Source organism: Chryseobacterium gambrini (assembly GCF_027920505.1).
In the GTDB taxonomy this organism is placed as follows: Bacteria; Bacteroidota; Bacteroidia; order Flavobacteriales; family Weeksellaceae; genus Chryseobacterium; species Chryseobacterium gambrini.
The window spans coordinates 3,688,915-3,746,585 of record NZ_CP115857.1; the positions used below are offsets into that span (position 1 = coordinate 3,688,915).

The 57,671-nt window shown below is 38.1% G+C and carries 35 protein-coding genes (2 of these 35 only partly in view); 21 read left to right on the plus strand and 14 right to left on the minus strand.

Going from position 1 to position 57,671, the window contains the following annotated elements:
• From PFY09_RS16995 to pelA, 17 genes are all read left to right on the plus strand, one after another.
• A protein-coding gene (locus tag PFY09_RS16995; RefSeq protein WP_271160471.1) for a DUF3500 domain-containing protein crosses the window boundary here: on the plus strand, nucleotides 1–997 show its 3' portion. Its footprint begins 371 nt before the window's first position; 997 of the gene's 1,368 nt are visible here — the last part of the coding sequence; its start codon lies beyond the left edge, outside the window; the stop codon is at nucleotides 995–997.
• Nucleotides 998–1,001: 4 nt separating this feature from the next.
• A complete protein-coding gene (locus tag PFY09_RS17000) occupies nucleotides 1,002–2,132 on the plus strand; it encodes a HupE/UreJ family protein (protein WP_271160472.1) in 1,131 nt (376 codons plus the stop codon).
• A gap of 441 nt (nucleotides 2,133–2,573) precedes the next feature.
• The gene (locus tag PFY09_RS17005) at nucleotides 2,574–7,196 is read left to right on the plus strand and encodes an FG-GAP-like repeat-containing protein (protein WP_271160473.1); all 4,623 of its coding nucleotides are present in this window, start codon (nucleotides 2,574–2,576) and stop codon (nucleotides 7,194–7,196) included.
• A 564-nt stretch (nucleotides 7,197–7,760) separates the two neighbouring features.
• Nucleotides 7,761–10,889: a glycoside hydrolase family 2 TIM barrel-domain containing protein gene (locus tag PFY09_RS17010; RefSeq protein WP_271160474.1), complete on the plus strand. Its 3,129-nt coding sequence runs from the start codon at nucleotides 7,761–7,763 to the stop codon at nucleotides 10,887–10,889.
• Between the two features lie 11 nt (nucleotides 10,890–10,900).
• The gene (locus PFY09_RS17015) at nucleotides 10,901–12,784 is read left to right on the plus strand and encodes a carbohydrate binding domain-containing protein (protein ID WP_271160475.1); all 1,884 of its coding nucleotides are present in this window, start codon (nucleotides 10,901–10,903) and stop codon (nucleotides 12,782–12,784) included.
• A gap of 18 nt (nucleotides 12,785–12,802) precedes the next feature.
• Nucleotides 12,803–13,630: a glycoside hydrolase family 16 protein gene (locus PFY09_RS17020; protein ID WP_271160476.1), complete on the plus strand. Its 828-nt coding sequence runs from the start codon at nucleotides 12,803–12,805 to the stop codon at nucleotides 13,628–13,630.
• 147 nt (nucleotides 13,631–13,777) lie between these two features.
• Complete coding sequence (locus PFY09_RS17025; RefSeq protein WP_271160477.1) at nucleotides 13,778–17,200, plus strand: hypothetical protein; 3,423 nt, start codon at nucleotides 13,778–13,780, stop codon at nucleotides 17,198–17,200.
• A 283-nt stretch (nucleotides 17,201–17,483) separates the two neighbouring features.
• Entirely contained in the window at nucleotides 17,484–18,695 is a 1,212-nt protein-coding gene (locus PFY09_RS17030) for a glycosyl hydrolase family 17 protein (RefSeq protein ID WP_271160478.1), read from the plus strand.
• Nucleotides 18,696–18,830: 135 nt separating this feature from the next.
• Nucleotides 18,831–20,315 (plus strand): glycoside hydrolase family 30 protein, encoded by a 1,485-nt coding sequence (locus PFY09_RS17035; protein ID WP_271160479.1) that lies wholly within the window; start codon nucleotides 18,831–18,833, stop codon nucleotides 20,313–20,315.
• A gap of 21 nt (nucleotides 20,316–20,336) precedes the next feature.
• Nucleotides 20,337–22,718: an MFS transporter gene (locus tag PFY09_RS17040; RefSeq protein WP_271160480.1), complete on the plus strand. Its 2,382-nt coding sequence runs from the start codon at nucleotides 20,337–20,339 to the stop codon at nucleotides 22,716–22,718.
• A 61-nt stretch (nucleotides 22,719–22,779) separates the two neighbouring features.
• On the plus strand, nucleotides 22,780–23,676 hold the full coding sequence (locus PFY09_RS17045) for a glycoside hydrolase family 17 protein (protein ID WP_271160481.1): 897 nt from the start codon (nucleotides 22,780–22,782) through the stop codon (nucleotides 23,674–23,676).
• Between the two features lie 245 nt (nucleotides 23,677–23,921).
• The gene (locus PFY09_RS17050; protein WP_271160482.1) at nucleotides 23,922–25,622 is read left to right on the plus strand and encodes a family 16 glycosylhydrolase; all 1,701 of its coding nucleotides are present in this window, start codon (nucleotides 23,922–23,924) and stop codon (nucleotides 25,620–25,622) included.
• A gap of 86 nt (nucleotides 25,623–25,708) precedes the next feature.
• Nucleotides 25,709–27,289: a T9SS type A sorting domain-containing protein gene (locus PFY09_RS17055; RefSeq protein ID WP_271160483.1), complete on the plus strand. Its 1,581-nt coding sequence runs from the start codon at nucleotides 25,709–25,711 to the stop codon at nucleotides 27,287–27,289.
• Between the two features lie 167 nt (nucleotides 27,290–27,456).
• Complete coding sequence (locus PFY09_RS17060) at nucleotides 27,457–30,066, plus strand: helix-turn-helix and ligand-binding sensor domain-containing protein (protein WP_271160484.1); 2,610 nt, start codon at nucleotides 27,457–27,459, stop codon at nucleotides 30,064–30,066.
• Between the two features lie 267 nt (nucleotides 30,067–30,333).
• Entirely contained in the window at nucleotides 30,334–33,519 is a 3,186-nt protein-coding gene (locus PFY09_RS17065; protein ID WP_271160485.1) for a VIT domain-containing protein, read from the plus strand.
• A gap of 406 nt (nucleotides 33,520–33,925) precedes the next feature.
• Complete coding sequence (locus PFY09_RS17070) at nucleotides 33,926–35,110, plus strand: DUF4861 domain-containing protein (RefSeq protein ID WP_271160486.1); 1,185 nt, start codon at nucleotides 33,926–33,928, stop codon at nucleotides 35,108–35,110.
• A gap of 11 nt (nucleotides 35,111–35,121) precedes the next feature.
• Complete coding sequence (gene pelA / locus PFY09_RS17075) at nucleotides 35,122–36,147, plus strand: pectate lyase (RefSeq protein ID WP_271160487.1); 1,026 nt, start codon at nucleotides 35,122–35,124, stop codon at nucleotides 36,145–36,147.
• A gap of 100 nt (nucleotides 36,148–36,247) precedes the next feature.
• Here pelA and PFY09_RS17080 read toward each other — a convergent pair whose 3' ends face one another.
• Nucleotides 36,248–37,366, minus strand: coding sequence for a pectate lyase family protein (locus tag PFY09_RS17080; RefSeq protein ID WP_271160488.1), 1,119 nt, complete (start codon nucleotides 37,364–37,366; stop codon nucleotides 36,248–36,250).
• A 165-nt stretch (nucleotides 37,367–37,531) separates the two neighbouring features.
• Between PFY09_RS17080 and PFY09_RS17085 the strand changes: the two genes are divergently transcribed.
• Complete coding sequence (locus PFY09_RS17085) at nucleotides 37,532–37,663, plus strand: hypothetical protein (protein ID WP_271160489.1); 132 nt, start codon at nucleotides 37,532–37,534, stop codon at nucleotides 37,661–37,663.
• A 26-nt stretch (nucleotides 37,664–37,689) separates the two neighbouring features.
• Here PFY09_RS17085 and PFY09_RS17090 read toward each other — a convergent pair whose 3' ends face one another.
• The 13 genes from PFY09_RS17090 to PFY09_RS17150 form a co-directional block, all read right to left on the minus strand.
• Complete coding sequence (locus PFY09_RS17090) at nucleotides 37,690–38,043, minus strand: cupin domain-containing protein (RefSeq protein ID WP_271160490.1); 354 nt, start codon at nucleotides 38,041–38,043, stop codon at nucleotides 37,690–37,692.
• 181 nt (nucleotides 38,044–38,224) lie between these two features.
• Nucleotides 38,225–38,962, minus strand: a complete 738-nt coding sequence (locus PFY09_RS17095) for a rhamnogalacturonan acetylesterase (RefSeq protein ID WP_271160491.1) — start codon at nucleotides 38,960–38,962, stop codon at nucleotides 38,225–38,227.
• A 266-nt stretch (nucleotides 38,963–39,228) separates the two neighbouring features.
• Nucleotides 39,229–40,200 (minus strand): pectinesterase family protein, encoded by a 972-nt coding sequence (locus PFY09_RS17100; RefSeq protein WP_271160492.1) that lies wholly within the window; start codon nucleotides 40,198–40,200, stop codon nucleotides 39,229–39,231.
• 182 nt (nucleotides 40,201–40,382) lie between these two features.
• On the minus strand, nucleotides 40,383–41,291 hold the full coding sequence (locus PFY09_RS17105; protein WP_271160493.1) for an alpha/beta hydrolase: 909 nt from the start codon (nucleotides 41,289–41,291) through the stop codon (nucleotides 40,383–40,385).
• A 206-nt stretch (nucleotides 41,292–41,497) separates the two neighbouring features.
• Entirely contained in the window at nucleotides 41,498–43,165 is a 1,668-nt protein-coding gene (locus PFY09_RS17110) for a glycoside hydrolase family 28 protein (RefSeq protein WP_271160494.1), read from the minus strand.
• 4 nt (nucleotides 43,166–43,169) lie between these two features.
• Nucleotides 43,170–44,003 carry a rhamnogalacturonan acetylesterase gene (locus tag PFY09_RS17115; protein ID WP_271160495.1) on the minus strand — a complete coding sequence of 278 codons (834 nt, stop codon included), beginning with the start codon at nucleotides 44,001–44,003 and terminating at the stop codon, nucleotides 43,170–43,172.
• Nucleotides 44,004–44,128: 125 nt separating this feature from the next.
• Nucleotides 44,129–45,772: a glycoside hydrolase family 43 protein gene (locus PFY09_RS17120; RefSeq protein WP_271160496.1), complete on the minus strand. Its 1,644-nt coding sequence runs from the start codon at nucleotides 45,770–45,772 to the stop codon at nucleotides 44,129–44,131.
• A 294-nt stretch (nucleotides 45,773–46,066) separates the two neighbouring features.
• Nucleotides 46,067–47,326, minus strand: a complete 1,260-nt coding sequence (locus tag PFY09_RS17125) for a glycoside hydrolase family 88/105 protein (protein ID WP_271160497.1) — start codon at nucleotides 47,324–47,326, stop codon at nucleotides 46,067–46,069.
• Nucleotides 47,327–47,337: 11 nt separating this feature from the next.
• Entirely contained in the window at nucleotides 47,338–48,333 is a 996-nt protein-coding gene (locus PFY09_RS17130) for a DUF4861 family protein (protein WP_271160498.1), read from the minus strand.
• Between the two features lie 53 nt (nucleotides 48,334–48,386).
• Nucleotides 48,387–48,524, minus strand: coding sequence for a hypothetical protein (locus tag PFY09_RS17135; RefSeq protein WP_271160499.1), 138 nt, complete (start codon nucleotides 48,522–48,524; stop codon nucleotides 48,387–48,389).
• 34 nt (nucleotides 48,525–48,558) lie between these two features.
• Nucleotides 48,559–49,581, minus strand: a complete 1,023-nt coding sequence (locus tag PFY09_RS17140; protein WP_271160500.1) for a pectinesterase family protein — start codon at nucleotides 49,579–49,581, stop codon at nucleotides 48,559–48,561.
• 79 nt (nucleotides 49,582–49,660) lie between these two features.
• Entirely contained in the window at nucleotides 49,661–51,493 is a 1,833-nt protein-coding gene (locus PFY09_RS17145) for a RagB/SusD family nutrient uptake outer membrane protein (protein ID WP_271160501.1), read from the minus strand.
• 10 nt (nucleotides 51,494–51,503) lie between these two features.
• Nucleotides 51,504–54,518 (minus strand): SusC/RagA family TonB-linked outer membrane protein, encoded by a 3,015-nt coding sequence (locus tag PFY09_RS17150; protein WP_271160502.1) that lies wholly within the window; start codon nucleotides 54,516–54,518, stop codon nucleotides 51,504–51,506.
• Between the two features lie 852 nt (nucleotides 54,519–55,370).
• On the opposite strand from PFY09_RS17150, the gene kduI reads away from it, so the two are divergent.
• The 3 genes in view from kduI to uxaC are tightly spaced (at most 16 nt apart) and all read left to right on the plus strand, a layout consistent with a single transcriptional unit that may run on beyond the window.
• On the plus strand, nucleotides 55,371–56,207 hold the full coding sequence (gene kduI, locus PFY09_RS17155) for a 5-dehydro-4-deoxy-D-glucuronate isomerase (RefSeq protein ID WP_271160503.1): 837 nt from the start codon (nucleotides 55,371–55,373) through the stop codon (nucleotides 56,205–56,207).
• A 9-nt stretch (nucleotides 56,208–56,216) separates the two neighbouring features.
• Nucleotides 56,217–56,999 carry a gluconate 5-dehydrogenase gene (locus PFY09_RS17160; protein ID WP_271160504.1) on the plus strand — a complete coding sequence of 261 codons (783 nt, stop codon included), beginning with the start codon at nucleotides 56,217–56,219 and terminating at the stop codon, nucleotides 56,997–56,999.
• A gap of 16 nt (nucleotides 57,000–57,015) precedes the next feature.
• Nucleotides 57,016–57,671, plus strand: the 5' end (the start) of a protein-coding gene (uxaC, locus tag PFY09_RS17165; RefSeq protein WP_271160505.1) for a glucuronate isomerase. It continues 742 nt past the right edge of the window; only the first 656 of its 1,398 coding nucleotides appear in the window; the start codon lies at nucleotides 57,016–57,018; its stop codon lies off the right edge, out of view.

The following is a 57,671-nucleotide window of genomic DNA, read 5'->3' on the forward strand; positions in this document are numbered from 1 at the left end:
CTATAAAGAGATCTACGGACTTTGGATGGCAGACAATTATCTTTCAAACAACGGAGGCGGAACCACTTACGGAGAAGGTAATTTTTATATTGGATTTTTCGGAACTCCATCTTTATCAGGAACTTTTGAAATCCAGATGACAGGACATCACAGAACGGTTTCCAACACCTATATTAACGGAATTCTTGTAGGGGCAACTCCTTCTTTTGTCGCGGCAGAACCTTTTGCCTCTTTTACTTATAATTCGGCAACCTACCAACCAATGATTGAAGAAAAAACGGCTCTTGTGAATATGTTGTCCGGATTATCTTCCGCACAGCTTACTACGGCACAGCTTTCCACAACGTATACCGATTTGGTCTGCGGTCCCGGAAAAGACTGGCTGTTCCCGACCACAAAATCCGGACTGAAAGTAAGCAATTTAACAACAGCTCAAAAACAGCTCGTTTACAATGCAATTGCAACTTACGTAAATGATGTGGACGATACGAATGCGGCAACCATTATGGCAAAATATAATAATGAACTGGATAATACATACATTGCATGGTCTACCGATGCCACACTGAGTAACCAGAACGGTTATGTAAGAATAGACGGACCATCGGTATGGATAGAATATTCTGTACAGAACGGAATTATCCTTACTCCGAAACATCCTCACAGTATTTGGAGAGATCACACTACAGATTACGGAGGAACAGGAAATACCTTATCTACGGATGAAACCAATACTTCCATTTCTAAACCTATGATTTATCCTAATCCGGTAAAAGATTTTGCTACTTTTAACTTTACAGCTTCTGAAAAAGGAAATACAAAAATCAACATCTATGACCAAAGCGCAAGATTAGTGAAGAGCATAGAGAAGAGCAATCTGCCGAAAGGACAAAATTCTGTCTCTGCCGACTTAAGCAGTCTTGAAAAAGGAGTTTATACCTTCAATATACAACACAATGGTACAAAAACAAGCGGACAAAAACTCATCAAAAAATAGAGGGTTGAAGAAACTGTTTTTTTTATTTGTCTTTTTTTCAGTCTTTGCATCGGCGCATCCGCTGCCGGATACGAAGGTCATGTTTCATATGTATCCGAGCGGTGCAGCGATTGATATTACTGCGCCGCTTCGTGATTTTGAAATCGTTTTCAACGGTAAAATAACACCGGATCAGAAAAAAAAGATTCAGGAGTATTTTAAGAATCATATCAAAATTTCCTCTGAAAACAAATTCTGGAATATAGAACTTGTTGATTATAAGATCTCCAGAACACAGGATTCTGTGGTCGGGCTGTATGATAAAATAGATTTCAGGATTACGGCAAAACCACAGAAAAAAGAAGATACCCGTAATTTCACCCTTCATTACGATGCCTTTGTACACCAGATCTATAATCACAAATCGATTATAGGATTGGCTTCCGACTGGGAAAAAGGAGTACAGAATTCTAATCAGATTCTGGGGGTTGCAGCGCGGGATCTGGACGGAAATATTCAGCCTCTGAATATATCATTAGAGGAAGGAAGTTTTTTTACAGGGTTCAAAAGCATGGTCGAAATGGGTTTCAAGCATATTTTAGAAGGGAAAGACCATATTTTGTTTTTAATTTCCCTGCTTCTGGTTGCTCCGTTTTTTGTAGAAGACAGAAAATGGAAACTTCTGCACAATAAAAAATCTGCGGTAAAAAGAGTGGTAAAGATCGTAACCGCTTTTACCATAGGACATTCGCTGATGCTTATTTTGGGAGCCATACAATTAATAAACATCAACCCGAATAATATAGAGATCGGGATTGCGATTACCATTTTACTGTCCGGAATCAATATCTCCAAACCCATCTTTTTCGGGAAAGAAGTTCTTATTGCCCTGCTTTTCGGATTTGTGCACGGACTTGCTTTTGCCAATACCATTACGTTCTTTAATCTGGATATCAGTCAGTTTATATGGAGTGTTTTAGGCTTCAATATAGGAATAGAATTGGTGCAGATCCTGATTGTACTGATAAGTTTTCCCATTATCCTCTATGTTTCCAACAGGTTTAAAAATATCGATCTTTACAGATCTGCCGTTTCAGTTTTTGTGATTGTAATGGCCTGTTACTGGCTGTATGAAAGAGTAGAAAGTTTCCTGTAATAACAAGGAGATGAGGATTTTGTTTTAAAAATTCTGAAAACTTACCCATTCCATGATCTGGAAAATGAAAGAGGTTTAAGTGTTTGATTTTTAGATTTTAATAAAGAGAAGGTGGAAGCATCTTCTCTTTAATTTTTCCTGATGTTTCATCTGATTGCTAACAGCAGATCTTGCGATGGCTGTAAAATTCTTCACAGAAGCTCAGACAGTTTTGAGACTTGGATTGGTTATAATTGATTTTTTTTATTCTGATTTTCAGAAGGGTATCGTTGCATACTATTTGCATTGAGCCAATAAACTCTTTAAAATTCCAAAAAATGAAACAAAATCTTTTTTTTGGAATTTTTTTTCGAAGAAAAAAGTGTAAGTTTTTGAAAATCAATGTATTTTAAAATAAGCATATTTGTTGAATGCGGTCTACTACCTAAAATAGCAGCAAGTATGAAAAATTTATTCTTTTTATTTATTCTTTTTTTAGGGGTAAATAATCTCTACGCAACAGGAGAGCCCTCAACTTATTTTCAAATTTATGTTCCACCGAATAACGATGCCGTACAAAGAAACGTCTGTTTAGTGGTAACGGCTATCTACGATGATACGGAATTTAATATCATTGATGACGGCGCGGACGGAGATACGGATGATTCTAAAACCGGAGTGTTAAAAGCAGGGCAGAGTTACGTCCTGTATATTAAAGACAATGGGATTAATGATGATGCCCGTTATGCTTCCGGTGGTGTTTTAAAATGGGACGGAGACTATTTTATTGTAAAATCCAATAAACTGGTGTATGCTTCCCAAAGTACAAACAGCGATTGGCAGCACGACTGGGTTCCCAGTGTGGATAAAAGCTCTATCGGACAGAAATTCATTGTGTATGCTCCCATGATTACCTCATCAAACAGAGACATCAATGTATTTGCTTATCAGAATAATACGGTAATAGACTTTTACAAAATCTCTACTCAGGCAAAAACAAATACAGGTTTTACAGACGTTAATGCTGAAAATCCCGTTAAAGTTTTTTCCAAAACACTGAACGTGGGGCAGGATTTAATTTACAGCTTTCCGGAAGGAAGGGATGCGATGATTTCGGGAGAAACCTATATGTTGGTTGCCAATAAGCCTGTAACGATGCAGTACGGAGCCTTATTCGGAAATGAGCGGGACGGAGGAGGATATGTTCCTACCTCCAATGGAAGCTCTTCCGGAGAACTGATGTATTTCGCCGTTCCTTATCAGTCGGGTGGTGAACAGGAAATAAGAATTGTGAGCTGGGACAATGCCAATACGGTGAAACTGGATCGTTTTGTAAACGGAAACTGGGTACCTGTACAAACCTTCTCTCTCAATCGGTTAGCCGCGGGAGACTGGGTGGGAAAAACCAATGGAAACGTTTCTTATCCTACCGTCTTCAGAGTTACCTGTTCCGCAGGAAAAAAAGTCTCTGTTTTTGAAGGGAACTGGTTTGAAACCGGTTCTCCGGGAACCTCCGATATGGCAACAATGGTTTCTTCCGAAAGCGGAACAACGGCAGGAAAAAAGTTCCTCACCTATATTGCACCTCCGGGAAATGAAACCAATGTAACCAATCCTTTAACAGGCTCAAAGTATAACGGTTCCTTTTCTCACCTGTATTTATTTTCAAAAACAGGAGCTACGGTTACCGTAAAAGATGCTTTAACCAATGGGACAAAATTTAATAAAACATTTACTATTACTCCCGAGAAATACGCAGACTGCTCCATAAGTCTAAATGAATGGAAAGCATTTTACAACGGAACAGGAACGGCTTCCGGATCGGAAAGACCTTATCTGATCGTGGAAAGCAATAATGATATTGCGGTGATGAACAGTAATTTTAATGATAACTGGATGTGTTATACCGGAAGTTCTTTAGGACATTCTTTCACCCAGACAAGCAACGTAAGCGACGATGCGCTCATCCCGACCGAACAGGCAACCGTAGTTTCTCAGGTTAAAACGGGCGGGGAAGTAACGAATCCTTCGGTAGAAGTTATTGTACAGGAAGGACTTAAAGTAGTAGAATCGAAAATTATTAATCCCAATCAATCCCAAACACAGGGTGTTGTTACGGAACTTAATGACAAAACAAAAGTAGAATATAATAACTTACCGACTTTACAGCCGAACTCTACGTATCAGATTGAAACCAAAGTGGTGGCAACCGTAGGTGCCAATAACGGAGAACTGGTAGGAACCACGCTTAATTCCACCGTTGAAACCGTGATAACAGGAAAAGTGAACGGAGAAACACAACAGTCAACTATTGCGAATTCGATATCTGTACAGACCACCAATACTTCAAAGCTGATATTTTCACGTCTTGAAAATCCGTTGTTTGATTCATTCACCTCCAACTCATGGACCATCAGTTGGGTAGATATCAACAATGATGGATATGATGATATATACATTACAGATATGGGACTTACTGCTCCTAACCGAATTTTTATGAATAATACAGCCGGAGGCTTTACAGCAGGGCAGGTTTTACCTGAAGACGGGGTTTCTATGAGCAGCACCTGGGCAGATGTAGATAACGACGGCGATGAAGATTTATTGGTTCTTAACAATACCAGAAATCCCAATCGTTTCTACAGAAATGACAACGGTACATTGGTCGCAGATAATACCAAATCTTTTACTCAGGATGTTTCCTATTATCATGGCGGTGCCTTTGCAGATTATGATAACGATAACAAAGCAGATGTGTTTATGTGTAATTATTTCCCTACAAAATACAATGAGCTGCACAGAAATACAGGTAGCGGAGGTTTTGTAAAAGAGCAGGCAGATGCCATTCCGCTGGAAGCTAATTCTTCTCTTGGACCAACATGGGCAGATTATGATCAGGATGGACTGATGGATTTATTTGTCCCTAATGGAAGCGGAAATAAGAACTCTTTATTCCATAACGACGGAAACGGAACCTTCTCCAAGAAAAATAACATCATCAATCAGGAAGGCGGAAAATCTGTGGGAAGCTGTTGGGGAGATATAGATAATGATGGAGATTTGGATTTATTCGTAACCAATTCCAACACAACAACCAATTTCCTGTATAAAAATTTAGGAAACGGAAATTTCCAGAAAATAACCAATTCTATTGTTAATCAGGGAGGAAGTTCTCACGGATGCAGCTTTGCAGATATTGATAATGACGGAGATTTAGACTTGTTTGTAACCAATGACAGAATCAGAAAATTCCTTTATTTTAACGACGGAACCGGAAATTTTACCGAAAACAGAGACGAAGCAATTACCTATAATTTCGGACTTTCTTTCGGACACGCATGGAGCGATTACGATCATGACGGCGATCTGGATCTTGCCGTGGCAACCCATTCCAATCAGAAAAACCACATTTTCGTCAATAACGGGAATACCAATAAATGGCTGGAAATTAATCTTAAAGCCACAGAAAGCAATGGTTCTGCCATCGGAACAAAAATATTTGTAGAAACAGGCAGCAGCACGCAGATGAGAGAAGTAAACAGCCAGAGTGGTTTTGGAGGACAAAGCAGCTATACACAGCATTTTGGATTAGGAAACGCCGCAACCATCAATACCATCACCGTTAAATGGGCGAGTGGAATCATTCAGAAACTGACGAATATTTCTGCCAATCAAATACTCGAAATCGTAGAGCCCCAACAGACAAAAGTTTCCGGAATCGTTTATTTTGACACCAATAACGACGGGGTGAAACAGGATAGCGAACCTACCGTTTCAAGAGCGGCTATTAAAGTGGTGCCTACCAATGCCAAAGTATATTCCAGTGATGCCGGTACATTCAGCTTTTATACCACTCAGAATGATGTTGAGCTGAGAATTTTAGAAGAGAACGGATTAAGTACAGGTTCCAAAGTATTCGATCTGACCAATTATCAGCCTTCCCAAAAAATATTTATCGCTGCAACGTCAACCTGTAACGATACAGATTTAAAAATAAATATGGGAGGAACGGCTATCCGAAAAGGATATACCAATAACCAGTTTAAAATTGTAGTAAGCAATCAGTCCCGTAATATATCCAATTCAAGCATTTTAAAATTTACAGTACCTTCCTCTGTAAATATTATCAGTCCGTCATTACCGATTGCGCAGCAGGAAAGCTTTGTTGAAAATTCAAAAAATTATACAAGATATTCCTGGAGTATGGGATCTTTAAATCCTTTTAACAATAAAGTCATCAGTTTTATGACCGGTACAGACGCATCCGTTTCAGTGGGTGATGAATTAGATTTTAAAGGAGAAATTGTAAACTCATCGGCAGACTGCAATATCGATGATAACCTGCTGATGCAAAAATACCCTATTTATGGAGCGATAGATCCTAATGATATTCTGGTTTCTCCGAAAGGCTATGGAACAGAAGGATATATATTACCCGATCAGTTGCTTACCTATACCATCAGATTTGAAAACGTAGGAAATTTTGCTACTCAGAATGTATCCATTATAGATAACATTCCGCAGGAATTGGACATTAATACCTTTAAAATGGTGTCTGCAAGTCATGATAACGTATCTGCGGAAATTATAGATAACAAGATCACATTTAAGCTTGAAAATGTATTTTTACCGCCTACTTCCGTAGATTCAGACCGATCTCAGGGGTATGTTACCTTCTCCATTCTTCCTAAAAAAGGATTAAAAGAAGATACAAAAATTAAAAACAGTGCATTCATTGCATTTGATGACGAAAACCTTCTGAAAACCAATACGGTAACCAATACCATTCAGTCTAAAGCACAGGAACAGGAAATGACAGTCGTTCATCTGTATCCAAATCCTGTAAACGATGTTGCATTTATAAGACTGGAGCACAGAAAAGGTTCGGAATACACAAGAAAAAAAATAATAAAAGCTGAGGTTATTGATGTGAACGGAGTTCTTATTTTAGAAAAGAATTTCAGTGCCTCAGAAGAAGTGAGAATAGATCTGCCTTTACAGATTAAAGGATATTATCTGCTGAAAGTTACAGATTCAGATAATAAAGCGTATACCAAAAAAATGATCGTTAAATTTAGAGAATAATCTTTCAGTTTTTAGGCTCATCCTATTGAGTCAGCATAGAAAAAGCAAAATTTAAATAATTGATTTCAGTCAGACCATTCGAAATTTTCGAATGGTTTTTTTGTCTTAAAATGAAGATACATTTATAAATAATTTTCACCGAAATCATCATTTCAATTTCAATAATTCTCTGAAGATTTTAACTCTGAAAACATAATTTTCTTACAGACATTTTGACGGTATATTATTTTTAAATTCTCAAAAGGGTGAAATTTTAAAGCTGATTTTTCATTTCAATATTTTTATTTAAATGTTAAAAAATGTCGCATCAGGAGATGTAAAATGTTAAATAATTCATAATTCATTTGCTCAGAAATACCCTGAATGTTCTGCCTGAAAATGATTTTATGTATTAGACTTTGTTGTTTAAATTATTGACATTCAGTTGTTTGAATATGTATATCAAATGTATATACATATTATTTATGAACTGATTGTTAACATTTTTAAATTAGGCAGAGACGATTCATCATCAGATGCTGCGTCAGTTTAAATCATAAACCTGAATAGAAATTATATACCATAATGAAAAGAATATTATTTTTTTTAGTCTGTATCGGCGCTCATCTTTCCCATGCCCAATCCCAGAAAGTTGAGGTGGCAAATAACACGGACGGACAAAAATTAGAAGTGAACGGAAAACCTTTCATTGTAAACGGGATGAACTGGGATTACTATCCTGTCGGAACCAATTATAATTATTCCCTTTGGAAACAGTCTGATGATTTCATCAAAAAAGCTTTGGACGATGAAATGGGACTTCTGAAAAATATGGGCGTAAATACCGTTAGAATCTACACAGGAATTCCGGCAAAGTGGATTACTTACATCTACGAAAATTATGGAATTTACACCATGCTCAACCATTCTTTCGGAAGATACGGTCTTACCGTAAATGGCTCATGGGTGGTAAACACAGATTACGCAAACCCTGCAACCAGAGAACTTTTACTGAAAGAAGCAAGAGAACTGGCAGAACAGTATAAAAATACACCGGGACTTTTGCTGTACCTTTTAGGAAACGAAAACAATTACGGCTTATTCTGGGAAGGCGCAGAAACGGAAGATATTCCTATGAAGGACAGAAAATCTACCCAAAAAGCTATCCCGATGTATCAGCTCTTCAATCAGGCAGCTTTAGAAATAAAATCTTTAGATCAGAACCATCCGGTTGCTTTATGTAACGGAGACACCCTGTTTTTAGACATTATTGCCCAGGAATGTAAAGATGTAGATATTTTCGGAACCAATGTATACCGAGGCGTTTCTTTTGGCGATCTCTTCCTGAAAGTAAAAACAGAATACGGAAAACCGGTTCTCTTCACCGAATTTGGAGCAGACTCCTTTAACGAACTTTCTCAAAAAGAAGATCAGGATGCACAGTCTTATTATCTGCTCGGAAACTGGCAGGAAATCTATGAAAATGCAGCCGGCTTGGGAAAAGCGGGAAATGCTCTGGGAGGATTCACATTCCAGTTTAGCGACGGTTGGTGGAAATACAAACAGACCGAAGATCTGGAGGTACACAATACCAATGCATCGTGGAGCAACGGAGGATACATCAGAGATTTCCGGAAAGGCGAAAATAACATGAACGAAGAATGGTTCGGAATCTGCGCCAAAGGAAAAACAGATGCTACAGGACACTATCAGTTATATCCGAGAAGCGCATATTACACACTGAAGCAGGTTCATCAGTACAATCCTTACGAGAGCACTCAGATGAAATCTTCCGGCATGGTTAAAAACTATTTTAATGACATCAATATTACCGATGCAAATCTGAGAGCAAGAGGCGATAAAGCCGCTCTGAAAGGAGAAAGCAGTGATATGATCAGAATCAGCAATCTGAGAGCAGATTTTTCAACCTTCAACACCGGAGGAAGTCTTATCACCACACCAAAAGAAAAAACAGATGCTTATACATCCTATCCGAACAGACAGGGCTTTGATCATATGCAATCCTATTACGTGGGAATAGAAGGAAATCCGACTGCCAATATGAGAGCCAATGTTAACTTTAATATTCTGGGAAATGTGGCAGAAAATCCTATCGACCAGATATTTTACGAAAACAGAGGAAGAGCAATTCAGGTAATGAATGCAGACGGAACCACAACCACAATGAGAGATCTCAACAGAATTCAGGTCTACAACGCAAGTTATACATGGAATCAGAAATATTTTGATCTTCACGGGTTCTACAGAACAGGGCATTACCATTGGGGATACGAAGGCGATCTTTTCGGACTCTATCCTGAAGCCAATTACGGTCCTAATATGGACATCTACAACGGAGAAGCCCCTTTCGGTTTTGAATTCACAGGAAAAAAAGAAATCAACGGGCTGAAAGTCGCTTTCGGACCGGAACTTTGGTGGGGAGCCAACCCTGCATTGTTGGTAAAATACTCAAGAAAAGCAGGGAAATTCGATCTTACAGGAATCTATCATGAAGATCTGGACCAGAGAGGAGATACACAAAGTTCATTTGCCATTCCGCAGCCTAAAACCAGAAGAGTAACATTAGCAGTTCAGAGAAAATTCGGAAACTTCGGAATTGATCTGGGCGGAATCTGGGGCGGACAGCCGCTTAACGGAAGAACATTCCAGTTATACAGAGACGGAAACATTTATCAGGATCAGATCAGCGGGAAAGACAATTGGGGTGGAAAAGCCAAATTTACCTACGCAGGCGGAAAATTCAACTGGTACGCACAGGGAGCGATGATGGGTCTGGTTGCCAATGGAGGAGCAGATTACACACAGACCTTTACAGGATGGAGATTAAAAGACAGCGGAAGCGGAAACCAGTATAACGTTCTTTCAGGATTTACCTACAACATCGGGAATTTCCAGATTGCGCCTAATTTCCTTTGGCAAAAGCCGATCGAAGGACCGGTTCCAATGGACGCACCTGCACCGGGAAGACCAAGAAATATACTGCAGGATCCTTTTGTGGTAAGAGCAAACCGCGAGCAGACCGCAGGAGAAATTCTTTTCACGTATGATCCTACTCCGGCTACATGGATGTACGCGTGGGACAGTGATAAAACAGAAGATGCACCATTTGCATTCAGTACAGGATTTGTATACAGACATTTGCCGACAACACAGGATGCAGCAATAGGAATTTTACCGGACGGAAGAACCACTTTCGCATTTCCGGGAGCTGCACCGGCAGCCAATCTTTGGGAAGCCAATGCAAGAATTGTTTCTAAAGTAAGCTCCGATTTCGGAGTGATAGCCAATATTTATGGCGGAACGGCACAGGCAAATGGAAGCGATACCAGAAAAATCGAAAGATTCGGATTAGAGCTGAGAACCATTTACAAAAAATTAAAATTTGTTACCGCATTCAAACTGAACGATTGGGGACCTTACGATTACCACAGAGATTATAACCTTACTTTCCCGATGCAGCTCATGGGAGATCTCTCCCTTGAAATAGGAAAACCGGAGTGGTGGATCCTTCCGGGAACAAGAATCGGAGTTCGCGGGACCTACAGAACTTTAGATCAGTATTCTCCGAGATATGCACCTACTTATACCATAAACGGTGCCGGAAACTGGGTTCCTGATCCTACCGCAATCGGATTCCCGAACGGAAATGAATGGGAAATAAGAACGTATATTCAAATCAATATCGGTAAATAACTTGTACAAAAATGAAAAATATATTCAGACATAAATTCACCAAAGTATTATTAAGTGCTTCACTTTTAATGGCTTTTGGCTGTCAGAGAGACATCAGCGAGCTTGAAACGGCAGAATATCCTAAAAATCCGGAAGTTTTTATGGATGCCTTCAGTTCAGGGTTAAATTATTCCGCCTTCGGAGGATCCGATGTAAAAGCATTTGATGTAGACACACAGGTAAAATATTCAGGAACCACTTCCATGAAATTTGCCGTTCCGGATTACGGAAGTCCCGAAGGAGCTTATGCAGGAGGATCTTTTTACACCTCTGTAGGAAGAGATCTTTCAGATTACAATGCATTAACATTCTGGATCAAAGCGACTCAGGCAGCGAATATAGATATTATCGGTTTTGGAAACGATCTTGGTGAAAACAAATATCAGGTTTCCCTTTCTGCACTTCCGGTAAATACCAACTGGAAAAAAGTAATCATCCCGATTCCTGATCCTTCAAAACTAAAAATGGAAAAAGGAATGTTTTTCTATTCCGAAGGTCCCGAAAACAACAAAGGATATACCTTTTGGGTAGATGAGGTGAAATTTGAAAAACTCGGAACCATTTCCTATCAGTCCGCATCTATCCTGAACGGAAGCAACAAAACAATTACCTCTTTTGTAGGCGTTAATAATAAAATCGACGGACTTACTGCTTCTTACAGTATGCCCAACGGAGCAACACAGGCGGTGAACCTTACCCCGTATTATTTCAACTTTAAAACTTCCAATGCAGCGGTAGCTTCGGTAGACCAGCTTGGAAATGTAAGTACAGTAGGATCCGGTTCTTCTGTTATTACCGCAACTTTAGGAAGCAATACGGCAACAGGAAGCCTTACCATTAATTCTTCAGGAAATTTTGTTCATGCACCTGTACCGACACAGACGGCAAATAATGTCATCTCTATTTTCAGTGATAAATACACCAATGTTCCGGTGGATTATTACAACGGATACTGGGCTCCATATCAAACGACACAATCAGCAGATTTTACGGTAAATAATGACCATGTGCTTAACTATACCAACTTTAATTTTGTGGGAATCCAGATGACCTCACCTACTGTAAATGCATCATCCATGTCACATTTACGCATGGATATGTACTTACCGAATGCTGTAGCGGCAGGATCATCTTTTACCATAAAAGTAGCAGACTTCGGAGCAGATGGAGTATATGGAGGAACTGATGATAAAACAGGGCAGTACACCGTAAATACCGCTTCATTACAAAGTCAGAGCTGGATCAGTCTGAATATTCCCATTACAGCAATTACAGGGTTAACAACGAAAGCGCATATCGGTCAGATAATTTTTGAAGGAGCCAATATTTCTAATTTTTATGCAGATAATATTTACTTCTACAACGACGGAAGCATAATTCCTGCAACACCTACTGCGGCTGCACCTGTACCAACTCATGCTGCGGCAAGCGTTCTTTCAGTTTTCAGTGATGCTTATACAAATGCTGCGGGTACAGATTTTAATCCGAACTGGGGACAGTCTACACAGGTTTCCCAAACTCCGATAGCAGGAAACAATACCCTGAAATATGCAGGACTAAACTATCAGGGAACCCAGTTTGCAAGTCCGCTTAATGCTTCATCTTATGGATTCATCCATATAGATTATTATACCGCTAATTCTACAAATTTAAAATTCTATTTAATCAGTCCCGGTCCTGTAGAAACGCCGTATGCTTTATCTGTACCTTCGGGAATTGGGATAAATACCAATGGCTGGAAAAGTGTAGACATTCCGCTGTCTTCCTTCTCACCGGTTGTACTCAGCAACATTATTCAATTCAAAGTAGACGGAAACGGAGATATTTTCTTTGATAATATTTATTTCCATAACTAAAATTTTAAAAGAACAATTATGAAATATTTACCTAAAAATAAAATTTTAAAACTTCTGGCTGTTCCTGCATTTTTGTTTTCGATGAGTTCATGCGATCAGGAATCGGTACAAACGCTTCCCGACAGAAGCTTTGAGATGGTCTGGAGTGACGAATTCAACGGTACCGCAGGAAGCCTTCCTGATAATAAAAAATGGACATTCGATTTAGGAAACGGAGATAACGGATGGGGAAATCAGGAATTGCAGTCGTATACCAATTCCACCAATAATGTTTCTTTAGACGGAAATGGAAATTTAGTAATCACCGCAAGAAAAAACGGAAACGCTTTCACTTCGGCAAGAGTAAAAACACAGGGACTTTTTTCTCATGCTTACGGAAAAATAGAAGCAAGAATCAAAACACCTTATGGTCCCGGAATCTGGCCAGCTTTCTGGATGTTGGGCGATAATATCAATACCGTTTCATGGCCTCAGTGTGGCGAAATAGACATCATGGAACTGAAAGGGCATATCCCGAATGTCGTATACGGAACCCTTCACGGTCCCGGATATTCAGGAGGAAATGCAAAAACAAAAGCCTATGGATTACAAAATGCCAGATTCGATCAGGACTTCCATGTCTTTGGAGTAGAATGGCAGGAAAACCAGATAGACTTTTTTGTAGACGGATACCTTTATCATCGCGTAAAATCTTCGGATGTTTCAGGAGAGTGGGTGTATAATCATCCTTTTTTTCTGATTCTTAACGTGGCAGTCGGAGGAAATTTTGTAGGATTTCCAACGGACGGAACCTCTTTCCCTCAAAGTATGTACATCGATTATGTAAGAGTTTACAAAGCAAAATAAAATTTTAAACCACTCAAACCTTACAGGCTTTCAAAACCTGTAAGGTTTCCCGAAAACAAGACTCTCAAAACATTTCAACGAAGGAAATTTTTCCTTCGGAAGGGCTTTACAAACCAATTTTAAAAATAATACATCAAAATTTCATTAATGCAATCCACGATTTCCCATATCGAATCCTCTTTAGAAACTGTAAAAATCAACCACGAAGTTTTTTTTAAAATTTCCGATGCAGAATCGTTGCGTCCGTTTTTTATGACCATCGTAAGCGACTCCAATCATTGGATGTTCGTTTCCAGCAATGGCGGACTTTCCGCGGGGAGAAAAAACTCAGAATTTGCCCTTTTTCCGTACTACACCGATGATAAAATCACCGAATCGGCAGAAATTACCGGAAGCAAAACGATGATTCAGATTCATAAAAAAGAGGAAATTATTGTTTGGGAACCTTTTTCCGTTCGCAATGAAGCGCAATTTCACACTTCTAGAAATGTCTATAAAAACGAATTTGGAAACAAGATTATTTTTGAAGAAATCAACCACGATTTAGCACTCGCTTTTTCTTATGAATGGAATAACAGCAGCGAATTTGGGTTCATTAAAAAATCAAAAATCAAAAATTTAGCGGCTGGAAATCAATATATAACCGTTTTAGACGGACTGCAAAATATTTTACCGTACGGAATCGGAAGCGATTTGCAAAACCGTGTCAGCAATTTGGGCGATGCCTACAAACGCACCGAACTCGATCAAAAATCAGGACTCGGAATCTTCGCATTAAGTGCCATTATTGTGGATAAAGCAGAACCAAGTGAAGCCTTGAAAGCAAACACCGTTTTTTCCATCGGGATTGAAAATCCAACGTATTTGCTGTCTTCACTTCAGTTGAAAAATTTCAGAAAAGGCGAAAAAATTATACAAGAAAACGATATTAAAGGCGAAAAAGGAGCCTATTTTATTCAGCAGGAATTAGCATTAAACACAAATGATGAGAAAGAATGGTGGTTTATCGCCAATGTTAATCAATCTCAATCCAATGTAATCGGTTGGATTGAACGCATTAAAAACGAAAAGAATCTTGCCGAAAAAATCCAGAACGATATAGATTTAGGCACTAAAAATCTCAAAAAACTAGTCGCTTCTGCCGATGGATTGCAGTTTACGAACGACGATCTGCGAGACAGCCGACATTTTTCCAACACGTTGTTTAACATTATGCGTGGCGGAATTTTTGATGACAATTACACCATCGAAAAGTGGGATTTTTCCAAATATTTAGAAAAAGCGAATCAAAATATATTCAATCATTCAAAAGAAATTTTAAATAATCTTCCAGAAAAATTTAGTCTTTTTGAATTAAATGAATCGTTAAAAAATACAGAAGATGCTGATTTCATAAGATTGGCTAAAGAATATTTACCGCTCAAATTTTCCCGCCGTCACGGCGATCCTTCCCGTCCCTGGAACAAATTTTCCATCAATACCAGAAGTGAAACCGACGGTTCTAAAATCCTCGATTATGAAGGAAACTGGAGAGATATTTTCCAGAATTGGGAAGCTTTGGCGCATTCGTATCCGTATTTTATCGAAGGAATGATTTTTAAATTCCTGAATGCAACGACTTTTGACGGTTACAATCCGTACCGGGTAACCAAAGACGGTTTCGATTGGGAAACCATAGAAGCCGACGATCCTTGGAGCTACATTGGTTACTGGGGCGATCATCAGATTATTTATCTGTTGAAGTTTTTAGAATTTGCCGAAAATTATTTCCCAAATTCTTTAGAAACACTTTTAGACAAAGAATATTTCGTGTACGCCAATGTTCCGTATAAAATAAAATCCTACACCGAAATCCTGAAAAATCCGAAAGATACCATTGATTTTGATTTCGATTTGGATTCAACAATTCACGAAAGAAGAAAAGAAATCGGAGCAGACGGTGCTTTGCTTACCGATGAAAACGGAGAAGTGTTGAAGGTAAATTTCACTGAAAAAATATTGGCAACCGTTTTGGCTAAATTATCCAACTTTATTTTGGAAGGCGGCATCTGGATGAACACGCAACGTCCGGAATGGAACGATGCCAATAACGCTTTGGTTGGAAACGGTGTTTCGATGGTGACGCTGTATTATCTGCGAAGAATGATGAAATTCTTCCAGGCTGTTTTTGAAAATTCGGCGTTGGAAAACGTACAAATCTCCAGCGAACTGGTCGATTTTTACAAAAAAATACGAGAAGGTTTTCAGGAAAATCTTCATTTGTTGGAAGGAAATATCAGCAATGAAGACCGCAAAAAAATTCTGGATTTATTCGGAGAAGCCGCTTCGGAATACCGAAATCACGTCTATCAGAAAGGGTTTTGGGGTAAAAAACGAACCGTTTCTTTGGAAGGTTTAAGAAGATTTACCCATCTTTCACTCCAGTTTTTGGAACATTCCATCAAAGCCAACGAAAGAAAAGACGGTTTGTATCATGCCTATAATTTGATGACTTCCAATGAAAAATCCGTTTCGGTTTCTTATCTCAGCGAAATGTTGGAAGGACAGGTTGCGGTATTGAGTTCCCAATTTCTGACTTCCGAAGAAGGCTTAAAAGTTTTGGACGCATTGAAAAATTCAGCGTTGTTCCGGGAGGATCAATACAGCTATTTATTGTATCCTAACAAGCAATTGAAAGGTTTTTTAGAAAGAAACAGCATTCCGGAAAATTTGGTTCAGCAATCAGCATTGCTTCAACAATTGGTTTCCGAAAAAAATACGCAGATCATCGAAAAAGATGTGCTAGGAAATTATCATTTCAATGGAAATTTCAAAAACGCAGGTGATTTAGAAGTAGCTTTGGACGCTTTAAAGGTTGAAAATCAGGAAAAAGCCTTGATTTTAGGAATTTTTGAAGAAGTTTTTAATCATAAAGAATTTACAGGAAGAAGCGGAACGTTCTACGGTTACGAAGGTTTAGGCTCCATTTATTGGCATATGGTTTCCAAATTATTGTTAGCCGTAATGGAAGTTTGCCAAAAAGCCATCAATGAAAATGCTTCACCAGAAACGGTGGGAAGATTATTGGAACATTTCTACGAAATCAACGAAGGAATCGGCGTTCACAAATCTCCAGAATTGTATGGCGCATTTCCAACCGATGCCTATTCGCACACGCCATTTGGAAAAGGCGCACAGCAACCGGGAATGACGGGACAGGTAAAAGAAGATTTACTAAGCCGTTTCGGAGAATTGGGAATCGTAGTAAAAGACGGACAATTGCAGTTTAAACCCGATTTATTAAGAAAAGAAGAGTTCTTAACCGAAGAAAAAACCATCGAATATATTGATGTGAAATCCAATGCTTCATCACTGAAATTACCCGAAAATTCATTGTTTTTCACCAAATGTAAAGTTCCTGTGATCTACGAAATTTCAGAAAACGGAGGCTTGGAAATTTTTGACGAAAACAATGAGGTAAAAACGATGAACGAGCTCATCATCAGCAAAGAAGACTCCGCAAACATCTTCAAAAGAAACGCAAAAATCTCTTTGATTAAAGTAAAAATTGGAAAAGAACAGTTGAAATAATGAAAAAAAAATAATTGTTGTCCGATAAAAATTGAAAAGCAATTAACAGGTCGCTCCTACGGAGCTTTTTACCGAAGAATACAAATTTCCTATTAACAGTAAGTCCCGATGGAACTTAATACAGCTCCTTTAGGAGCGTACTGTTAATCTATCTCATAAACATTTAAATGGTTGAGGTGAAAATTCTTTTTATCGGGCAACAATGAAAAAATTTCAATGATTAATGAAATTATTCCGTGTAATACCAATTCTTATTTTGACCTATTTAATGTCGTGTAACAGTATGCAAAACACAATCAAACATAAAAGTGCATCCGAAATTTTGGGAAATCCTAACTATTTGGCAATGTCTTACGGCGGTTACCGAACCAATTCCAGAAGAGTGCAACCTACCGTTTCGCAGTTGAAAGAAGATATGAAAATTCTTTCGGCGATGGGTGTGAAAATCATCAGAACGTATAATGTACATCTTCCGGAAGCCGTAAATGTGCTGAAAGCGATTAAAGAATTGCGTCAGGAAAATCCCGAATTTGAAATGTACGTGATGCTCGGAGCGTGGATCGACTGTAAAAATGCGTGGACAGGTTTTGAACCCAATCACAACGAAGAAAGCGAAAGAAACGCCTCTGAAATTGCACACGCTGTAGAATTGGCGAACGAATATCCGGAAATCATTAAAGTGATTGCCGTAGGAAACGAAGCGATGGTAAAATGGGCAACCGCCTACTACGTGCAGCCTTCCGTGATTTTGAAATGGGTGAATCATTTACAGGAATTAAAGAAAAAAGGAGAATTGCCGAAAGATTTATGGATTACCAGTTCCGACAATTTTGCAAGTTGGGGCGGTGGAGACAAAGAATATCACACCAAAGAACTCAATGAGTTGATCAAAGCGGTGGATTATATTTCGATGCACACCTATCCGATGCACGACACCCATTACAACCCGTTTTTTTGGGGGATTTCAGAAGATGAATTTCAGTTTTCCAAAGAAAAACAATTGGATTTGGCGATGAATCGTTCCATGAATTACGCAAAATCGCAGTACAATTCGGTGAAAAAGTATATGCAGAGTTTAGGCGTAGATAAACCAATTCATATTGGCGAAACCGGTTGGGCAACATTCTCCAATGAGCTGTACGGAAGCAATGATTCTAAAGCAGTTGACGAATACAAAGCCGGAATTTTCTATCACAAAATGCGGGATTGGACAAACGAAGCGGGAATTTCCTGTTTTTATTTTGAAGCCTTCGACGAACCTTGGAAAGATGCCGCAAATTCAGGTGGTTCGGAAAATCATTTCGGATTGTTTACCGTAGATGGAAATGCAAAATATGCGGTTTGGAATTTGGTGGATGAAGGCGCTTTTAAAAAACTAAAACGGGACGGAAACACCATTCAGAAAACCTTTAACGGAAATCTGAAACGATTGTTAGATTCTGTGGAAATGCCTCCACACCGCGAATTTGAAAAACAATTGTTGAAAACGAAATGATGATTTTTCAGATGATTCAAAAAGGTAATGCTCTCGCAGATTTAGCTAATTGGGCAAATTTATTTAAACTTTTTTAATCTGCGAAATCTACACAATCAGCGAGATAAAAAAACATTTGGAAAAAAATCCAAAAATATGAAAACAAAAATCCTACATATCGCCCTAATAACCAGTTTGATGATGAGTTGTCAATCTCAAAAATCGTGGAAGACAGACATCTACGAAACCTCTGCAAGTGGAAATCAATTAACCAAAATTGATGCGGTAAAACCTGTTGAAAATTCAATTAAAATTAAACTCAATCCTGAACAGAAATTCCAAAAAATTACGGGATTTGGTGGTGCTTTTACCGAAAGTTCTGCGTATTTGTTCAACAAATTAAGCAAGGCAAACCGGGAAAAAGTATTGCAATTGTATTTTGGGGAAGATGGAGCCAATTATTCTTTAACCAGAACCACGATTGCTTCCTGCGATTTTTCTCTGAAACATTACACCTACGCTCCGGTTGCAGACGATAAAGAACTGAAACATTTTTCGGTGAAGGAAGATATGGATGATTTGGTTCCGATGATTAAAGAAGCGCAGAAAATTTCAAAAAACGGGTTTAAAATACTGGCTTCACCGTGGACTTCACCGCCTTGGATGAAAGATAACAATGCGTGGATCAACGGAAAATTATTGCCGCAATACAGCGAAACCTTTGCACTCTATTTTTCAAAATATTTAACCGAATATAAAAAACTGGGCATTCCGATCTGGGGAATTACTGTAATCAACGAACCTCACGGAAACGGCGGAAACTGGGAAAGTATGTTGTTTACCCCAAAAGAAATGACCGATTTCGTGGAAAATTTCTTAGGTCCGAAATTAGAAAAAGACGGCTACGGAAACGTGAAAATTTTCGGCTACGACCAAAACCGTTCTGAACTTAAAAACTGGGTAGACGAAATGTACCGCTCCGAAAAATCTTCCAAATATTTTGCAGGAACAGCCATTCATTGGTACGACAGCACCTATAAAATTTTTGAAGACGAGCTGCAATATGCACATCAGAAAAATCCTTCAAAACATTTGATTCAAACTGAAGCTTGTATAGACGGCGATATTCCGAAATGGAAAGATGATTCGTGGTATTGGAGCGCAGAAGCAACAGATTGGGGATTTGACTGGGCGAAAGAAGAAGAAAAATATCTGCATCCGAAATACGTTCCGGTTTTCCGTTACGCGGGAGACATCATCGGTTGCTTGAACAATCAGGTTGATGGCTGGATCGATTGGAATATGGTTTTGGATAAAAACGGCGGTCCGAACTGGTTTAAAAACTGGTGTGGCGCTCCGATTTTGGTAGATCCCGAAAAAGACGAAGTGTATGTAACGCCTTTATACTACACGATGGCGCATTTCAGCAAATTTATTCGTCCCGAAGCGGTAAGAATTGGTTTTGAAAATCCTGATAAAGAATTGCAAGTAACAGCCGCTAAAAATCCCGACGGTTCAGTGGCGGTGGTAGTTTTCAACCCATCGGAACAGGCAAAAAATATCGAAATTTCCTTAGAAAATCAAAAAATTCCGGCTCGCATCAGTGCAAAAGCACTGCAAACGGTTCATTTAACTTTTTAATTAAAAAAACACACAAGAAAAATGGCAGATCAAATCAAAAAATCAGCGAATAAAGTTCCAATCGGTCAAAAGGTCGCTTTTGGGTTGGGAATGTTGGCGAACCAGATGTTTCCTGCAATGATCGGGATTTTCACCGTTGTATTGGTAGAGAAACTCGGCTTTAGCGGATTTTTGTTGGGCTTAACCTACTTTATTCCCAAGTTTTATGACGCTTTGTTTGATTTGATTATGGGATATGTAAGCGATAATACCAAATCGAAATGGGGAAGAAGAAGACAGTATGTTTTAGCAGGAGCTATTATTTTAGGGATTTCGTTTGCTTTGATGTGGCAGTTGTACGCTGAAAATGGCGTTACGTACAATTTTTGGTACTTTTTGGTGGTTTCACTTATTTTTTATTCCGGACTCACCATCTTCAGTATTCCTTATGTAGCGATGGGTTACGAAATGAGCGACGATTTCCATGAGCGCACCAATATTATGGCAACTTCTCAGCTCATTGGTCAGTTAGCTTGGGTGGTTGCCCCTTGGTTTTGGGTAATCATGGCAGATCAGTCCTTATTTCCATCCAGTGATGTTGCGGTGAGAACTCTGGCGGTTTATGTTGCTATTGGTTGTGCCATTTTAGCGGCAATTCCGGCATTTTTTATTCCAAGCAAATCGACACTCCACGAAAACTACAGCCCGATTGATTTGAAAGGAATTTTAGGAAGTTTTGGCGAAATAAAAGAAGGATTGAAAGCTTCGGTAGAAATTAAACCGTTCAGAAAAATATGTATTGCCACTTTTTTAATATTTAATGCATTTCAGACTACAGCCGGATTTTCCTACTTCATCATCAAATATTATTTGTTCAAAGGAAATGAAGAGGGATTTGGATTATGGCCCACTTTATTCGGAAGTGTAGGCGCAATTATTACAACCGTTGCAGTCATTCCTATTGTGGCAAGAATGTCGAAAGTAATGGGGAAGAAGAAAGCATTTTTGGTTTCTCAGGGCATTTCAATCGTGGGTTATATTTTACTGTATTTACTTTTCGTTCCGGGCAAGCCGTATCTGTTTCTGTTTGCGTTGCCGTTTTTCTCGTTCGGAATCGGGAGTTTGTTTACCTTAATGATGTCGATGACTTCGGATGTAATCGATATTGATGAACTCAACACAGGAAAAAGAAGAGAAGGAAGTTTAGGCGCCATTTATTGGTGGATGGTAAAATTCGGAACCGCTGTTGCGGGATTATTAAGTGGGATGATTCTTTCTCTGGTCGCTTTTCAATCCAATGCCGCTACACAAACCGATGAAACGATGTTTTGGTTAAGAATTTTCTTTGTTGGAATTCCGATTCTTGGAACTTTGACTGCCATTTGGACCATGAAAAATTATGATGTAGATGAAGCCAAAGCCAGAGAAGTAAGAGATTTGTTAGAAAAAAGAAAAGCCCCAAAACCGTCTGGTTACGGCGCAAACAATGTTTTAGAAGGAATGAATTTGGCCGGACTTTCCAGACTACAATTGCAACAGCAATTTCCACAATATTATTTCCCAACGTATGATTATTCTAATGTTGAACGAGTAAAGTCAGAATTTTTAAACGTTTTTAATGGCGGAATGAGTTGCATTTGTTTCAGCGTTTTTACCGAAAAACAATTTCCGGGAGACTTCATTACCGAAGAACAGATCAGAAAACGCCTCGAAGTATTAAAACCTCATACGCAATGGATCAGAGTATTTTCTTCCACCCACGGACACGAAAATATCCCGAAAATCGCCAAAGAAATGGGCTTCAAAGTATTAATGGGAGCGTGGATTGGCAAAGATGAGGCAGAAAATCAGCAGGAAATTCAGTCTTTAATTCAATTGATCAAAGAAGGAAATGTAGATATCGCCGCTGTTGGAAACGAAGTGCTTTTCCGTGGCGACCAAAACGAAGAAACTTTACTCGGTTACATCGGGCAAGTTAAAAATCAAACGCTGAATGTTCCTATAACCTACATTGATGTGTATTATGAAATCATCAATCACCCGAAATTGGTGGTTGCAAGCGATACAATTTTAATTAATTGTTATCCGTTCTGGGAAGGCGCTTCCATTGACCACGCCGGAATGTATTTGCAGGAAATGTATCATCAAACCCAAAAAATCGCGGGCGGAAAAGAAATTATCATCGCAGAAACTGGTTGGCCAAGTAAAGGTGAGGCGGTACAAAATGCAGAACCATCTCCGGAAAATCTGATGAGATACTATATCGAAGCTCAGAAATGGGCATCAAAAGAACAAATTAACTTGTTTTATTTCTCTTCTTTCGATGAGTCATGGAAAATCCATTACGAAGGTTGGGCAGGAACTTCGTGGGGATTGTGGGGTGCCAATGAAAAATTCAAATTTAAAAAAAAGATACAAGACTAAAAGACAGGAAATGCTAGACTAAATCATCATTTATCATTTATCACAACTATAATCTAAGAACATGTCATACAGAGCAGAGCAGTATTTATCCTTACCCAAGCAAAATCAGGATAATTACATCAAAGGAAAAACTGAAACCGAAAAAAAAGATTTGTTCAGAGAAATTCTGTACAACGGCGTTCACGGCTTTTGTTTCAGTTTATATGAAGACGGACAAAAACCCGGCGACATCATTTCCGAAGAGCAGGTTCGCCGAAGAATGGAAATCCTGAAACCGCACACTTCGTGGGTTCGCTCGTTTTCCTGCACCGAAGGCAACGAACACATCCCGAAAATCGCCAAAGAATTCGGGATGAAAACCTTGGTTGGAGCGTGGCTCGGAAACGATCCCGAAATCAACGAAAGAGAAGTAGAAGGATTGATAAAACTTGCCAAAGAAGGTTTTGTAGACATTGCAGCAGTCGGAAATGAGGTAATGTACCGCAAAGATTTAACAGAAGATGAGCTTTTAGAATTCATCAACCGAGTAAAAAAAGAAATCCCTGAAATTCCAGTTGGTTACGTAGATGCTTATTATGAATTCACCATAAAACCAAGAATTACCGAGGCTTGCGACGTTATTTTGGCGAACTGTTATCCGTTTTGGGAAAGTTGTCCCGCCGAAAATTCGCTCAATTATATGAAGCAAATGTACTATCAGGCAAAACAGGCGGCCAACGGAAAACCCGTTATCATTTCCGAAACAGGTTGGCCAAGTAAAGGCGAAGAACTAAAAGGCGCTTTTCCATCAGAAAAAAATGCGCTCGATTATTTCATCAACACCCAATTGTGGTGTATGGACGAGGAAATCGACTGTTTTTATTTTTCCTCTTTCGATGAAAGTTGGAAAGTCGGTCCCGAAGGCGAAGTCGGCGCACATTGGGGAATTTGGGACAAACACGAGAAGTTGAAGTATTGAGGAGTTTTGGTTGATGGTTGTCGGTTAATGGAAGTTTTATTTGGGCAGCTTAATCCACCTGAAGTTTATCCTGAGCCAGTCGAAGGGTTCCCGCTTTTTTCTTTTCCGTTGCCTGAGCGAAGTCGAAGGCAACGGAAAAGAAAAGGAGCTCCAATCAAGTCGGGCTGCGAGAAATTTGAGATTAAAAAATATAGACGTGTTAATCTATAATTTAAAATCTATAATCTAAAATTTAAAAAAATATTATGCTTAAAAAATTACACCATATCGTTCTATTCCTTTTCAGCACACTTTATTTGGCGCAGGTCGATGTCGTGTACAATGATTTGGTCTGGTCCGACGAATTTTCCACCAACGGCGCAGTTGACAATACCAAATGGTTTCATCAAACTCAATTGCCTACAACAGGTGGGTGGTACAATAATGAGCAACAACATTACACCAATCTCATCACCAATTCTTTCGCCAACAACGGCGAACTGAATATTGTCGCCAAAAAAGAAGTGTTTACCGACCAAGGATTTACCAAAAATTATACTTCGGCAAGATTAAATTCAAAATTTGCTTTTAAATATGGCAGAGTAGATGTACGAGCAAAAGTTCCGAAAAATCAGGGAACATGGCCTGCAATCTGGCTTTTAGGAAGAAATGTAAACGAACCGGGTGGCTATTTCGCTTCCACTTACGGAAATACCAATTGGCCGGCTTGCGGAGAAATCGATATGATGGAATACGGAATTTTCCCTTCTGCTCCTGAAAATTTTATTCAGAGTACGTTGCATACACCGTCTTCGTCAGGAAATTCTGTCAACCATGGCGGAATGTTGGCTTCATCGGATATTACCGCCAATTATCATATTTATTCGATGAACTGGTCGCCCAATCAAATTACGTTTTTGCTGGATGGAGTAGCGTATTATACCTATAATCCTTCAGTAAAAAATGCATCAACCTGGCCTTTTGATAAAGAACAGTATCTGCTGCTTAATATTGCAATGGGCGGTGTTGCAGGAACTATTCCTTCCACATTTACCGATGCTTCGATGATTATTGATTATGTAAGAGTCTATCAAAACACCACTCCAGACACGGTTGCACCCACTCAATTTACGGCAACTGTTGGAGCAGTAACCAGCGATTCCGTAGAATTATTACTAAATGCAACCGATAATTTTGGAGCGATTACCTATCAGATTTCGGGTGGTGCGACGCAAACGGTTTACGGTACATCAGGAATACCGAAATCTGTCATAATTTCAGGTTTGAGTCCAACAACCAGCTATACATTTACAGTTTCAGCGAGCGATGCGGCAGGAAATACTGCGGTCAATAATCCTATCACGCTGAATGCAACCACGCTTTCCAATATCAATACTGCTTGCAACGGAACCTCTATTTTAGCTTCGCAGGGCGCGTTTTCTACCGGATACAAATACGACTTTCAAACCATTGGAACCGATGTGAAAATTACGTTTGAACTTTTAGATGCTGATAAGACTGGTGTTGTAGCGTATTTATGGAAACAAACCCCTTTTACAGAAACTCCAATGACCAATGTTTCCGGAAAGAAATTTTCGAGTACCATTACAGGACAAACCGCGGGTTCTACAATTAATTATGCGGTGAAGTTTGCCTACGCAGGAGGAATGTCGGTGACCAAATATTATTCTTACGTAGTTGGTGATGCGTGTATTTCTCTGGGAGTTACAGATTTTTTTAAAGCCAAAGAACTGCTTTATCCCAATCCTGTTGAAAATAGCCTGAATCTGAAATTACCTGAAAACAAAAATACGGTTACACTTTATGATTTTTCAGGGAAGAAACTTTTTGAAAAAAATGTGGGAGCGACTTTGGAGTTAGATTTTAGTTCCTTTACGGCAGGTACTTATTTAATCAGAATTGAAAATTCCAAAGGAGCCAATACGTATAAAATCGTAAAAAAATAAGACAAAAAACGATTCGCGATTTTTAAGAATATCATTTCTGAAAATTAAAGATCAACAATAATACTAATTTTTAAAACTTTATAAAGATGAAAAATTTATCTCTTTTTTTAATGCTTTTGGCATTTAGTTTTGGCTTTTCTCAGCCAACAACTAATGCACCGACACCTACAAAAGCCGCCGCGGATGTGATTTCTATATTCAGTGATGCGTATACGAATGTAGCTACTAATTACAGCCCTTATTGGGGACAAAATCCCCCGGTAACTGTAAACCCTAACTTTATAGCCGTTTCTGGTTCCGGAAATAATATATTGGCTTATACCAATTTCAATTATCAGGGAACTGAACTCACTACTCAGAATGCAGCTTCTATGGAATATCTTCATATTGATGTATGGACAAACACCGCAGGAGCTGTTCTTAAAGTTTCGCCCATCAACAATGGAACGGGCGCCAGTGAATTTTTGGTGAATGTTCCTCTTACGAATGCAGGATGGAGCAGTGTGGATTTGCCAAAATCTGCATTTACGGGAATGACCTGGAATTCTGTTTTTCAGCTGAAATTTGACGGACAGTCAGGAACAAATCCATCTAATATTTATTTAGATAACATCTATTTCTGGAAAAATCCCGTAAATCCTGCGGCAGATGCTACTTTAAGCGATTTAAAAGTAAACGGAACCACTGTTTCAGGGTTCAGTTCTGCGATTCTTTCCTATACATTGGAATATCCGCAGGGTACAACGGCGGTTCCGCAAATTACTGCTGCTACAACCACCAATGCAAGCGCAACAAAAGTCATTACCCAGTCATCGGTAATTCCGGGTACGGCAACTGTTCTGGTAACCTCACAAAACGGATTGGTAACCAAAACATACACGGTAAATTATGTGGTTTCAGGACCTAATGTTGCTGCGCCAATTCCTCCTGCGAGAGCTGCGACAGACGTTATTTCCATGTTCAGTAATGCTTATGCCAATATTCCTATTGATGCATGGTCTGCGGTTTGGGACGATTCCAGTATTTCTGATATTCAGGTAGCGGGAAATGATACTAAAAAAATTATTTTCACCAATTTCTTGGGAGTGGATTTCAGCGGAGCCGGACATCATATCAATGCAACTAATTTCACCCATTTCCATATGGATATCTGGATCGATAATAGTGTGGATATGGTAGGAAAAGTATTCAATCTCAAACTTTCACAATGGGGAGGAACTTCGGGAGAGGTTTCTGCACTGGAACTTCCGCTCAATACAGGAAGTACACCGGCTTTGGTAAAAGGGCAATGGCTTTCTATCGATGTTCCGTTGAGCAGCTGGACGAATAATGCTGCAAGAAATGATATCGCCCAGTTTGTGATTACTTCCAATATCGGAACGGTTTATTTTGATAATCTCTATTTTCATAAAGCTACAGTATTGGGAACCAATGAAACTACCGTTTCCAAAAGCTTGAGAGTTTATCCTAATCCTGCGAATGTTGGTGAAACAATTACGGCAGAAAGTAAAGTAAAAACGATCGAAGTGTACACTTTGTCGGGACAAAAAGTAAAGAGTGAGAGCTCAAACACCATATCCACACAAGGATTTGCCAAAGGAATGTATATTTTGAAAACCACGACAGATAAAGGGGAAGTTCAGTCTTCTAAAGTTATTGTGAAATAATTAAAACCATCAATAAATAATTAGACGTCCGTTGGCAAAACGGACGTTTTTTTCTTAAATTTTATCTATATTTGAGTAAAATGCTGAAACACTTTTTTGTTTACTTTTTATTGTTCCTGAGTTTTTTTTCTAATGCACAGAGCATTTTGGAAAAAGGGATGCCCTTTGTGCAAAATTATCTGCCCGAGAGCTACGGAAATCATGGTAAAATCTGGGATATTAAATCTGCAAAAAACGGCATGATCTATATGGCTTCCGAAGACGGACTTCTGGAGTTTGACGGTAAAACATGGGGACATTTTAAGAGTTACCGTGGCTATACAAGATCTTTATACGCTGCCAATGATTCTACCATTTATGCAGGAGCAGATATGGATTTCGGAGTCTGGAAGAAAAATAAATTCAGAAAATTCAGCTTTACTTCACTGTATCCTTTCAGAAAGAAAATAGGTGGGGTGAATGAGGAGTTTTGGGGAACGTATCAGATTAAAAATCAGATGGTTTTTGTATCTCATCAAAACATTTATATTTCATCATATAAAAAGCTTACCAAAATTTCTGCACAGTCCAGATTTTCCAATAGTTTCTTCGTCAACGGAAGATTGTTTCTTGCCGATGAAAAAAAAGGACTTTTTGAGTACGACGGAGTACAGCTGAAACTCCTGTTTTCTTATCCAGATAACAGTTCTTTGGATGTAAGCGGTGTTTTTTTTAACGGAAATTCTCTACGCATCATTACTAAAGATAGAGGAATTTTTGAATGGAATAACGGCAGACTTACCCCGCTTCAGCTTGAAGTTTCTTCAATGCTGATCAGAAGTAAGGTTTTCAGTTTTATTAATTTGGGAACGCAGTATTACGCTTTCGGAACCATACTGGACGGAATATACATTACGGATCTGAACGGAAAAATCATTCAGCACATTAACAAAAGCAAAGGATTACCCAACAATACTGTTTTGTGCATGAATTACCAGAAAAGCGGTAAACTGTGGCTGGGTCTGGATTATGGAATCTCTTCTGTGGATATTAAAAATGACATTACCTATTTTTACAGTAAGGATGATGATTTTGGAACAGGATATACGGCAGCGTTCAAAGATCATATTTTCTTTTTAGGTTCTAATCAGGGGCTGTATTTTGCAGACTGGAATGAAATGGGAAATCCGGGATCCGGTAATTTTTTACGAATGGTAGAGGGATCCGAAGGACAGGTCTGGTCGCTGAGAAATATCGACGGAAATCTGTATTGCGGTCATGATAAAGGACTTTTTATTCTGGAGAAAAACAGTTTAAAAAAAATCAACAACGAATATGGCGTTTCTGCAATTACCCCTTTCAGGAAAGATTATATTTTAACAGGAAACTATTCGGGAATTTTCGTTTACAAAAAAGAAAACAATACACTCAAATTCATTAAAAAAATGAATTTAATTGTAGGAGCGGTAAGCCAGATTGAAGTGGAAAATGATCATACGATATGGATTAACATCCCTAATTACGGTATTCTGCGGACAACCGTCGATACCAATTTTAATGCGGTTAACCGTCAGATCTTTCCCGACAGTAATTTTAAAGGAAACTTGCCGCATCTTTACAAAATCAAGGAGAAAATAAAAATATTCACTTCATCAGAACAGTATGATTTCAATCATCAGAACAATAAATTTTTTCCTGCTTCCGAAAAAGTACAGCTTCCGGTTATTAACGGTAAACTTCCCGGATTTTATATTCCCCAAAAATTATCTGCGGAATATAACTTTTTCCCTATATACAACGGTTTTGCGCTTGAAAAACTGAATTTTCAGGATAAGAACAGGTTCAGTTCCCGGCTTATTTTCACAAAGGCGCAGATGTTTAACAATATGGGAAATTTTGATCTGGAAGAGAACCAAAAGCTTCCTTACCGGTTCAATAATCTCCGTTTTATATTTTCGCTTCCCAACGAAGAAGGAGTGGAGTATCAATATTTTCTGGATGGATTTTCAAAAGACTGGTCTGTTTGGAATTCTGAAAATAAAATAGAATTTCTTGGTCTCAAAGAAGGAACATACAGTTTTTTGGTAAAAGCTAAAATCGGAAACCAGATATCTGACGTAAAAACATTTACTTTTAGAATCAATCCGCCTTGGTACAGAAGTCTGTATAGTTATGCAGCTTATCTTCTTATGATAGCGGGCTTTTTTTACTTCCTTAAAAAATATCAGGAAAATAAACTGAAAAAACAAAAACTGGAACTTCTGAAAAAAGAGCAGAATGCACTTCGCGAACAGGCAGAAAAGCACAGACAGGAAATGTTTTTTGAAAAACAGCGACAGCTTGAAAATGAGAAAAATAACCTCAAAGAAGAGATCAAAAACAAAACCATAGAACTTGCCACCAAAGCCAAAGAAGATGAAGATAAAAACCGCCTTCTTTCTACCATTAATGAAAAAATACTTGAAATAGAGAACAACCCGAATATTTCTAAAATAAGACTCGGAGAAATCCGCAGAACCCTGAAAACCTATCTGGAAACAGACGATCATACATTCGAAATCCAGATGGATGAACTTCATCAGGAGTTTTTCAAGGCAATGAAGAAGAAATTTCCCAATCTTTCCATATACGATCTGCGTTTATGCGCGTACCTTAAAATTGGGCTTAATTCTAAAGAAATGGCAGATATTTTTCAGGTATTGCCTTCCAGTATCAATGTAAGCCGATCCAGACTGAGAAAAAAACTCGGGCTGAAACCGGAAGATGATCTGTTTGATTTTCTGAATAATTTTGAATAGTTTTTCTAAGAAAAATCCATTTATCTACGTCCCGTAATTTTATTTACAATCCTTTTTTTCCTCTGATTACAATTCGGAGGCTATACTTCTTGTAATCATCATGAAAAAAAATAAAAAAAAACATCTGATTTATATTGTTTGTAATCAATGCTTTATGGTTTTGTGCTTATAAAATGCAACATTTCTTTAAAATTGTTTCCAACGCTTTTCCATTTTTCTGCATCTATATAAATAGAGACAGCTTTAAAAACTAAAATGATATTACCTATGAAAAATTTATATATAAAGATCCTGCTTTTTTTACCGGTTTTCTATTTGGCGCAGATTCCGATGATTGAAACGGGTGATGGAAAGGGAGGTTATGAAAAGAGCAATCAGGTTGTCCTTCAGAAACTGAATATTGAAACCAAAATCACAGGAAGAATTTCTACCAATACCGTGACGATGGTTTTAAAAAATAATTCAGACCGATTGAGAGAAGGGAGAGTTACTTTTCCACTTCCGGAAGGAGTTAATGCAAGCGGTTATGCTTTAGACATCAATGGTAAACTAAGAAATGCTGTTCCTGTTGAAAAAGAAAAAGCAAAAGAAGTTTACGAAACGATTAAAAAAAGAAATATTGATCCGGGAATCCTTGAAAAAGTAGAAGGAAACAGCTTTCGTACAACAGTTTATCCGATCACTGCAAATGGTGGCGAAAGAACTGTTCAGATTACCTATCATTATGAACTGAAAAAAGCAGGGAACTCTTACCAGTATTTTTTACCGTTGAATTACAGCTCGGAGATTCCTGAATTTAATGTTAAAACAACCGTATTTCAGAGTTTGAATTCCCCACAGCTCGAAGAAAAACCGGACGGAAGTTTTCATTTCGTTAAAAACGGAAATATTTGGGTTGCCGATACGCACAAAACACAATATAAGCCTGGAAATAATTTAAAGATTACTTTTCCTCAGGATCATGAAAACCAAAGTGTTTTAATACAGAAAGCTTCTGGTAATTCGTCTTATTTTCTTGCAAATATTGCGGTTAGCTCAAACGAAAGAGCCAAAAGGCTTCCCAATAAACTGGCGATTGTCTGGGATAATTCATTGAGCGGAAAGAAACGCGATCATTCAAAAGAACTGGCTTTACTGGAAGAATATTTTAAGACCAATAAAAACCTGAATGTAAAGATATATTTCATTAATAATACATTCGAAGAAGGACAGACTTTCAGAATTAATGACGGAAACTGGAATCAGTTAAAAGCTTATCTGTTAAAAACAACGTACGATGGCGGAACAGATTTCGGAAAACTGGAGTCGCTTCGTGAAGATGAAATCTTTTTCTTTACAGACGGATTGTCGTCTTTCGGAGAACTGAAAATGATCTGGACAAAGCCGGTTTATACCATTTCCTCATCCAATGCTGCGAATTTTAATCAGTTGAAATTCATCAGCAGCAAAACAGGCGGAGAATTTTTAAACCTGAACGAAAATGATCCTAAAAAGGTGGTTCGAAGTTTATTATTTCAGCCTTTAAAATTTTTAGGAATTGAAAATAATGCTCAGCTTTCTGAAGTCTATCCTTCTCTAACGCAGACCATTTCTGAGGATTTTGTGCTGACAGGTATTTTAAAAGAAAACCAAACAACAGTTAAGGCAAAATTCGGATATGGAAATGAAGTAACCGAAACAAAAGCCATTAATTTAAATATAAATGAACACGCGGTAAAAGACTGGGAAATTTCAAAATTCTGGGCACAGAAGAAACTGAATGAACTTGAAATCTTTGAAAAAGAAAATAAAGAAGAGATTAAAAATATCAGCAAACAGTTCAGTTTGGTAAGTAATAATATGAGCCTGATGGTTTTGGAAAATGTGGAAGATTACGTCCGTTATGATATCGCTCCGCCTGTAGAATTAAAAGCCCGGTTTGATGAGATGGTTAAAAACAACAGAGCTGCGAAAGATGAGCGCGTGAAAGATCTGATGGATGATGCAGAAAGAATGACACAAAACCTGAAGGACTGGTGGAAAACAGAATATAAGAAAAAGAAGGAATTAAAACGATATCCGGAACCTGATTATGATGAACTAATCGATTCTGATAGCAGAACCCAAAGGATTGAGGAGGTGGTAGTTACCGGAATAACTAATCAGGGAAGAGTGAAAGAATCTGTTTATGCTCCGCCGCCAACTGCAAATGTTGCCCCGAAAGTGGATGCTCCACCTGTGCAAGTTGATCGATTAGAAGTACCTGTTTCTAATCGTAGATCTAATGATATTCAGGAGGTGGTGATAACCGGAGCGTTGGGAGTTAAAAAAAGACAAGATGCAATGGTTTCCTCATTGACGGTGATAAAATCTGAACCAGTAAGAAATCAACAGATCAATGTAAGAGGAACTGCTTCTATTGCTTCAAATAATTCAGTTCAGTCGCTTGAAGGGCGAGTTTCAGGAATGAGTGTTAATTCAGGATGGACTGCAAAAACAGATTCAATGAAAACGCAGGGAATTTCCGAGGTAATGAATTCAGGAAGAGTGAATTTAATTGAGGTGGAATCCAGTGCAGATTATATGAAGTTTTTTAATTCTGCTAAAAACCCTGAAAAAATATATGAAGTTTATCTGAAAAACAGAGCGCAATATGAAAACCTGCCTCAGTATTATTTTGATGTTGCTCAGTTGCTGTTTAAAAATAATGATAAAAAATACGGACTTAAAGTATTGAGTTCTATTGCAGATCTTGATATTGAAAATGAAGAATTGTACAAGCTTTTAGCCTATAAATTAAAGCAGGCTGAAGTTTATGATAAAGAACTTTTTGCCTCTCAGAAGGTATTGGAATGGCGACCGTTTGATCCGCAAAGTTACAGAGATTATGCTTTGGCATTGGAAGATAACGGAAAATATCAGCAGGCTCTGGAAAATTTATATAAAGTTCTCACCCAGTCTTATACAAGGGAATTAGCAGACAGAGACGATGGAATAGAGGAAATAGTGATCATGGAGATCAATGAACTGATCAGCAAGTACGGAATCAGACTGGATCTTAAGAACATCAATCCTAAGATTATTGCAGATCTTCCGGTAAATATCAGAGTAGTGATCAACTGGAATAAAGACGATACCGATATTGATCTTTGGGTAACAGATCCCAATAACGAACGTTGTTACTACAGTCATCCGGAAACAGAAATCGGAGGGAGACTGAGCAACGATTTTACAAGAGGTTTCGGACCGGAACAATTTCTGCTGAAAAAAGCAATTAAAGGAAAATATAAAATCCAGACCAATTTCTTTGGAGAAAGACAGGTGGGAATTGCCGGACCAACCGCAATTATGGCAGAAGTTTATATTAATTATGCAACAGGGAAGCAGGAAAGAAAAACAGTAGTGTTTCAGAATCAGAAAGAAAATGTAAGAGGGAATGATGACGGAATTCTGATTGGTGAATTTGAATTTTAATTAGGAACTGTACAAATTCAGGTGATTGTGGTTTTTAAGAATTTGTTCAGGTTTTTTCCGCAGGCGAAGCAGATCTGTATATTTAATTAAGCCTTATAAAACGAATGATCTGAGATTTTAATCAATTAATTGGATAGAAGAATGAACTGTCAGTCTGCGGAATTTTTAGAAAAAAAGAGGGTAAAGCACAATAAAATGGTATGTGGAGAAGTTAAAGTAGTGGTCGATGTATGATGAAGAAGATTGAGTTTGGAGCGTCTGCAGAAATGCGGACGCTTTTTTTACTTTCACAAACCAGTCAGAATCTGAAACTAAAAGTCACAATATTTTGTTAAATCATTAAAATTTTCTCTTCCTGAACAAAAATTATTTTTACTTTTGGAGAATTAACTCAACAGTACAATATATGTTTACAGTTAAAAATTCTATTCTTGGATTCATTTGTGCAATCGGTTGCATTAATTCATCTTTGTACAATGCCCAGACTTCTGTTCAGGTGAAAAATAATCTGAATTTTGAAAGAAATGAAGTGGTTTCAGTTCACGTTTCACAGCTAAGATCTTTTTTAAATAAAAATAAAGAAGAAGAGATAAGGATAAAAAACAGCAAAGGACAATTAATAACCATTCAGTGGATCGACAACGATGGAGACGGAAACAATGATGAATTGCTTTTCATGGCGCACATTGCCGGAAAATCCTCTGAAAAATATACCATTACAGCCGATGGAAAATCTTCGGTTCCTGAAAGTAAAGTAACCACCTATTCCAGATTGGTTCCGGAAAGAGTAGACGATTATGCATGGGAAAATGAAAAAATTGCATTCAGAATGTACGGTCCGAAAGGGCAGAAAGAAGCTTTAGCCGGAGTAAAAGGAAGTACCCTTTCCAGCGGAGTGGATATTTGGCTGAAAAGAACAGAACAGCCGGTTATCAATAAATGGTATAAAGGCTATTTAACCGATCCGATGTATTACCACAGAGATTTTAGAGGAGAAGGCTACGATCCTTATCACGTAGGAGACAGCCGCGGAACCGGAGGAATAGGAATCTGGAAAGACGGAAAACTACAGGTTTCGCAGAATTTTGTTACCTCTAAAACCATTGCTGAAGGACCTTTGAGAACAGTTTTTGAGCTTACATACAATCCCTGGAGCGATTTTGGCGTGAAAGAAACCAAAAGAATTTCTTTAGATGTAGGTTCAAACTTTTCAAAATTCGAATCCACTTTTGAAGCGGAAAAAAAGGTTCCGAATTATACCATCGGAATTACCCTTCACAAAAACGAAGGAGAAGCAAAGCTTAATGACAAAGAAGGTTATTATCTTCATTGGGAAAAAATTGATGATGCCTTTGTAGGAGAGGGAATTGTGGTAAATCCTGAAGCTATTGAAAAATCAATAGCTTTTACATCTGAAATTCCGGATCAGAGCAATTTACTGGTCATCACAAAACCTCAGAAAAAACTTACCTACTACGCAGGATTTGCATGGCAGAAAAGCGGACAGATTCAAACCCGGAAAGATTGGGAAAATCTGTTAAAAAAACAGGCGCAGATCATCGCAAATCCGTTACAGGTAACCATTAAATAAACATCATAAGGATGAAAACAAAACTCTATTTACTGACTTTAGGTTTAGCTGCCGTCAATTTTTCCGCTCAGACAAAAGACACCTTAGCTGAAAAAATGCTGATCTATCAGCTTCCAATCGGAGGTTGGGGAAAACAGCTCGAAGATAAATCTGTCGTCAATTACAATCTTCCTCTCGGCAAAGAACTTTTAAGAAAGATAAAAGCAACAGGAGATGATCATGCAACCATTGATAATAATGCAACTTCAAGAGAAATTAATGCACTCATCAAAGCGTATTCTGTCACCAAAAATCCCGAATATTTAAAATCGGCAGAAAAAGGAATCAGTTATCTTTTGCTGATGCAGTATAAAAACAACGGAGGTTTTCCGCAGTATTATCCCAATAAAGGACTGTACAGAAAGCAGGTTACGTATAACGACAATGCAATGATTAATGCATTAACGGTTTTATATAATGTTGCCGAAGGAAAAAATGGTTTCGATGTAGTGGATCCAAAGCTGAAAGAAAAATCAAAAACCGCAGTTCAGAAAGGAATAGAATGTATTTTAAAAACCCAGGTCTTGCAAAAAAATATTCCTGCCATCTGGGGCGATCAGTACAACGAAGAAACGCTACAGCCGGATAAAGCACGAGCTTTTGAGCCTGTTTCTTTAGCCACTGCAGAATCTGTGGGAATTGTAAGGTTTTTAATGATGCAGCCGGTAACTCCGGAAATCGAAAAATCTGTAAAATCTGCCATAAAATGGTTCAGGCAAAATAAAATTGAAGGCTACAGCTATGAAGTGGCAAAAGTAAACGGAAAGGCGGTACGAACTTTAGCCGAAGATAAAAATTCTGTGATCTGGGCAAGATTTTATGATATCAACAACAATAAACCTCTTTTCGGCGACCGCGATGGAAGCGTAAAATACAATTATTACGAAGTTTCCGAAGAAAGAAGAAACGGCTACAGTTGGTACGGAGATTATGCCGAAAAACTGCTTGGGAAAGAATATCCGAAGTGGCTTGAAAAAAACAGTATTTCTGATTTATAGTTAGGTGTGGTTCATGGAAAGTTAGATCAGTTTTTATTCCATGTTCTGCAGAAAAAAGCGGCTGTCCCGATCAGGACAGCCGCTTACTGTATGAATAGTATTAAAAAGAATTGCAGATATTTCCGGATAATGTAGCTCCCGCATTTGCCGTAACATCAGATTTTACGGATGACAGAGAAAGCGTTGGAATTGTATAAGGAGGCGTGAAAGCTGTTCCGTTTCCTAGCTTATTACCCGTAACGTTGGTAAAAGTATTGTTGGAAGTAACCGTTACTGCCGTATAACCGCTCATTAGGTTAATCGGCTCGTTTACATTTTCAAAAACATTTCCGTCTACTCGGATATTAGCCTGAACTCCTGCTGCAATACATTTGTTGCTTACAGAACTGTTGAAATAGCTGTTCAGGATATGGATTTTTCCGTAGCGCACTCTCGGCATACGTTCTCTGCATCCCGGAGCCCACCAGCAACGAACAAAAGTTACATTCAGTTTTCCTGCATCCGTTGTGGCGCCATCGCTCGAACCGATGAGGTTGGAGAATCGGTGGTCGTCTGTTCCTCCGGATCCTCCCGCTTTTGGAGGTTTTAAATAATGAAATTTCGTGTAGGATACCGTTACAAAATCAGATTTATTTTTAACATCAAAATTTCCGTCTACCCCGTCTCTGAATTCACAATGATCGATCCACACATTTCGGCAATCGTCCAGAATAGCATTGTCCCAACCATCTGTATCATACGCTCCGGGACCTTCAAAGATCAGATTTCTGATGATGATATTGTTGCATCTTTTAATATTGATGATTCCTGAACCATCTTTGGTCTGATCCGTAGAAACCAGTTTCGCACCGCTTGTTCCGTAGATGGTTTTTCCTGTCTGATCCTGAAATGAAAGACGTGCTGAAACCGTAATCGTTCCGGTTACTTTAATCACTTTTACGGCTGAATTTTCGATAGCAGCTTTTAACTGGGCGTAGTTGGTAACGGTAGTTTCAGCAGCAGTTCCGCCTCCTGTAGTTCCACCGTTTTGAGAAGCCCATCCCGGTGCAACACAATTGGCTAACGGAATTACCGCACTCGCAACCAGTTCACTTCTCATGTTCAGGTCACTGTTGTTTTCGGATAAATCGGATTTAATGTCTTCCTGTCCGCATCCGGTTAAGGCAAAAACAGAACAGAGCGCTACCGCAGCAAAAACAGCTTTAAATGTTTTTTTCATAGTAAGTAATTGTTTTTAATTAAGATTAGATTATAAAATTACAAATACGACAACTAAATAATTTATATTTTAACACATCTATATTTATATAATTATAATGTTGATTATTTAATTTGGTTAATCGGTTGCATTTTATTTAATGTTTAAAATTAATTTGGCTTTTAAATGATAAATAAAAATGCCAAAGATAATCCGGCTTTACAGATCAGATCTGCTGAACCGGAAGATCTTCAGGAAAAAATATTAGCTGTTTGGTATATGTTTTATTTAATTGGTAAACAGATTGTTATGGCTTAAATAAAGTTATGTTCTGAAAATGAAATTTAGCCTGAAAACTCATCATTAATAAAATCTTCTCTGAAAGGAGCGAACGAATCAATCAGTTTTCCCGCTTCGAGACATTTTACCCCGTGAAAAATATTGGGTTGCGCAAAAAATCCGTCACCTTTCTGTAAAATTTTCATTTCACCATCAACCGTAACTTCAAATTTTCCTTCTGCAACATAGGTGATCTGAGAATGAAAATGATTATGTAATGCACCGATAGCATTTTTCTCAAATTGTACAATCACCATCATGACCTGAGAGTTATACCCGACAAACTGTCTGGAAACGCCGCCTCCCAAATCTTCCCACTCGGAATTCCCATCAAAGAAAGGTTCTTTTTTGAATTTCATCTTATTATTTTACTTTTTCAATTTTTACTAAACTAATTTTTACATCAAACCTGTCATTTCGACGGAGGAGAAATCTAATGTTTTGATTGATTTTATGTTATTCTCGCGCAAATTTTGCTGATTGAGCAGATCTTTAAAATGATTTTAATCTGCATAATCTGTAAAATCAGCGGGATCTCTATTATTTGATATACTTTTCCAACCCTATTTTTAATGCCTTTAAATTTTTCGCGGCTAATTTAGCCACCGTTTCCGCTCCCAATTTCGATAAATGCGTGTCATCTTCTTTTCCTTTGGGATAATACGGATCTTCGCCTTCTTTATAATACAGATGAAGTTTTTTTGAATTTTCGGGGCCGTAAGAAATTTCCATCTGTTCTGTTAACAACTGCATATCCACAAAAGGAACTTTCAGATCGTTTGCGACCATTCTTACAACCAGAGGATATTCCTTATGCGTATCGATCAACACTCCGTTTTCGTTGAAGTTTCTTCTTACAATGGAAGTCATCAGAACAGGAGTCGCCCCTTTCGCTCTGGCTTCATTCACATATCGTTCAAGATTCGCTCTGTACTGTGTGTAAGGATTGGTGAACTTTGTAGAGTCTTTGATTTTCTGATCGTTATGACCAAACTGTATAATGACAAAATCTCCTTTTTTCAGTTGTTTTTCCACCTGATCCCATCGTCCTTCCGTTCTGAAACTTTTGGAACTTCTTCCGTTCACCGCATGATTCTGTATTTCAATTCCGTTGGTTAAAAACTGAGGCAGAACCTGTCCCCATCCGTGTTCCGGATTTTTGTCCGGATTTTCTTTAGTAGCCATGGTAGAATCCCCGATTAAGAAAAGGGTTGGCTTTTGCTGAGCCAGAAGTAAAGCTGAAACGGCTATGCTAAAGATTAAAAGTATTTTTTTCATTTTAAATAAATTTTTTAATTTATATTCTTTTGTCTTGGAAACAAAAGAATCAAAAGTTCAAGACCTGGAAACTTCCGCTAAAAATTATTTCTATTCACTAAAAATCCTAGAACTCGCGCGAATTTGATGTTTGTCTTTTTATTCAGTATTTTGGTCGCGCTCAAACAATAGAATTTTCTTAACGTTCACAGAATTAATTTTCTTAACGCTCCATTTTCCTATGTCGATTTAGCGAATGGTAATCATTACTCATTATTAATTACTCATTACTTATGTTGAGGATTCCAGCCATCAAAAATTTTTTCCGGCGTATAATTTTTCAGATCTTTTTTTGTGAGCTGATGCGACCAGTTTACGCGCTTCGAAGTATTTCCGCCTTCTCCTTTGCTCCCAAATTCCGCGTAATAGGCTGTTTTTTCTTTATCAGGAAACATTTTGTCGCCTTTCCACGGATTCCAGCCTCCAGGAAGAATATGTTTTCCCATTTCTGTATTGATGAAAACAGTTTTCGCGTAAGGTCTCCACGGTCTGCCTAAATACACTTTGGTAATGCCTTCTTTCGCAGTTAATGTACAGTCGAAAAACACGAAACCATACTTTCTGTCCGATTCCGTTGCGGCTGCCGTGATGAACGAATCGGCTAAACTTTTAATCGTACAGTTCTTAAAAACAACGGTTGCCTGTCCGAAAATAAAATCAGTCGTTCCTTCGATTAAACAGTTTTCAAAATATTGTCTGCTGTGATTGGTTGCAGAATAAACGGTGTCCTGACAACCTGAAATGATCGAATTTTTAATGATAAAACGATCACCTTCCACATGAAGTGAAACCGCCTGTCCTTCATTACAGGAAGTATTCTGAATCGTTATATTGCTGATTTTTATGTCATCTCCCATCACCAATAACGTATAAGAATTAAACGTGGTCATCTTTTCATTGAAAGAATCTGGTTTTCCTGAAAAATCATTGTTGGTAATTATGGTATTATCTTTATTTTCGCCTTCCAGCGTAATTTTATGTTTTGAAGAAGGAATCATCACTTTTTCATGGTACGTTCCGGATTTTATCAAGATCAAAGCTTCTTCCGCACCCAAATCTCTGATGGAATTAATAGCTTTCTGAATGGAGGCGAAATCTCCGCTTCCGTCTTTTGCAACGGTAATTTTGATATACGGATCATTTCCTGCAAAAAGCAAATTTGCCATCGAGATGAGAAGAATTAAAAATAATTTTTTCATAAACTGATTTATTGTTTTCTGACGCAAAGATTTGTTTTATATTACCTTATTTTTAGATAGCAAAGGCAAATCAATTTGCTTCGCGAAGCTATGACGATAACTTCATAAAATCAACTTGTTGATTCATCTTTGCTCCTTAAAATTTAACATATCTATTAATAAAAACTTTGCGTTTAAGATCACTATTTCAAAACTTTATCTAAAAAATCCAATGTCAAATTCAATGTTTCCGTAAACCATGGTTCTGCCGACCAAAAGGAATGCGGTGTGTCTTTAATCTCATGAAACTCTGTCGGAATGCTATAACTCTTCAGTTTTTTCATCATATCGTCTCTTCCGGCATGAAATCTTGGCTGCGAACTGTTGATGAAAAGAGTTGGAGGGGTATTTTTATCCACAAATTCCAACGGAGAAGCGGCTGTCCAGTTTTTTAAATTGCTTTCTCTGTCTCCGTTCAGCCAATAGGAAGCATAAGTACTTTCTTCCGCTTCGGGATGAATAAAAGAAACAATGCCGTCTACATTTACAATTGCCTGAATTTTATTTTTGGATTTCACGCCGACCAAAGTGGCGATCTGCGCTCCGGCAGATTCTCCCAGAACCGCTATTTTCTTTCGGTCTAAAGAATATTTTTTGTGGTTTTTCTTCAGCCATTCAATTCCGGTTTCGATGTCTTCCACTCCGGCAGGAAATTTTGCAACATCAGCGAGACGATAACCGATGGCAATTACCACATAACCTTTTGAAGCCAGTTCCATTGCCATGAATTTTTCGTTTTCCTTACTGCCTGAAATCCATCCGCCACCATGAACCATTGCAATTCCGGGATATTTTTTGTTCTGATCTAAAGGATAATACACATCTGCTTTCAGAGAAATTCCGTTGATGTTTTTATATTCTACGTCTTCATCAATCCCGATATTTTGAGGAACCGGACGGTCAATCGGAGTTACAAACGGATATTTTTTTTTGAACTTTTCGAATGTTCCTTCGTTGGTATAGGGAGTAGCATTCGGTCGATTTATCTGTCCGAATGCCATTGTCCCCACAAAAAAAATAGAAATATAAGTATGTTTTCGGTTAAAAATCATTCGCTTAAGGAATTTTTTTTAATACTATTTTTGTTGTTAGATTATCGCAGAGTCGCAAAGAATTTTATTTACTTTATGCTTTAAGACGCAAAGATTTTATCTTTGATAAAATGTAACACTGCAAAATTTGTTGAAAATCTTTTGATTTTCTTGCGCCTTAAAACATTGTTTAAAATTAAAAAACTTTGCGTCTTTGCGATATCCAACTATTTAACTGCATTTTTCGATACATCCGTTCCGATAGAAAGTGCATTTTTATCAGACGTAATTTCTTTTGGTAATAAGACTGCACCTGTTTTATTTCCTAACACTTTTACAACGGGTTTATTTGCAGAATCAAACTTCACGGTTGAAAGATTGATGTCTTTACTGTTGTAGATCGTTGCTCCCGTTCCTTCGGAATATTTCAGCTTTACATTTTTTAACTGAATTCCGTCTGCATCTACTATGGTTAAAGCTTTTCTGGTATCAAACTGAGAATCTTCAATCACAATATTTTTAAGATTCATTTCAGCTAAACCGAATAAAGTAATCGCTTCATCGGAATTGGTTGCTGTAATGTTTTTAAAGAAAATATTTCTGAAAACCGGCGTTTCTTCCGTTACGGGATATACTTTTTCCGGAGCTTTGTTGCCTTCCTGTTTCTGCCCGTCTTCCAGAACCGGAGATGCGCCTTCGTAGAACATATTGAAACCGATCACCTGAGTCGGAATATTAATCATATTAATATTTTTCATGTAAATATTTTCCACAATTCCTCCTCTTCCACGCGTGGTTTTGAAACGAAGCCCGATATCTGTTCCGATGAAAGTACAGTCTGAAACGTGGATATTTCTTGCTCCGCCCGACATTTCACTGCCAATGACGAAACCTCCATGACCGTGGTACACAATATTGTTTTTAATGATGACATTTTCAGTCGGCATTCCTCTTTTTCTTCCGTCTTTGTCTTTTCCGGATTTTATACAGATGGCATCATCTCCCACATCAAAGGTATTGTCGTAGATCAGAACGTTTTTGCAGGATTCCAGATCCACGCCGTCCCCATTTTGAGAAAACCATGGATTTCGGATGGTAAGATTCCTTAAAATGACATTGGAACACATCAAAGGATGAAGATTCCATGCCGGAGAATTTTGGAATGTCGGTCCGTCCAGCAAAACTTTGTCGCATTCTACCAGACTTACCATTACCGGACGGAGAAAATCTTTCACCGTAATCAATTCCTCTTTGGAAATCTTGTCGGGAACATTGAAGTTGGAGCTGCTTTCCAATCCTTTTTTATAGCTTTCCGAAGGATACCAGTTTTTGCCGTCCGAAGATACAATTCCGCCGGATTTTACAATTTCTTTCCATTCAGATTCAGACACTTTGCTTTTTTTGATGGCTCTCCATGCTTCGCCGCTTCCGTCGATTATTCCTTTTCCTGTAATGGCAATATTTGTTGCATTTTTTGCCGAAATCGGAGACTGGCAACGCGTAGTATTCAATCCTTCGAAACTTACATCTATCAACGGATAATCATTTTTATCTTTACTGAAAATAATCATCGCTCCTTCCTCTACATGAAGATTGATATTGCTTTTCAAGACGATAGGACCTGTAAGCCACATTCCTCGGGGAACGACTAATTTTCCGCCTCCTTTTTTGTTCAGATCTTCGATTGCTTTTTTAAAAGCTTCCGTATTTTTTACATTTCCGCCTGCAATTCCGCCGTATTGTGTTATGGAAACGGTGTTGGCTGCAAAAGAAGTTTCTGCAACCTGCGGCATTTTAAACTCAATATTTTTATAAATATCAGAATTCTGAGCATAGATTTGCCCTGAAAATAGCATTGCTGCTGCTAAACCGATCACTTTACAAGTCTTCTTCATTTTATTATTTTTGAGTTTTAATTATTTTTTTAAATTCCTGATAAACAATGGAAGCCACCACTTTTGCTCCTTCGGGCTGAAAATGAGTGTTGTCTTTCTGACCTTTGGGATAGGCTTCGTATACATTTTCCGGAAGATTCATAAAGTAATGAGTTGTGGTAAAATCCTGTCCTTTTCCGGTAAAATATTCCATAGATAATGTATTCAGATCAATATATGGAACGTTCATTTCTTTAGCAATTTCGATGGGCGCTTTGCTGTATTCACCGTGTACATTTTCCAGTTTTCCGTCTTTCCATGGGTAATTTCTGGCAACGGGAGTTAAAATAACAGGATTTGCTCCTTTCTGTTTCGTCTGCGTTACAAATAATCTTAAAAATTCTTTGTATCCCTGAATGTTTACGTACCGTTCCGGATGTTTTTCAGAACTGTCGTTATGTCCAAACTGCATGATGACATAATCACCCAGCTGCAAATGTTCGTATACCTCTCTCCATCTTCCTTCCTGAAAAAACGTACGCGTGCTTCTTCCGCCATGCGCTTTGTCGATAATTTCCACAGAGTCCGCTGAAATAGCAGGTTTTAAAGAAGCCAAACTGTCTTTCGCAAAAAACGGCTGAAAAACCTGTCCCCATCCTGTAATGGGATATCTTACTTTCATATAATCTTTTCCGGGTTCGTAGTTTCCGGTGTAATCTGCCACGGTAGAATCTCCGATGAGATAAATATGGGTAATTTTTTTAACGTGTTTTGCTGCTGTAGTGTTCTGAGACTTGCATCCCGACAACAGCAAAACGACGATTAAAAATGAAACTATATTGTAAATTTTTCTATTCATTGATTCTAAATAAATTTTTATATACACTGTCATTCTGAACGAAATGAAATGTATTGAAGAATCTGATTATTATTTTTCGTTAACAGATTTTGGAGATGGCGCAGATTTTTTAAATCAAATAAAAATTAATTCTTGGTGATTCTGAACCAGTCAAAATCGGCGTATCCGCCTCGAGGTGCCTTTGATGTACTAATGCTGTACAGCCCAACTTTGGCTCCGATCCATTTTCCGGGTTTTGCCTGAAAAGCGTCACCCGCTTTGATGAAATTTTTTCCGTTTTCGCTGTAGCTGAACTGGCATAAACCATTCGGTTCGTTTACATTTACTTTCAGATAGACTTCGTTGCTTTTTAATTTTGTTTCAAATAAAATCTTTTCTTCGCCGTCTTTATCTGCTTTTTCGGCTCTTCTTAACTGTACATAAAATCCATCCGGTTTATTGGTAATCACGATGGACTGATGATCCAGTCCCATCACCAAAAGTCCTGCAGTTTTTCCTTCTTTGGCATCTTCGGGCGTTAATTTAACTTTTGTGGAAGCTGCAAAATTGGGAGCCGGAAATTTCTGAGTTAACAGATTCGGGACATTCCAGAGATTGTTTTCACTTTCGGGAACTTTTATGGAGAATAATCTTAAAAACTTCTGTCCGGGAAGTTTGGAAGACCATACGATATTTTCATTTGCACTCCACTGCCATTGTAGTCCTAATTTTTCACCATCAAATTCATCAGTTTCGGGCGGAGTAACGATAGGATAGGATTGTCCTACGTTTGGTTTTTTATACGTTAAAACAGGTTCGCCGATTCCGTTTTTGTTAAAATCTGTTCCTATAAAAGGCCAGTCTTTTTCCCACTTCATGGGTTGCAGGTGAACAATTCTTCCTCCCGCATCCACATCCTGAAAGTGATAAAACCAGTCTTCTCCGGAAGGTGTATCTACCCACGCTCCCTGATGCGGACCGTTTATTTTTGTGGAACCCTGTTCCAGCACAATTTTTTCTTCGTAAGGTCCGTATATATTTTTTGATCTCAGAACCAATTGCCAACCTGTAGCAACGCCGCCTGCCGGAGCAAAAATATAGTAATAGCCGTTTCTTTTATACATTTTAGGACCTTCAACGGTGGGATGAGCATCATGACCGTCGAAAACGTGAATGCCTTTATCTAGCACTTGTGTTCCTTCCGGATTCATTTTATTTAATGTTAAAATGCTTTTTACTCCGGCTCGGCTTCCCGCCCAGCCATGAACAAGATAGGCATTTCCGTCTTCATCCCAGAACGGACAGGAATCTATCAGTCCTTTTCCTTGCATTACTAAAACAGGTTCGTCCCATTTTCCCAGCGGATCTTTGGTTTTTACCATATAGATTCCGAAATCGGGATCGCCCCAGTAAATATAAAATTCGCCATTGTGAAATCTCATACTCGGAGCCCAGATTCCGTCGCCTCGTTTTGGGGTTGAAAAATGTTCTTTCGGCAGAATATCCTGAATGGCATAATTCACCAGTTTCCAGTTCACCATATCTTTTGAATGAAGAATCGGCAAACCGGGAGTTTCATTGAAGCTTGAAGCCGTCATGTAATAATCATCTCCCACACGAATCACGTCCGGATCGGAATAGTCTGCATACAGAACGGGATTTTTGTAGTTTTTTCCCTGATCCGCACTCCATACTTCAGAAACGTAGTTTTTTTCCTGTGCTCTCAAATAATTTGATGCAAGGGAAAAAATGGCTATTGAAAATATATTTAAAATGTTTTTTGTTTTCATAAATCAGATTTTTAATCTGGTTTAAATTTTAATGCAATTAGCGCAAAGATTTTTTTAATGGCTTACTTCATATTTTTCGATCGCAAAGGTCTTTCGACAAGCTCAGCATAAACTATTCACTCAGCAAATGATAGTTGTTGAAATTATATAAGAACATTTTTTAAGCATTAAGATTTATTGAGGAGTTTAGTGTAGTTAAAATTAGCTATAGTTTAAGTTTTCTGCTTTGTAAAATGATAGGTTTAACTTAATGAATTCTAAATTCTTAACTCTTATCTTAAAGGTTTTTAAGTATTATTTTTCAAACTCCAGACTTGCCAGAATGAATGGTCCTGTTCCTTTGGCATCATTGGAACGGATCTCTTCGTTAATGTAATATTCGTAAGAACCGTCGCGATAAGGTTTTCCGCCCAAACCCGCAACAGCACAGCATTTATTTAAATTCACCACTCCGTTTTCATCAACAGTGATTAAATTTTTGATGATTCCGTCGTAGCCTTTTTTAGCATACGTTTTATAGGATTTCGGCAAATAACCGTTGTTCACAGATTTGATGATGGTGTAAACAAACATGGATGAGGCAGTTGCTTCGGTGTAATTTCCTTTTTCTCCTGCTTTATTCAAAACCTGATACCACAGTCCGTTGTTTTTATCCTGAACTTTGATGATGGCATCGGTATAAGATTTAATGTAAGAAATTAATTTGGGTCTTCCGGGATGATCTTTTGGCAGATAATCCAGAACATCTACCATTGCCATTCCGTACCATCCCATTGCTCTTCCCCAGAAATTCTTCGACAGTCCGGTTTCTTTGTCTGCCCAAGCTTCTTTTTTGCTTTCGTCCCAGGCGTGATACAGAAGACCTGTTTTTTTATCCAGAAGATGTTCCTGAACAGAATCGAACTGTAAAAGAATGTCGTCATACGCTTTTGCCGCATCGGCTCCTTTCACGAAGTCGTGTGTATAATGCGTGTAGAAAGGCATTCCCATGTATAAACCATCCAACCATACCTGATAAGGATAAATCTTTTTGTGCCAGAAAGAACCTTCTTTCGTTCTTGGCTGTCCGTCTATCTGAAGACGAAGGGTTTGAAGTGCTTTCAGGTATTTTTCTTTTTTTTCTTTTTCGTAAAGATAGAGGAGAACGTTTCCACTGTTCAGCATATCAATATTGTACTTGTCTAGATCGTAAGTAATGATGGTTCCGTCTTCCTGAATAAGTTTTTCGCCAAATTGGCTGATGTAGTTGTAGTATTCTTTTTTACCTGTTTTGGCATACAGTTTTTCTGCACCATCAAGGACAATGGCAGTAGGATACGTCCATTTCGGAGTTTTGCTGAAATCCAGCATCCATGCTTCAGGAAAACGGTGCATTTCGGACAGCAGCATTCTTTCAGACCATTTCAGATTGAGGGGAACTATTTTTCCTGAATTTGAAGATTGTTTCTGAATTGAAGCGTTAACCGGAGTTTTTGTCTGCGCATAGGCTGAAAAGATGCCTGAACTTAAAGCGACCAGTGTGAATAGTTTGATATGCTGATTAATGAAATTCATGATTGTAAACGTTAAAGTTGATTATTTTTATCTAAAATTTCCAGTTTTTGATCCAAATCCTGATAAAAAGCTTCTTCTGTCGTTAAGCCGTTCGGTTCCAGAGACCACGCTCCTAAAAAGTAATAGGAAACGTTCTTTGTCTTCTTGAAAACTACAGTATGCGTAGATTTTGTCTTCACATATTTATCAAAACTTTCAAGAGGGTAGAAGACAGCCATTCCGAGATTGTCGTCTTTTTTGGTTTCGGTCTGGTTACCGTAAGTTGCGATGTAAGCCCATTTTTTATTTTTGCTGATTCCCTGTTTCAGCGGAATATTTTTTATGGCAACAATTCCGGTGCATAACCCTGAAATAGAATTACTGAGATTTAAATCCACTTTTACAAAACGGTCTTTATTGAAAATGGTAAGTTTTGAAGCAAGATCGATGGCATCACCCCATGTTTTCCAGCCTTTGTATTCGATGGTTGCGTAAGACTGTTCTTTTTCATTCACCACTTTCGCGACGGTGCTTTTTACGATTTTAAATGTTTCAACAAAATCATTCTGCTCATCATATCTTCCGTAGGAACCAATTCCGATGGTGCGTCCGGATTTCAGAATATCCTGTCCCCAAGCTGCATCGTGATGATACGATTCAAAACCGTCCTGTCCGACTTCCGGTAAAACCAGAGTGTTGACTTTTTTACCAAAAATATCCGTGGCATTTCTCCAGTCAAGATATAAGCGGTATCCGATCTGGTTGTTTTCCAGACCGATGCCTTCGTATCTGATATAGGTGGAATGATCGGTATGCGATTCCGGAATGGTGAGTTCCTGAACGTTTTTGAAAGTTCCTCCGATGTATTTGTCGCCTTCCCATTTTCCGCCTTCTTTCACTGCAAGTTCTGCATAACAGAACGGAGCTTTAGGATTGCTTCTGATCTTTTGAATAACAGATGTCTGAGCCTGAAAATTTGAGGACACAAATACTGCTGCAGCTATTATTTTAAATACATTCAATTTCATATACATTTTATTAGATCACTGTTTTCAATAAAAGTTTTCATGGTTATTTACTTTTATTGTTGTCCGGTTATATTTTTCACAAGATCATTAAAGTAAACTTCAATATTGTCATAGTTTTTATCCAGATCTTTTCCGTTGGCATTGGCAACTTCAGGATTCAGTCTGTTTTTAATTTCCCATTCATCGGGCATTCCGGCATTATAAAAATTGTGGTGTTTAGAATATTTACTTAAGATTTATAAGCGGATTCCAATTGTCTTTTCCTTTTAAAACCTTTTCTCTTGTATATTTTTTTGCCTCGGTTTTGGTTAGCTGATGCGACCATGATACTCTTTTGGAGTGATCTGAATCGTTTCCTTTGGAGTTAAATTCTGCATAAAACGTGGTCTTTTCTGCATCGGGCTTGTTCCAGTTGTGCCATCCTTCAGGTTGTATGGTGGAATTCATCTCACAATTAAGGTAAACGGTCTTGGCAAAAGGTCTCCACGGTCTTCCTAAATAGACTGAACTTTCTTTTGCGTTTCCTTCTATTTTTGAATTGATAAAAACAAATCCGAATTCGTTTTCCTGTGGAGTAGAAGCTGCGGTAACATAGCTTGCCGATTCTTTGGAATAAATGATGCACTCCTCAAAAACAGCGGTTCCGGCTCCGAAAATATAGTCGGTTGTTCCTTCGATGTAACAGTTTTTAAAATAATTTCTGGAGGGTTTTGTCTTGTCTGATGAATCCTGAACGCCTTTTAAATACAGCGTATCCTGATTTCCTAAGAATCTGCAGTTTTCAAAAGCTATTCGGTCGCCCGTCGTTAAAACAGCAACTGCCTGTCCTACTTTTCCTGAACTGTTTTCGAATGAAATATTTTTTGCCGTAAAATCATTTGAGTAAATAAAAACCGTTGATGAACCTGTAGTTCCAAATTCTTTTCCTTCCGGATTCTTTTTTGATGCAAAATCGTCGTAGGTGATGATGGTTTTTTCAGGATTTTCACCTTCAAGGAAAATAGCGCCTTTTGTTTCCGGAATGGTAATTTTTTCTTTGTAAATTCCTTCTTTTACTACAATTCTTGTTCTTACGGAAGATCCGTTTTCTGCTGCATTGATGGCTTGCTGAATGGTAGTGAAATTCCCCTTTCCGTCTTTTGAAACCACGATGGTTCTATCATTGGCTTTAAAAGAAAAAAAACTGAGCAATACGATCAAAAAAGCAAAAAAAGAATTTAAATTTTTAAGAAAAAAGGAAGCTTTCATTGAATAGTTTTTGATTAAAATACAGACTCCACTTTGGAGATGAAGCCTGTATTTTTCTGATATGAATGTGAACTATTTTCTAATACCCATAATCCTGCGTAAGATTATAATTGGAGTTGATTACGTCTAAAGCAATCGGCAGTAATTCCTTTCTGTTAGCCTGAAAATAATACGCATAACTTTTCACGGGATCTCCACTGATGTAAGGCTGCGTCATCGCCAGTCTCCAGTTTACTTTTGTATATCCGGAAGGCGTTGCAACACTTTGGTTCGGGCTGTAGAAAATATCTGCTTTGGCAACTCCTGTTGCGGTGTAGAAATCGATATCCGAAACGTTTTGCTGTGCCGTTCTGTCTTTGTTATACGCTACTTTTTTGTAGAAGATGTATTCCGGAACGTTGGCATAAGCTCCTGTACCGTTCATAAACTGGGTAAGTTTAGCTCTTGTTTCGTTGATTTTCGTTTCTAAAAGATTCCAGCGGATCAGATCGTATTTTCTAAGACCTTCACCTCCGAATTCCAGTTGTCTTTCTTTAACGATATAATTAAAGAATCCTGTTTTGTCGGTCGGAATAGTTCCTACCTGACTTAAATTTCCTGCATAGGCTCTTTGTCTTACCGAAAGAACTGCATTCACTGCCTGTGCAGAAGGTCCGTTATTAAGCTCATTATCGGCTTCGGCAAACATTAATAGAATATCTGCATATCTCAGCAAAGGCCAGTCGATTCCAAGGTTTTGTGAAGTTCCTGTGATGGAAGTCCACGATTTTCTGAATTTTCCGTCGTTCCAGTTGATGGAAGTCTGAAGTTCTTCCTGCTTTGAAGTATTTACCCTGAAGATGGCAATATTTACATCTCTTCTCAGGTCATATTTTGTAAATTCATAGAAATAAACAGGAATTGCGCTGATTCCTCCGGAAGATTTCCAGTCGGTATCATCATGTCTTAAACCGTTGTAATATCCTATTTTACTGTCTGTTCTGGAATTTCCCCCGAAAGCTCCGATAGCATAAATTACTTCGTTGGATGTATCTGCGCTGTTGGTATGCAGTGATCTGAATAATCCTTCATAACTCGGATTCAACTGATGCTGTCCGGAATTGATGATGTCTTTACATTCGTCATAAGCAATCTGATAATATTTCTGAGGATTGGAACCCTGCATCATCTGTTGTGGGCTTCTTCTTAATGAATACCCGGCTCTTGCCAGTGCAATTCTTGCTCGTAATCCTTTTACCGCTGCTTTCGAAATTCTCTGAGCGGTGGTTCCGCCTTCGGATCTCCAGGGAACTAAACTTTCTGCTTTTAAAAGATCTTCCAGAATCTTATCATAAATAACGTCTCTGTCTGTTTTTGGGAGATACACGCTCGGAAGATCAGCAGAAGGAACATCCTGAAAAGGAACGTCGCCCCAGTTTTTGATCAGATCATGATAGAAGTGTGCTCTTAAAGTTAAAGCTTCTCCCAAATATCTGTCCATTAATTTTTTATCCGCCGCTGAACCCGTCTGATACACAGGAGAAAGCGGAATGTTTTTAATCACCAGATTAGCTCTTTCAATTCCTGCGTACGTATCTAAAAACGGTCTTAAAAGCTCAGTATTCGTTGGAATCGCTCCGAAACAGCTTACTCCTCTTCGGTCGTTTGCGTTATAATCTCCCGAAGTTCTCATGTCGTCTCCGGATTGAGAAAGAATCAGGTTCATTCTCTGTCCGTAGGTATTGTCTCCCATGGTTGCATTATACACTCCGACCAAAGCGAAAAATGTGTCTGCTGCGGAATCAAACTGCTGTTTTTCTGAAGTATTGGATAAGCTTTCTACATCTAAATATTCTTCACAAGAATTCAGAGAATTCAGAGAAAATATTCCGATGACAGAAAAAAGAATGGCTAAAAATTTATTTTTCTTCATAATATTAGGTTTAAAAAGTGATATCAACTCCTGATAAAATAAATCTGCTTCGCGGATACGCTGCATAATCTACACCCGGTGTTAACGGATTTCTTCTCGTGTTGGCTTCCGGATCATACCCGGAATACCCTGTAATCGTGAACAGATTGTTCATCGTAAAATACAATCTGAAATTGGATAATCCCAATTGTTTGGTGAAATCTTTTCCTAAAGAATATCCTATTGTAACGTTGTTCAGTCTCAAGAAAGAACCGTCTTCAATAGCATAAGAATGGAGGAAGTAAGCTCCTGCAGGAGGTGTAAATCCTGTTGTATTGGCGTTTAAAGCGGCAAGAGCGGTAGGATCATTCACTTTATTTCCTGCATCATCAAACCATCTCCATCGGTTGGCAACTTCAGCCAGCATATTGTTGTCCCGGTAAAGATACTGAGTAGAATATTCTATTTTGTTCGCGTTATATACTTTATTTCCTACAGAGAAATTGAACATTAAACTCATATCCCAGTTTTTGTAACGGAAGGTCTGGTTGAAACCTCCGTAAAACTTCGGTTGTGCGCTTCCCAGATCCGTCATATCTTTATTATCGATAATTCCGTCACCGTTAAGGTCTGCAAGTTTAAGATCTCCCGGCTGTACAGCTTTCGCTCCGTTTGCTGCTGCTGCAGAACTCGGAATTCCTGCTTTTAAAGTATAAACCTGAGTGGTAGGATTATAATCGAAATCGCTTACTTCATATCTTCCTGCTGTAATGTATCCCCAATATGTTCCTACCGGTTTTCCGACCTGTACAAGGAAATCGTTCAGGTTGTTTTGCCATCCTGAAGGATATAGATAAGAATTTGCACTTGCGGAAGCACTATTTCCTAGACTTTTAATCACATTTTTGTTGGAAGATAAATTCGCATCAATTTTCCAGTTAAAGTTTTCTTTGTTGATGATCGCGGCGCCTACAGAAAATTCAATTCCTTTATTGGAAGTGCTTCCCGAGTTTTGATACTGATATTCATATCCTGAAGTCTGAGGAATTTTAGCCAGCAATAAAAGGTTTTTTGTATCGGTCTGATAAACATCTACCGTTCCGTAAACTCTTCCGTTGAATAATCCAAAATCTACCCCGATATTTTTAGAAGCCGCCGATTCCCACTTTACATTAAGATTAGACATAATCGCTCCTGTTGTAGCTCCCGGTGTTACATTGTTCCCGAATGCATATCCGTAATCTGATGATGTCGTGAAAAACGTACTGTATAAAAATGCCGGTATTCTGTTGTTTCCGGATAAACCGTAACCTGCACGAAGTTTTAATTCGCTCACTACTTTACTGTCTTTCAGGAAATTTTCTTCATTTACTTTCCATGCAACTGAAGCAGCCGGAAAATAGCCCCATCGGTTTCCGGGCCCGAATACACTGGAACCATCCGCTCTCATGGAAGCAGTAAAGATATATTTGTTGTTAAAAATATAGTTGGCTCTTGCAAAAAATGAAACCAGACGATCCGGTAAAACGTTTGTTTTCGGAATATCCTGAACCTGTCCCGATGGAGGAGAAGCCGCCTGAATATTGGCAAATGCCTCTTCTGCGCTGATGGATTTTGGGAACCATTTGATGTTCATCGTTAAAGATTCTGCATCTGTTTTTACGGTTTCCTGTCCTGCCAGTAAATCCAGCTTATGATTTCCGAAAGTTTTTCTGAAGTTCAGCGTATTGGTATTCGTGATTCTTCTGGATTGAGCCTTGCTCAGGAAAACAATAAGCTGATCGTTGTTTTGTCTTGCAAGAGAAGTAATAAGTCCGGAAAACTGATTCACCATTTCATCTCTCTGTACATATCCGATCACACTTCTGAAAGTGAAATCTTTATTGATTCTGTATTCGATGATTCCATTTAAAAGGAGGTCGTTTCTTCCGTTTTCTTTCACCTCGCTGTTCGCTAAAAGGATAGGGTTTACAAGGTTGGTTTCGTTGGCAAATAAAGGATCGAACTCATCTACATTTACATTGGAACCACCTTCAAACGGCTGATATCTCACAGCATTTCTCAGTCTGTTGGTACTTTGCGAACCGGTGGAAGAAGTTCCTGCTCCGTAGATCATCTGGCGGCTGTATCTGGCATTTAATGTGATGCTGATTTTTTTCGAAACATCATAATCATACTTAAAGTTTGCCATATTTCTTTTAAATCCTGAGCCAATCATGATTCCGTCTTCCTGTACATTATTTAGTGATAATGAGAAAGAAGAATTATCAGATCCGCCTGTTATGGCAAGATTGTGAGTGAAGTTGAATGCCTCTCGTCCGAAAACTTCATCCTGCCAGTCTCTCTTTTTTACGGATTTGTATTTTTCCAGATCTGCAAAAGTTCCGTATCTCGCTTTGAATGCATCAATATCAGTCTGTACACCGCCTTTGTTGTATATTTCGTACTGATAGAGAACATATTGATAAGGATCGAGGACATCTATCGTATTCTGAATTTTTCTTACCCCTAAAAATCCGTTGTAATTAATTGATGTTTTTGCTCTCTTACGACCGCCTTTCGTGGTAATAAGGACAACACCATTGGCTCCTCTTGCTCCGTAAATACTTGTGGAAGAGGCGTCTTTTAACACTTCGATCGATTGAATTTCCTTAGGAGAAAGGATGGAAAGCGCGTTATCCATCTGTACGCCGTCTACAATATATAATGGAGCATTGCTCCCTGTAATAGAGTTTCCTCCTCTTACTACAATATCTACATCGGCTCCCGGTGAACCTTCACTCAGAGACACCTGTACTCCCGCCATTCTTCCCTGTATTGCTTCTGCAGCATTGGTAGAAGGCATATCTTTTATAGCTTCTGCTTTTACAGAAGAAACAGCATTGGTAACGTCTTTTTTAGAAACTTTTGTATATCCCACCAAAACCACTTCGTCGATTTTGGTTTCTTTTTCTTTCTTTGTTTCTTTTTCTTGAGCCATTGCAAGGACAGGAAGTAGAAAGACAGTTAAATATAACCACTTTACTGATTGTACTTTTTTATCCATTTTGTATCCTTATAGTTTTAATTTTGGTTGAAAGTTTTTTTCAATCTTTGTTTTCATTGGTGGATCTTGGAAGTATTCTACTGCTTTTTTAGTGGTAAATATTTTAGAAAATCTTACACTTTCCGTAGTGCAATCGATTGCGTAATTTTTCAAGTCAAAATATTCTCGCTTCTAAACTAATATTATTTTTGAATATGCAAAGAAAAAAATATTATTTTTTCATTAATTTGAAGTGAAATGCTGTAATTAATAATTAATTTTAGAATTTTAAATATTTGTTAATCAGTTTTTTATGAATTTTTGTTTATATTTTTTTTCCTTTAAATTTTTCTGTCCGGATTATAGAATAACTTAAAAAAATCTTAAAATTTACGTGTTTTTAAGACTCCGGATTTCCCCAAATTCATCATCAAGAATAAAAATTAATGCATTTTCCTGATTTTTATCAGTTTTTTAAAAGGAAATTTAGAGTGAAATTTTTTAGTGATAAAATTTAGCTTTATTATATGTATAGAATAAATTTATTTTGAATTATGTTTACAGAATCAGTATTGTTAAAGTCCAACTATTTTTCTAATAGATTTTTATTTCAATCAAATCCTGAAGCATTATTTTGGTTAAATAATGATTAAATTTCTGGTCATATTTTATTAATTTATGAATTAATTTAATCATTTAAAATATTGATTTATAATTATTTATCATATTTTTTGAAATTTTTATTGATCATTTGAATATTAATTATATATTTATCCCGAAAGTATTTCTGCAAATTTTCAGTGTAATTTATGCAATCGATTACACAATGTTTAATAAGTTTTGTTAAAACCGCAAAAATGAATAGTAAAGAAGATGACAAAATCTGAGTTTCGATACGCCCATCATCCCGAAGATGTAAAAAAATATACAACTGAAGACCTGAGAAGGGAGTTTTTAATGAATGATTTATTTAATGAAGATCAGATCAATGTAGTGTATTCTATGTACGACAGAATGATTGTCGGAGGTGCAATGCCGGTAAAAAGCCCATTGAAGCTGGAACCGACAGACGATTTAAAGGCTGAAAATTTCTTAGACAGAAGAGAACTGGGAATCATCAATGTAGGCGCAGCTGGAAAGGTGACTGTTGACGGCGAGGTTTTCGAACTGGGAAATAAAGAAGCTTTATACATCGGAAAAGGAGCAAAAGATGTGGTTTTTGAAAACGGAAACGAAGGACAGACCTTATTCTATTTCAATTCTGCACCCGCTCATCATTCTTATCCTACAAAGAAAATTACAAAGAACGAAGCGGAAATTGTAGAATTGGGCGAAACAAAATACGCAAACAAACGAACAATCAATAAACTGATTGTGAACAGCGTACTGGAAACCTGCCAATTACAGATGGGAATGACGGAACTGCACGAAGGAAGTGTCTGGAACACGATGCCTTCTCACACGCACACCCGAAGAATGGAAGCTTATTTCTATTTCGATCTGGAAGAAGGTCAGGCGGTAAGTCATTTTCTGGGGCAGCCTCATGAAACGCGTCATATCTTTATGAAAAACAACGAAGCCGTACTTTCTCCCGAATGGTCCATTCACTCAGGAGTCGGAACATCCAATTACACCTTCATTTGGGGAATGGCGGGAGAAAACATGGATTATGGCGATATGGATGCTGTAAAAACTAACGAACTCAAGTAATTTTTCCACATGAATTTATTCGATTTATCCGGTAAAGTTGCCGTTGTTACAGGCGGAACTCACGGATTGGGAATGGCAATGGCAGAAGGTCTTGCCGCAGCGGGAGCCGAATTGGCGATCACAAGTACAACACCGAAAAAATTAGACGAAGCTCTGGAATATTATCATTCCAAAGGATACAAAGCAACCGGATATATTTTCGATGTAACCGACGAACGGGAAGCCGCCCAGAAAGTAGCCTTAATGGAAGCTGCTCATGGAAAAATAGACATCCTTGTCAACAATGCAGGAATCATCAAACGCATTCCGGCAATTGATATGGAAGTGGAAGACTTTAGAAAAGTAATCGATGTAGACCTTACCGGACCTTTTATCATGTCCAAATTAGTGGGGAAATACATGATCAAGAGAAAATCCGGAAAAATCATCAACATCTGTTCGATGATGAGTGAGCTGGGACGCGATAACGTCGTTGCATATGCTTCGGCAAAAGGCGGACTTAAAATGCTCACCAAAAATTTAGCAACAGAATGGGCGAAACATAATATTCAGGTAAACGGAATCGGACCCGGATATTTTGCAACGTCGCAGACAGAACCCATAAGAGTGGACGGAAATCCGTTCAACGAATTTATCATCAGCAGAACTCCGGAAGGAAGATGGGGCAACCCGGAAGACCTTGCTGGAACAGCTATTTTCTTAGCTTCAGATGCAAGTAAGTTCATCAACGGACAGATTATCTACGTTGACGGCGGAATTTTAGCAACCATCGGAAAGCCTGCTAATGAATAACAATAGAACTTTAAGAATGAACTCTTTTATTACAGATACCTTTTTATTACAAAATAAATACGCTGAAGAATTATACTTTAACTACGCAGAAAAGCAGCCGATCATTGATTATCATAATCATTTGACTCCTAAAGATATTGCCGAAAACACTGTTTTTGATAATATTTCTAAAGTCTGGATTGCAGGAGATCATTACAAATGGAGAGCGATGCGTACCATGGGTGTGAACGAAAAATTCATTACCGGAGATTCTTCAGATAAAGAAAAATTTGAAGCGTGGGCTAAAACGGTTCCGTATACATTAAGAAATCCTCTGTATCACTGGACGCATTTAGAACTGAAAAGATATTTCGGAATTGATGAATTGCTGAATGAAAACAACGCTTCAGAAATTTATGATAACATCAACGCTCAGTTGCAGACTCCCGAAAAATCAACAAGAGGTTTATTGGAGATGATGAATGTGGAATCTCTGTGTACAACAGAAGATCCAACTGACATTTTGAATTATCATCAGGATTTGGCTAAAAGCAACTGGAAAGTGAAAGTAAGTACAGCGTTCCGTCCCGATAAAGCAATTTTAATTGAAAACCACAACTTTGCAGATTATATTGCCAAATTAGGCGAATCGGCAGGAATTGAAATCAATTCTTACCAGACTTTGTGTGATGC

What these genes read in the sequence shown, in the direction of transcription:
- PFY09_RS17160 (WP_271160504.1), top strand. Translation starts at nt 56,217, where the DNA reads ATGAATTTATTCGATTTATCCGGTAAAGTTGCCGTTGTTACAGGCGGA.
- PFY09_RS17095 (WP_271160491.1), bottom strand. Translation starts at nt 38,962, where the DNA reads ATGAAAAAAATACTTTTAATCTTTAGCATAGCCGTTTCAGCTTTACTT.
- PFY09_RS17150 (WP_271160502.1), bottom strand. Translation starts at nt 54,518, where the DNA reads ATGGATAAAAAAGTACAATCAGTAAAGTGGTTATATTTAACTGTCTTT.
- PFY09_RS17050 (WP_271160482.1), top strand. Translation starts at nt 23,922, where the DNA reads ATGCTTAAAAAATTACACCATATCGTTCTATTCCTTTTCAGCACACTT.
- PFY09_RS17110 (WP_271160494.1), bottom strand. Translation starts at nt 43,165, where the DNA reads ATGAAGAAGACTTGTAAAGTGATCGGTTTAGCAGCAGCAATGCTATTT.
- PFY09_RS17040 (WP_271160480.1), top strand. Translation starts at nt 20,337, where the DNA reads ATGGCAGATCAAATCAAAAAATCAGCGAATAAAGTTCCAATCGGTCAA.
- PFY09_RS17015 (WP_271160475.1), top strand. Translation starts at nt 10,901, where the DNA reads ATGAAAAATATATTCAGACATAAATTCACCAAAGTATTATTAAGTGCT.
- PFY09_RS17120 (WP_271160496.1), bottom strand. Translation starts at nt 45,772, where the DNA reads ATGAAAACAAAAAACATTTTAAATATATTTTCAATAGCCATTTTTTCC.
- PFY09_RS17055 (WP_271160483.1), top strand. Translation starts at nt 25,709, where the DNA reads ATGAAAAATTTATCTCTTTTTTTAATGCTTTTGGCATTTAGTTTTGGC.
- PFY09_RS17130 (WP_271160498.1), bottom strand. Translation starts at nt 48,333, where the DNA reads ATGAAATTGAATGTATTTAAAATAATAGCTGCAGCAGTATTTGTGTCC.
- PFY09_RS17100 (WP_271160492.1), bottom strand. Translation starts at nt 40,200, where the DNA reads ATGAAAAAATTATTTTTAATTCTTCTCATCTCGATGGCAAATTTGCTT.
- PFY09_RS17115 (WP_271160495.1), bottom strand. Translation starts at nt 44,003, where the DNA reads ATGAATAGAAAAATTTACAATATAGTTTCATTTTTAATCGTCGTTTTG.
- PFY09_RS17005 (WP_271160473.1), top strand. Translation starts at nt 2,574, where the DNA reads ATGAAAAATTTATTCTTTTTATTTATTCTTTTTTTAGGGGTAAATAAT.
- PFY09_RS17020 (WP_271160476.1), top strand. Translation starts at nt 12,803, where the DNA reads ATGAAATATTTACCTAAAAATAAAATTTTAAAACTTCTGGCTGTTCCT.
- pelA (WP_271160487.1), top strand. Translation starts at nt 35,122, where the DNA reads ATGAAAACAAAACTCTATTTACTGACTTTAGGTTTAGCTGCCGTCAAT.
- PFY09_RS17080 (WP_271160488.1), bottom strand. Translation starts at nt 37,366, where the DNA reads ATGAAAAAAACATTTAAAGCTGTTTTTGCTGCGGTAGCGCTCTGTTCT.
- PFY09_RS17090 (WP_271160490.1), bottom strand. Translation starts at nt 38,043, where the DNA reads ATGAAATTCAAAAAAGAACCTTTCTTTGATGGGAATTCCGAGTGGGAA.
- PFY09_RS17010 (WP_271160474.1), top strand. Translation starts at nt 7,761, where the DNA reads ATGAAAAGAATATTATTTTTTTTAGTCTGTATCGGCGCTCATCTTTCC.
- PFY09_RS17030 (WP_271160478.1), top strand. Translation starts at nt 17,484, where the DNA reads ATGCAAAACACAATCAAACATAAAAGTGCATCCGAAATTTTGGGAAAT.
- PFY09_RS17045 (WP_271160481.1), top strand. Translation starts at nt 22,780, where the DNA reads ATGTCATACAGAGCAGAGCAGTATTTATCCTTACCCAAGCAAAATCAG.
- kduI (WP_271160503.1), top strand. Translation starts at nt 55,371, where the DNA reads ATGACAAAATCTGAGTTTCGATACGCCCATCATCCCGAAGATGTAAAA.
- PFY09_RS17140 (WP_271160500.1), bottom strand. Translation starts at nt 49,581, where the DNA reads ATGAAAGCTTCCTTTTTTCTTAAAAATTTAAATTCTTTTTTTGCTTTT.
- PFY09_RS17135 (WP_271160499.1), bottom strand. Translation starts at nt 48,524, where the DNA reads ATGCCCGATGAATGGGAAATTAAAAACAGACTGAATCCTGAAGTTGCC.
- PFY09_RS17105 (WP_271160493.1), bottom strand. Translation starts at nt 41,291, where the DNA reads ATGATTTTTAACCGAAAACATACTTATATTTCTATTTTTTTTGTGGGG.
- PFY09_RS17025 (WP_271160477.1), top strand. Translation starts at nt 13,778, where the DNA reads ATGCAATCCACGATTTCCCATATCGAATCCTCTTTAGAAACTGTAAAA.
- PFY09_RS17125 (WP_271160497.1), bottom strand. Translation starts at nt 47,326, where the DNA reads ATGAATTTCATTAATCAGCATATCAAACTATTCACACTGGTCGCTTTA.
- PFY09_RS17085 (WP_271160489.1), top strand. Translation starts at nt 37,532, where the DNA reads ATGATAAATAAAAATGCCAAAGATAATCCGGCTTTACAGATCAGATCT.
- PFY09_RS17145 (WP_271160501.1), bottom strand. Translation starts at nt 51,493, where the DNA reads ATGAAGAAAAATAAATTTTTAGCCATTCTTTTTTCTGTCATCGGAATA.
- PFY09_RS17070 (WP_271160486.1), top strand. Translation starts at nt 33,926, where the DNA reads ATGTTTACAGTTAAAAATTCTATTCTTGGATTCATTTGTGCAATCGGT.
- PFY09_RS17035 (WP_271160479.1), top strand. Translation starts at nt 18,831, where the DNA reads ATGAAAACAAAAATCCTACATATCGCCCTAATAACCAGTTTGATGATG.
- PFY09_RS17065 (WP_271160485.1), top strand. Translation starts at nt 30,334, where the DNA reads ATGAAAAATTTATATATAAAGATCCTGCTTTTTTTACCGGTTTTCTAT.